Origin of the sequence: Bartonella refiksaydamii (assembly GCF_902652675.1) — a bacterium.
Lineage (GTDB): Bacteria > Pseudomonadota > Alphaproteobacteria > Rhizobiales > Rhizobiaceae > Bartonella > Bartonella refiksaydamii.
The window spans coordinates 1-57,671 of the sequence record NZ_LR736294.1 but is presented as its reverse complement, the minus strand read 5'-3'; the positions used below and the strand labels follow the sequence as shown (position 1 = coordinate 57,671).

47 protein-coding genes and 1 tRNA gene (1 of these 48 running past the window's edge) are annotated in these 57,671 nt (G+C 38.7%); 13 read left to right on the top strand and 35 right to left on the bottom strand.

Annotated features, from left to right (window positions below):
• Together GQO39_RS03695 and GQO39_RS03690 are read left to right on the top strand one after the other, a co-directional pair.
• Positions 1–708: the 3' portion of an NAD kinase gene (locus GQO39_RS03695; protein WP_156850996.1), read on the top strand. It extends 66 nt beyond the left edge of the window; only the last 708 of its 774 coding nucleotides appear in the window; the start codon falls outside the window, past its left edge; its stop codon occupies positions 706–708.
• 146 nt (positions 709–854) lie between these two features.
• Positions 855–2,258 (top strand): DEAD/DEAH box helicase, encoded by a 1,404-nt coding sequence (locus GQO39_RS03690; protein WP_156850995.1) that lies wholly within the window; start codon positions 855–857, stop codon positions 2,256–2,258.
• 9 nt (positions 2,259–2,267) lie between these two features.
• Here the strand turns inward: GQO39_RS03690 and gltX (GQO39_RS03685) are convergent, their stop codons facing one another.
• The 7 genes from gltX (GQO39_RS03685) to GQO39_RS03655 form a co-directional block, all read right to left on the bottom strand.
• On the bottom strand, positions 2,268–3,650 hold the full coding sequence (gene gltX / locus GQO39_RS03685) for a glutamate--tRNA ligase (RefSeq protein WP_156850994.1): 1,383 nt from the start codon (positions 3,648–3,650) through the stop codon (positions 2,268–2,270).
• Between the two features lie 10 nt (positions 3,651–3,660).
• On the bottom strand, positions 3,661–5,322 hold the full coding sequence (locus GQO39_RS03680) for an NAD+ synthase (protein ID WP_156850993.1): 1,662 nt from the start codon (positions 5,320–5,322) through the stop codon (positions 3,661–3,663).
• Between the two features lie 123 nt (positions 5,323–5,445).
• Entirely contained in the window at positions 5,446–6,825 is a 1,380-nt protein-coding gene (locus GQO39_RS03675; protein ID WP_156850992.1) for a class II 3-deoxy-7-phosphoheptulonate synthase, read from the bottom strand.
• A gap of 72 nt (positions 6,826–6,897) precedes the next feature.
• Positions 6,898–8,289: a glutathione-disulfide reductase gene (gene gorA / locus GQO39_RS03670; RefSeq protein ID WP_156850991.1), complete on the bottom strand. Its 1,392-nt coding sequence runs from the start codon at positions 8,287–8,289 to the stop codon at positions 6,898–6,900.
• 203 nt (positions 8,290–8,492) lie between these two features.
• A complete protein-coding gene (locus GQO39_RS03665; protein ID WP_156850990.1) occupies positions 8,493–9,050 on the bottom strand; it encodes a DUF2059 domain-containing protein in 558 nt (185 codons plus the stop codon).
• A gap of 71 nt (positions 9,051–9,121) precedes the next feature.
• Entirely contained in the window at positions 9,122–9,862 is a 741-nt protein-coding gene (gene rpiA, locus GQO39_RS03660; RefSeq protein ID WP_156850989.1) for a ribose-5-phosphate isomerase RpiA, read from the bottom strand.
• Positions 9,863–10,306: 444 nt separating this feature from the next.
• A complete protein-coding gene (locus GQO39_RS03655) occupies positions 10,307–12,583 on the bottom strand; it encodes a ComEC/Rec2 family competence protein (protein ID WP_156850988.1) in 2,277 nt (758 codons plus the stop codon).
• A 106-nt stretch (positions 12,584–12,689) separates the two neighbouring features.
• On the opposite strand from GQO39_RS03655, the gene gltX (GQO39_RS03650) reads away from it, so the two are divergent.
• The 7 genes from gltX (GQO39_RS03650) (at position 12,690) to GQO39_RS03620 (ending at position 20,425) form a co-directional block, all read left to right on the top strand.
• Positions 12,690–14,117, top strand: a complete 1,428-nt coding sequence (gltX, locus tag GQO39_RS03650) for a glutamate--tRNA ligase (protein ID WP_156850987.1) — start codon at positions 12,690–12,692, stop codon at positions 14,115–14,117.
• A gap of 265 nt (positions 14,118–14,382) precedes the next feature.
• A complete protein-coding gene (gene gltA, locus GQO39_RS03645; protein ID WP_156850986.1) occupies positions 14,383–15,678 on the top strand; it encodes a citrate synthase in 1,296 nt (431 codons plus the stop codon).
• Between the two features lie 568 nt (positions 15,679–16,246).
• On the top strand, positions 16,247–16,999 hold the full coding sequence (locus GQO39_RS03640; RefSeq protein WP_156850985.1) for a transporter substrate-binding domain-containing protein: 753 nt from the start codon (positions 16,247–16,249) through the stop codon (positions 16,997–16,999).
• 316 nt (positions 17,000–17,315) lie between these two features.
• A complete protein-coding gene (locus tag GQO39_RS03635) occupies positions 17,316–18,068 on the top strand; it encodes a transporter substrate-binding domain-containing protein (protein ID WP_156850984.1) in 753 nt (250 codons plus the stop codon).
• 77 nt (positions 18,069–18,145) lie between these two features.
• A complete protein-coding gene (locus GQO39_RS03630; protein WP_156850983.1) occupies positions 18,146–18,868 on the top strand; it encodes an ABC transporter permease in 723 nt (240 codons plus the stop codon).
• Positions 18,865–19,572 carry an ABC transporter permease gene (locus GQO39_RS03625; protein WP_156850982.1) on the top strand — a complete coding sequence of 236 codons (708 nt, stop codon included), beginning with the start codon at positions 18,865–18,867 and terminating at the stop codon, positions 19,570–19,572. Before GQO39_RS03630 ends, GQO39_RS03625 begins: the two co-directional genes overlap by 4 nt.
• Positions 19,573–19,651: 79 nt before the next feature.
• Positions 19,652–20,425, top strand: coding sequence for an amino acid ABC transporter ATP-binding protein (locus GQO39_RS03620; protein ID WP_156850981.1), 774 nt, complete (start codon positions 19,652–19,654; stop codon positions 20,423–20,425).
• An 18-nt stretch (positions 20,426–20,443) separates the two neighbouring features.
• Here GQO39_RS03620 and lpxB read toward each other — a convergent pair whose 3' ends face one another.
• The 13 genes from lpxB to GQO39_RS03555 all read right to left on the bottom strand — a co-directional run bounded on the left by lpxB (position 20,444) and on the right by GQO39_RS03555 (position 34,560).
• Positions 20,444–21,640, bottom strand: coding sequence for a lipid-A-disaccharide synthase (gene lpxB, locus GQO39_RS03615; protein ID WP_156850980.1), 1,197 nt, complete (start codon positions 21,638–21,640; stop codon positions 20,444–20,446).
• Entirely contained in the window at positions 21,633–22,505 is an 873-nt protein-coding gene (locus GQO39_RS03610) for an LpxI family protein (RefSeq protein WP_156850979.1), read from the bottom strand. The genes lpxB and GQO39_RS03610 overlap by 8 nt, the downstream gene beginning before the upstream one ends.
• 2 nt (positions 22,506–22,507) lie before the next feature.
• Entirely contained in the window at positions 22,508–23,332 is an 825-nt protein-coding gene (gene lpxA, locus GQO39_RS03605; RefSeq protein ID WP_007551958.1) for an acyl-ACP--UDP-N-acetylglucosamine O-acyltransferase, read from the bottom strand.
• Between the two features lie 23 nt (positions 23,333–23,355).
• A complete protein-coding gene (gene fabZ / locus GQO39_RS03600; protein ID WP_007551959.1) occupies positions 23,356–23,823 on the bottom strand; it encodes a 3-hydroxyacyl-ACP dehydratase FabZ in 468 nt (155 codons plus the stop codon).
• 1 nt (position 23,824) lies between these two features.
• The gene (gene lpxD / locus GQO39_RS03595; RefSeq protein WP_156850978.1) at positions 23,825–24,871 is read right to left on the bottom strand and encodes a UDP-3-O-(3-hydroxymyristoyl)glucosamine N-acyltransferase; all 1,047 of its coding nucleotides are present in this window, start codon (positions 24,869–24,871) and stop codon (positions 23,825–23,827) included.
• Between the two features lie 65 nt (positions 24,872–24,936).
• The gene (gene bamA, locus GQO39_RS03590; RefSeq protein WP_156850977.1) at positions 24,937–27,333 is read right to left on the bottom strand and encodes an outer membrane protein assembly factor BamA; all 2,397 of its coding nucleotides are present in this window, start codon (positions 27,331–27,333) and stop codon (positions 24,937–24,939) included.
• 200 nt (positions 27,334–27,533) lie between these two features.
• On the bottom strand, positions 27,534–28,682 hold the full coding sequence (gene rseP, locus GQO39_RS03585; RefSeq protein ID WP_156850976.1) for an RIP metalloprotease RseP: 1,149 nt from the start codon (positions 28,680–28,682) through the stop codon (positions 27,534–27,536).
• A gap of 15 nt (positions 28,683–28,697) precedes the next feature.
• Positions 28,698–29,513 carry a phosphatidate cytidylyltransferase gene (locus GQO39_RS03580; RefSeq protein WP_156850975.1) on the bottom strand — a complete coding sequence of 272 codons (816 nt, stop codon included), beginning with the start codon at positions 29,511–29,513 and terminating at the stop codon, positions 28,698–28,700.
• Between the two features lie 783 nt (positions 29,514–30,296).
• Positions 30,297–30,857 carry a ribosome recycling factor gene (gene frr / locus GQO39_RS03575; protein WP_156850974.1) on the bottom strand — a complete coding sequence of 187 codons (561 nt, stop codon included), beginning with the start codon at positions 30,855–30,857 and terminating at the stop codon, positions 30,297–30,299.
• A gap of 31 nt (positions 30,858–30,888) precedes the next feature.
• Entirely contained in the window at positions 30,889–31,614 is a 726-nt protein-coding gene (gene pyrH / locus GQO39_RS03570) for a UMP kinase (RefSeq protein WP_007551966.1), read from the bottom strand.
• A 157-nt stretch (positions 31,615–31,771) separates the two neighbouring features.
• Positions 31,772–32,695: a translation elongation factor Ts gene (gene tsf / locus GQO39_RS03565; protein WP_156850973.1), complete on the bottom strand. Its 924-nt coding sequence runs from the start codon at positions 32,693–32,695 to the stop codon at positions 31,772–31,774.
• Between the two features lie 108 nt (positions 32,696–32,803).
• Complete coding sequence (gene rpsB / locus GQO39_RS03560; RefSeq protein WP_007551968.1) at positions 32,804–33,577, bottom strand: 30S ribosomal protein S2; 774 nt, start codon at positions 33,575–33,577, stop codon at positions 32,804–32,806.
• 158 nt (positions 33,578–33,735) lie between these two features.
• Positions 33,736–34,560 carry an EipB family protein gene (locus GQO39_RS03555; protein ID WP_156850972.1) on the bottom strand — a complete coding sequence of 275 codons (825 nt, stop codon included), beginning with the start codon at positions 34,558–34,560 and terminating at the stop codon, positions 33,736–33,738.
• Between the two features lie 144 nt (positions 34,561–34,704).
• On the opposite strand from GQO39_RS03555, the gene GQO39_RS03550 reads away from it, so the two are divergent.
• Both GQO39_RS03550 and GQO39_RS03545 read left to right on the top strand, forming a co-directional pair.
• Positions 34,705–35,166, top strand: coding sequence for a RidA family protein (locus GQO39_RS03550; RefSeq protein WP_007551970.1), 462 nt, complete (start codon positions 34,705–34,707; stop codon positions 35,164–35,166).
• A 137-nt stretch (positions 35,167–35,303) separates the two neighbouring features.
• On the top strand, positions 35,304–35,726 hold the full coding sequence (locus tag GQO39_RS03545; RefSeq protein WP_007551972.1) for an HIT family protein: 423 nt from the start codon (positions 35,304–35,306) through the stop codon (positions 35,724–35,726).
• Between the two features lie 7 nt (positions 35,727–35,733).
• Here GQO39_RS03545 and clpA read toward each other — a convergent pair whose 3' ends face one another.
• A complete protein-coding gene (gene clpA / locus GQO39_RS03540; protein ID WP_156850971.1) occupies positions 35,734–38,085 on the bottom strand; it encodes an ATP-dependent Clp protease ATP-binding subunit ClpA in 2,352 nt (783 codons plus the stop codon).
• Positions 38,086–38,091: 6 nt separating this feature from the next.
• The gene (gene clpS / locus GQO39_RS03535; RefSeq protein WP_156851000.1) at positions 38,092–38,463 is read right to left on the bottom strand and encodes an ATP-dependent Clp protease adapter ClpS; all 372 of its coding nucleotides are present in this window, start codon (positions 38,461–38,463) and stop codon (positions 38,092–38,094) included.
• Between the two features lie 245 nt (positions 38,464–38,708).
• Between clpS and GQO39_RS03530 the strand changes: the two genes are divergently transcribed.
• Both GQO39_RS03530 and GQO39_RS03525 read left to right on the top strand, forming a co-directional pair.
• Positions 38,709–40,058: a D-alanyl-D-alanine carboxypeptidase gene (locus GQO39_RS03530; RefSeq protein ID WP_156850970.1), complete on the top strand. Its 1,350-nt coding sequence runs from the start codon at positions 38,709–38,711 to the stop codon at positions 40,056–40,058.
• A gap of 31 nt (positions 40,059–40,089) precedes the next feature.
• Entirely contained in the window at positions 40,090–40,368 is a 279-nt protein-coding gene (locus GQO39_RS03525) for a hypothetical protein (protein WP_007551977.1), read from the top strand.
• A 1,025-nt stretch (positions 40,369–41,393) separates the two neighbouring features.
• Here GQO39_RS03525 and GQO39_RS03520 read toward each other — a convergent pair.
• The 13 genes from GQO39_RS03520 to GQO39_RS03460 form a co-directional block, all read right to left on the bottom strand.
• Complete coding sequence (locus GQO39_RS03520) at positions 41,394–42,791, bottom strand: L-serine ammonia-lyase (RefSeq protein WP_156850969.1); 1,398 nt, start codon at positions 42,789–42,791, stop codon at positions 41,394–41,396.
• A gap of 336 nt (positions 42,792–43,127) precedes the next feature.
• Complete coding sequence (locus GQO39_RS03515) at positions 43,128–43,808, bottom strand: nitroreductase (protein ID WP_156850968.1); 681 nt, start codon at positions 43,806–43,808, stop codon at positions 43,128–43,130.
• A 223-nt stretch (positions 43,809–44,031) separates the two neighbouring features.
• On the bottom strand, positions 44,032–44,418 hold the full coding sequence (locus tag GQO39_RS03510) for a MerR family transcriptional regulator (RefSeq protein ID WP_156850967.1): 387 nt from the start codon (positions 44,416–44,418) through the stop codon (positions 44,032–44,034).
• A gap of 481 nt (positions 44,419–44,899) precedes the next feature.
• A complete protein-coding gene (gene rpoC / locus GQO39_RS03505; RefSeq protein ID WP_007551981.1) occupies positions 44,900–49,111 on the bottom strand; it encodes a DNA-directed RNA polymerase subunit beta' in 4,212 nt (1,403 codons plus the stop codon).
• A 177-nt stretch (positions 49,112–49,288) separates the two neighbouring features.
• Complete coding sequence (gene rpoB / locus GQO39_RS03500; RefSeq protein ID WP_156850966.1) at positions 49,289–53,440, bottom strand: DNA-directed RNA polymerase subunit beta; 4,152 nt, start codon at positions 53,438–53,440, stop codon at positions 49,289–49,291.
• Between the two features lie 284 nt (positions 53,441–53,724).
• Positions 53,725–54,096 carry a 50S ribosomal protein L7/L12 gene (gene rplL / locus GQO39_RS03495; protein WP_007551985.1) on the bottom strand — a complete coding sequence of 124 codons (372 nt, stop codon included), beginning with the start codon at positions 54,094–54,096 and terminating at the stop codon, positions 53,725–53,727.
• A gap of 101 nt (positions 54,097–54,197) precedes the next feature.
• Complete coding sequence (gene rplJ / locus GQO39_RS03490) at positions 54,198–54,716, bottom strand: 50S ribosomal protein L10 (protein WP_156850965.1); 519 nt, start codon at positions 54,714–54,716, stop codon at positions 54,198–54,200.
• A gap of 366 nt (positions 54,717–55,082) precedes the next feature.
• A complete protein-coding gene (rplA, locus tag GQO39_RS03485) occupies positions 55,083–55,781 on the bottom strand; it encodes a 50S ribosomal protein L1 (protein ID WP_156850964.1) in 699 nt (232 codons plus the stop codon).
• Positions 55,782–55,785: 4 nt separating this feature from the next.
• Positions 55,786–56,214 (bottom strand): 50S ribosomal protein L11, encoded by a 429-nt coding sequence (gene rplK / locus GQO39_RS03480; RefSeq protein WP_156850963.1) that lies wholly within the window; start codon positions 56,212–56,214, stop codon positions 55,786–55,788.
• A 150-nt stretch (positions 56,215–56,364) separates the two neighbouring features.
• Positions 56,365–56,895, bottom strand: coding sequence for a transcription termination/antitermination protein NusG (gene nusG / locus GQO39_RS03475; RefSeq protein ID WP_007551988.1), 531 nt, complete (start codon positions 56,893–56,895; stop codon positions 56,365–56,367).
• A gap of 20 nt (positions 56,896–56,915) precedes the next feature.
• Positions 56,916–57,128: a preprotein translocase subunit SecE gene (gene secE, locus GQO39_RS03470; protein WP_156850962.1), complete on the bottom strand. Its 213-nt coding sequence runs from the start codon at positions 57,126–57,128 to the stop codon at positions 56,916–56,918.
• Positions 57,129–57,337: 209 nt separating this feature from the next.
• Positions 57,338–57,413: transfer RNA gene (locus GQO39_RS03465), tRNA-Trp, on the bottom strand.
• Between the two features lie 46 nt (positions 57,414–57,459).
• Positions 57,460–57,671: EF-Tu C-terminal domain-related protein (locus GQO39_RS03460; RefSeq protein WP_500789580.1), on the bottom strand; the 212-nt coding region annotated here is incomplete at its 5' end.

Here is a 57,671-nt window from a genome sequence, read left to right as displayed (position 1 = left end):
CATAAATTAATTTCCGTTTATGGTCATTCTTCTCTGGAAGAAGCTGACGTTATTGTTGCAATCGGTGGCGATGGAACAATGTTGCAAACAGTACGAGATGTTATGAACACCGGAAAGCCTATTTACGGCATGAATCAAGGCTCTGTAGGATTTCTTATGAATGAGTTCTATGAACAAAAATTACCAACCCGTATTGCTACCGCACATAAAAAAGAAATTCATCCCTTGCGCATGATTGCAGAAGCTGAATGTCAAGGAACTATTGAAGCACTCGCTATCAATGAAGTTTCTCTCTTTCGCCAATCTTATCAAGCAGCTAAAATTCGTATTACTATTGATAACAACGTACGCATGGAACAATTAAGTTGCGATGGTATCCTTGTTGCCACACCAGCAGGATCCACGGCCTATAATTTGTCAGCACAAGGACCTATTTTGCCTCTCATGGCTCCACTGATGGCACTCACCCCCGTTAGTCCGTTCCGCCCTCGGCGCTGGCATGGAGCATTGCTTCCCAATACAGCAACTGTACGCTTTGATATGCTCGAGTTTGACAAACGTCCTGTAAATGCTGCAGCCGATAATATTGAGGTTAAATCTGTCCATTCAGTTATTATTTCAACAGCAACAGAAGTAACAGCCTCAATCCTGTTTGACTCTAATCATTCGTGGGACGAGCGTATTTTATCAGAACAATTTCGCTACTAAGTTATTGTGTTATGCTTTTTATGCGTATATGGCTGTTATAGTTGACTTTTTTGTGAAGGCACCTTAACCCTCTAAAATAGTGTAGAATACTTAATCTCACGAATAGTTTGGATAGCGAAATTAAAATCGCAGAGCAATTGATAAAAATGATGTCAACTTTAAATAGTTTCGATGATTTAGGTCTTTCCGCAAAGGTAATTAAAGCGGTAAAATCAGCGGGATATACAGTTCCAACGCCTATTCAGAGTGGGACGATTCCCCACGTGCTTCAAAGAAAAGACGTTTTAGGAATTGCTCAAACAGGAACGGGGAAAACAGCTTCTTTCGTTTTGCCTATGCTCACGCTACTTGAAAAAGGTCGCGCGAGAGCGCGAATGCCCCGTACTCTCATATTAGAACCAACACGGGAACTTGCAGCTCAAGTTGAAGAAAATTTCGATAAATACGGAATAAATCATCGTCTAAATGTTGCACTTTTGATTGGCGGTGTTTCTTTTGAGCAGCAAGATCGTAAACTTGAACGAGGAGCTGATGTTCTTATAGCAACACCAGGACGTCTTCTTGATCATTTTGAACGCGGTAAATTGCTCCTGATGGGTGTTGAAATTCTTGTTATTGATGAAGCTGATCGCATGTTGGATATGGGATTTATTCCTGATATTGAACGCATCTGTAAACTAACCCCCTTTACGCGTCAAACTTTGTTTTTTTCGGCAACAATGGCGCCAGAAATTATCAAACTAACAAAGCAGTTTTTACATTCTCCTGTATCTGTTGAAGTTACAAAAGCATCCTCAACAGCCACCACAATTACACAACGACTCGTCAAATCTGGAAATAAGCCATGGGATAAAAGAGCTGTTTTGCGAGAACTTATCCACAATGAAGGCAATGACCTTAAAAATGCTATTATTTTTTGCAATCGAAAGAGGGATATCTCCGAACTTTTTAGGTCGCTCATCAGACATCATTTTAGTGTAGGCGCCCTTCATGGGGATATGGACCAATATTCACGCACAAATACATTGGCCGATTTTAAAAATAACAAAATCACACTTCTTGTTGCTTCTGATGTTGCTGCCCGTGGACTCGATATCCCAGCTGTAAGCCATGTTTTCAACTATGATGTTCCTACACATGCTGAAGACTATATTCATCGAATTGGTCGTACAGGACGTGCAAATCGTAGTGGAAAAGCTTTTACAATCGTCACAAAAGATGACCAGAAATATGTCAATGCTATTGAGGAAATGAGCAACGAAAAAATTGAATGGCTCAATGGAGATCTCTCTACTTTAACGGCCGATGATCAAGAAGACGACATCGTTTTAAAGAAAAAATCTCCAAAACCGTCTAAGAAAACTGCTCCCAAAGAACGTATTGTTCCAACCAAAAAGTCTTTAAAAAATGATAAAGTAGATTACGTTCAAACCGAAAAGAATAAATTAAAACCGTCTGAGCAACATCATCCTCAAAAAAATAAGGATTTTTCTCCTCTTGGATTTGGCGGTGATATCCCAGCATTTATGCTCATAAAAACCCGCACTTAAACTAGAAACTTACTCTCCTTGAAGTGTCAATCTTTCTATTACTTTCTCACGTCCTAAGAGCTGCAAAAGTTTTCCCATTTCAGGTCCATGGTCCATTCCAGTAAGCACCTGACGTAATGGCATAAACAGAGCTTTTCCGCTGCGACCTGTTTTCCCTTTTAATGCCGTTGTCCAAACTTTCCAACTTTCATCATTCAATGCACCTTCAGGCAAGAAATTGAGTGACTTACGCACAAATGCACGATCCTCAAGCGTCACTTTATCAAAGTTCTGCTGTTCATCATGAATCATTTTCCACCACAAAACAGCATCATTTACTTTGTCAATATTGCCTCTTATCACATTCCAAAAACACTCTGCTTTGTCTCCATCAATAGAAAGATTTTTAAGTCGCGTTTTAACTTCCGCATAGGTTAACTCATGCACAAGATAACTATTCAAAGCAAAAAGATCAGCAATATCAAATTTCGCAACTGATTTTGACGTATCTTGTAGATTAAAATGCTCTAAAAGCGCTGCTTGATTGGGATACGGATGCACATTTTGTGATGTCCCAATTAAAACAGCAAAGCATTGAACAGCAATAGATTCAAATCCTTCCTCTCGTAGAGAGCGAATAGAAAGATCATTGTTACGTTTTGAAAGCCCTTTTCCTAAAACTGTAGACAATAAATTGATATGGCCAAAAACTGGCAATTCTGCACTGAGAGCTTTAAAAAGAGCAATCTGAGCGCCTGTATTTGTAATGTGATCATCCCCACGAATAATATGGGTAATGGCCATATCTATATCATCAACGACAGAAGGCAATGTATAAAGATAACTTCCATCTTCACGAATTAAAATAGGATCTGAAAGAGAGGACAAATCAATCGTCTGTTTTCCTTTTACCGCATCATTCCAGCAAATTTCTGTTCGCCTTGTTTGCAAGGGATTATTTTCAAAATTAGGGAGAAGAAAACGCCAATGAGGTTTACGACCTTGCAATTCAAATGCTTTTCTATCTTCTGGTGTTAATTTCAATGCAGCGCGATCATAAATAGGGGGTAATTTGCGAGAAAGTTGGATTTTACGGCGCCGATCTAATTCTTCCGCAGTCTCATAACAGGGATAAAGAAGACCACGTTGTTTGAGAGTTTCCGCAACTTCATCATATCGACTAAACCGTTTAGATTGATAATAAATCTCATCTGGTTGAATACCAAGCCACTCAAGATCAACTGCAATAGCATCAATATATTCTTGTTTAGAGCGCTCAACATCTGTATCGTCGTAACGCAAAATAAACGCTCCATTATGCGCTTGCGCATAAAGCCAGTTGAACAAGGCACTACGGGTATTGCCAATGTGAATATAACCTGTTGGAGAAGGTGCAAAGCGGACTTTTATCATAAAATAATGCTCAAATTTTATCACGAAACCGATTTACAATGGGATAACGACGATCACGCCCGAAGTTTTTATAACTGATTTTTACGCCGGGTGCAGATTGTCGTCTTTTGTATTCGGCCACATAAATAAGATGTTCAATTTTTTCAACTGTTTCCCGTAAATATCCACGTTTAACAATATCACAAACACTCATGTCATTTTCTACAAGAGATTGCAAGATATCATCTAAGACAGGATAAGGCGGAAGAGAGTCTTCATCTTTTTGATTTTCCTGAAGCTCAGCAGAAGGTGCTTTTTTTATAATATTGGGTGGGATCACAATCCCTTCTGGACCCAACAAATTTTTCAAGTGATTTTTATTGCGCCACTTCGCTAATGCATAAACCTGCATTTTATAAATATCTTTAATAGGATTAAACCCTCCATTCATATCACCATAGAGTGTTGCATATCCAACGGCCATTTCTGACTTATTGCCTGTTGTTACCACCATTGAGCCAAATTTATTTGAAAGCGCCATCAAGATAGTACCACGTATACGACTTTGAAGATTTTCTTCTGTCGCATCAGATGGCAACCCTAAAAAAATAGGTGCCATTGTCTTCAAAAAAACCTCAACAGGTTGCACAATTGGTATTACTTCATAGTGACATCCTAAAAGACGTGCACACTCCTTAGCATCTTTCAATGATTCTTGTGAAGTATAATGATAGGGCATCATTATGGTGCGAACCCTCTCAGCGCCAAGAGCATCCACTGCCATTGCTGTACAAAGAGCTGAATCAATTCCTCCTGAAAGACCAAGAATAACATCCTTAAAACGATTTTTATTGACGTAATCTCCTAACCCCAAAACACAAGCTTGGTAATCAGCAGCTAATCCATTAAGAAGATTTTCATTTGGTCCAGAAATACATTGCCATCCTGCCGTTTTTCTCTGCCAATGACTTAAAGCAATATGGCTTTCAAAATGTTTCATTTGAAACATCATTTTGCTTTGCCCATTTAGTGCAAAAGATCCCCCATCAAAAACAAGCTCATCCTGCCCTCCAACGGGATTAGCATAAATAATCGGCAGGCCAGATTGAAGCGCTTGCACACGAACAACTTCTATACGCTTTAGTGCTTTATTACGATAATAAGGAGAGCCATTAAGAACGAGAATGATCTCTGCTCCTTTATTGCCAAGCTTTGCACACAAAGAAGAATCATTCCAAATATCTTCACAAATCACTATTCCTAATCTTATCCCCTGATAGACAATTGGCTCAGGATATGGACCTGGGGAAAATAGTCGTTTTTCGTCAAATTCAGCATAATTAGGTAAATCAAACTTGAAGCTTTCAGCAACTATCTGTCCTTCATCGAGAATCACGGCACTATTATAAATATTATTATTACGCCTGAGAGGAAGACCAATTACAATTCCTGGTCCCCCTACTGTTATCTTTGCTAATTTCTTAACAGCATCTTCACATGTTTTTATAAAAGCAGGTTTAAGAACAAGATCTTCCGGCGGATAAGCACTGATAAAAAGCTCCGTGAATAAAACAAGATCAGCACCTTCTGCTTTAGCCATTTGATGCGCCATAACGGCAAGAGAATAATTTCCTTCAATATCACCAACGATAGGATTTAATTGGGCAACTGCTACCCGAAAATCATGTTTCATAAGTCTTTATATCATTTCATCAGCTTGACAACCACAACTTTATTTTAATTATTGAAAACATTTCTTTTCAAAAAAACTCTTCTCCCATAAACATTTTAAATGGAATATGATGGGGCTTTTTGTCTAACAATTTGCAGCAAAATCCACTGAATCAGTATCACGATTTTTCTTAAGCAGTTCTGCAACAAGAAAAGCTAGTTCTAACGCTTGATCTGCATTTAATCGCGGGTCACACTGGGTATGATAACGATTAGACAAATCTTCCACAGAAATAGCATGTGCCCCACCTGTACATTCTGTTACATCACGACCAGTCATTTCAATATGAATACCTCCTGGATAAGTTCCCTCTCCATAATGTACTGAAAAAAAATTCTCTACCTCCTTTAACACATAATCAAAGGGACGCGTCTTATAACCATTTACAGTAACCGTATTGCCATGCATTGGATCACACGACCATATAACCTTACGCTTCTCGCGCTCAATTGCTTGAATCAATTTGGGAAGATAATTCTCAACCTTATCATAGCCAAAACGCGTAATGAGCGTCAATCGTCCTGGGTCATTTTCAGGGTTTAGAATATCAATTAACCTCAAAAGCTCATCGGGCTCAATGGAAGGGCCACACTTCAATCCAAGTGGATTTTTAATACCACGACAATATTCAACGTGCGCATGATCAATTTGACGTGTACGATCTCCAATCCATAGCATATGACCAGAGGTTGCATACCAATCTCCAGAAGTCGAATCAATCCGCGTCAAAGCCTCTTCATAGCCAAGCAAAAGCGCTTCATGACTGGTATAAAAAGATGTTTCACGTAATGAAAAATTTGTTTTGGACGTAATCCCTATGGAACGCATAAAATCAATCGCTTCCGAAATACGTTTTGCCAATAACTCGTATCGCTCGCCCTGCGGGCTATTAGAAACAAAACTCAACATCCATGTATGGACATTTTCTAAATCGGCGTACCCCCCTTGTGAAAAAGCACGCAAAAGATTCAATGTTGCTGCAGACTGGCGATAAGCCATAGACATTCGTTGCGGATCAGGAATACGAGAATCCACGCTAAATTCAATACCATTAATAATATCCCCCCGATAAGAAGAAAGCTCAACTCCTCCTTTGCTTTCCGTATCAGAAGAGCGTGGCTTTGCAAACTGACCTGCGATGCGACCGATTTTAACAACGGGTTTAGAACTGCCAAAAGTTAAAACAATCGCCATTTGCAAAAATACACGAAAAAAATCACGAATATTATCAGCTTCATGTTCTGCAAAGCTTTCTGCACAATCTCCACCTTGTAATAAAAAAGCCTGACCTTGTGCAACAGCTGCTAATTCATTTTGCAAATCACGTGCTTCACCGGCAAAAACCAAAGGTGGATAGCTACGTAGCTTTCGTTCAACATCTGCTAACACAGATTTATCCGGATAAATCGGAACTTGTTTAATTGGTCTTGTTCTCCAAGAGTCAGGCGCCCATTCTTTTATCATTGCACTCTCTCCAGAGCTAAAAATCACAGCTTATCGTATTAAAATTTGTTCGCTTACCACAACATGTGCTGTTCAATTTTCTATTTTCTTCCCATTTTCATAGATATAACTTGGCTTATACATCGTTACCAATTCTTCTGCCATAGTTGGATGCACTGCCATAGTTTCATCAAAAACATCTTTTGTCAGCTTTCCCTTGAGAGATATGCCAAGGAGCTGTGCCATCTCACCAGCGTTCTCCCCTAAAATATGGGCACCCACAACAATACGACTTTCACCATCAACAATAAGCTTCATAAATATTTTTTCCGAGCTCTCAGAAAAAACATTGCGCATAGAACGAAAAACTGTACGATAAATCTCGAGACGTTTATAACGATGTAGCGCATCTTCTTCTGAAAGACCCACCGTTCCAATCTCAGGTTGTGAAAAAACCGCCGTCGGCATTAAATCATAATCAGGTGTCGTGGATATATTCTCAAATGCAGTCTTAACGAAACATATTGCATCATGAATCGCAACAGGTGTTAATTGAATATGACCTGTTACATCACCTACAGCCCAAATGTGGGGAACATTTGTTGTCATTCTTTCATCAACAATAACTGCACCAAACTCATTCACTTTAACACCTGCTCGCTCGAGTCCTAAACCCATTGTATTTGGTACGCGCCCCGTGGCTAACATTACCTGATCAGTACTGATCGTTTGCCCACTGGATAAAGTGACATTATAACAATTTCCTAAAGCTTGCACTTTGGAAACTGTCTCCCCGTAGATAATGGAAATCCCTTTTTCAACCATTGCATCACTGAGCAGTTGTCGCAAATCATGATCAAAGTTACGAAGAATTAGATCACCTCGATGAAGAAGTGTTGTTTTCACACCTAACTCATAAAAAATGCTAGCAAATTCAACACCAATATACCCGCCACCAACAATTACTATTGATTTTGGGAGTTTTTCAAGGTCAAAAATTTCATTGGAAGTAAGACACAAATCACTGCCTTTTATTGCAGTACTTGATGCAATTTTTGCACCCGTCGCGATTAAGATTTTTTCTGCGCTTACCCGTTCACCTGTAACAGAAAGCTCTAATGTATGATCATCCACAAAGATAGCGCGACTTTCATAAATATGAACATTATTATTTCGCAGTCCTTGGCGATAAATCCCTTCCAATCTTGATATTTCTTTATTTTTAGCTGCAACTAAATTTTCCCAACTAAAAACTGGTTCAGCATATTTCCAACCGAAACCAACGCTTTTACGGAACTCATTTGCATATTGTGAGGCATAAACATACAATTTCTTCGGAACACAACCGCGAATAACACAAGTCCCCCCTATACGATACTCCTCTGCTATAGCAACACGCTTCCCAAGTCCTCCAGCAAGGCGTGCAGCACGCACCCCACCAGAACCGCTTCCAATAACGAATAAATCAAAGTCAAAAGAACCCACGAACTATCCCTTCTTCATACGTATGCAATAATAAGCTATGATCATTCATCATCAAATGAAAACCTTTTTATTTTTCAAGCAGCATTTTCTATTATAAATAAAGTAATATCCTGAAAAGATCTGCTTTTATTAAAAACAGCGGGGACACCGCTGATTTTTAAAATAAACTCAAAGAATCATACACTTGAACAATATAAATCAAACTATTTTTGATTTTTTGAAGAGCCCGATTTTATAGGCGTAACGGAGTTGTTTAAATGAAGTGTTTCAGACATCTCCTTTTTCACATTTTTTATAAGATCCTGCATAAGAGCAGAACGCCACATATCAAATGTAGAATAAGCATCACGCGCAATATTTGGAACTTCAGCTAAAAACTTTTTACCAGTATCAGAACTATAGAATGCCGTAATTGCATCAAGTTCTTCTTGGGTAAAATATTTTGCATACACATGAGCAATCTCTTTTTCTAAATCAGAGCGCCGCTTAGCTAAAGCAAGTGCCTGTTTATCAACAATATCAGAAATAGAAGTTGCCAAATTGGGATCGTCACTGATCAATTCATTTTTGAGATCATGCGCCGCACTCGGTAAAAAACTATCAAACTGATCAGTTGCACGAATAGCACCGATAGCCTTTCTTGCTGAATCTAAATGCTGATCACTCACGCCTTGTGCATAAACCATCCCAACATTGATTACCAAAATGGCAACCGCACCACAATACGCTACAAAACGCTGAAAAGAAAATATTGCTTTCATTTAATGATTACCCTGATGACTAAATTATAATCCAAATTCTTTAATTTTATCCAAAACTTTCAACACCCTTTTTATTGTGCTAGCATATCCTCATGCAAATTGTCTTCTCTAAAATTAAACGGTTCTAAAATTTTTATTTGTCCACTAGACATTGCTATAACTGCACGCGAAGCCAATCCCAAAAAAAGGCCATGCTCCACAACACCAGGAATAGCAAGAAGCGAATCCGATAATAGCTTTGGCTGTAAAATATGCCCCCAAGATGCATCAAAAATGAAATGACCACCATCTGTTTCAAAAGGAGTCCCTCCATTCATACGTAATACAACTTCTCCAGAAAGCCCTAAATCAGCGGCTACTTTTTCGATAGCTCTGCGTGTAGTATACATACCAAACGGATTCACTTCAATCGGTAATGCAAAAGCACCAAGTCTTTTTACCATCTTTGTTTCATCAGCAATAATAAGCATTGCACGAGAAGCCGATGCTACAATTTTTTCATGTAACAGTGCTCCCCCTCCCCCTTTAATGAGAGACAACCCTGGACCAATTTCATCAGCCCCATCAATATCAAGGTCTAGTTCAGGTATCTGTTCTAATGTACTGATAGGCACCCCAAATTTACGACAGAGTTGCTCAGAATACCGTGAGGTAGCAACACCAATCACACGAAGACCATCTGCAACACGCTCACCTAAGAGGCGAATAAATTCATTTACCGTCGAACCAGATCCGATACCAAGCCGCATATCATCTTCAACAAATTCAAGTGCTTTAACAGCCACCACTTTCTTTAACTGCTGAACATTCATGAATTACTTTACCTTTTACCAATCAGCGATATCTATTAAAAATCGATAATATATGAATCTATGACCTCAATCTGCCATAAATTTGCCCATTACCTTTTTATTAAAAAAGTGTTAATGATTATAAAGACATATGATAATAATAAAATAAAATAATTAACAATTTTATCTCTTTATAAAATCCATTGACATTTTTCGTATCAAATAAGCATTTTTAGTTTATCTTTCACTATGAATGAGGTGCATGCATAAAATGCTCCTACAAGATTATATATTGTTCAGATATCAATAAACCGTCTGTTTTGAAAAACTACAAACAATTGAGGCAGCTCTAGCGAAATTGATACCCCTATAACAAAAATATAATAAAGCATAATCGGAAAAATGTGCCGATCATTTCCTATTCTGTTGTTGCTTGGCATCAAGAAGGATCGAGAACGCGATAAGTTATAGAGTCCTTGTGGAAGGCTGCCTGTATATATTCCACGGTCTATAAAACCCCTTTGAAGACCAAATGACATCACCACTTTTGGTCATCATAACACTCCCTCGTGATAGCAATTGTTGGGGAGTAAATATTATTTTTGTCTTCTTGTTACATGTTTGATTACTCATTGCCAATGTATTAACTATAATGTCTGCCTCTATGCATTGATCTGTTTTTCCACGCAAGATGACCACTCTTAATCCATTTTCTAATAAGGACGCACAAACATGGTTATCACAAACAAACTGCTCATAAAACGAAGGACCATATTTCGTTGGTTTTATCATCTCATTCACACGAAATGATTGTTCCCATATGGAAGTTGTGAATTTAGAAATATGGTAACGATCAATATATAATTTCTTTTTATTAATAACCCCCACGAGTTTCATATTATCTGCTATAATGAGTTGTATAGGTGGATACGACCAACAAACATAAATACCAGCCAAGATAAAAAGACAAAAAAAGAACCTGATGGATGTTTTGAAAAAAATTAACCCAACCAAACCTATACTCAATAAAACTAACGCAGATAATGGCATAAATCCAGGATTCAAATCAGGAGAAATTGCTTTTATAGCGTGAGCAATTTTTATCACAAGACCAACACCAAAACCCATAATTTGAAGCGGCAACCATTCAAGTCCCCAAAACATTGCAAGGACTGCGATTAATCCAAAAGGTATAATGAGGATTGATACTATTGGCAATGCTAATGCATTACTGATAATGCTAAAAGTTGCAATATTGGAAAAATGATAAGCAGCATAAATTCCACTAGCAGTCCCCGCCACAAATGAAGATACACATGTTGAAAGTATCGTTAAGAGCACAAAACGAATCACTCCACCTCCAACGTAAGATGGTGTTGTTTTTCTTTTACGAAAAAATGAACTCCCGCTCCACCAATCAAAAGACGCAATCAAAGCTGCCGTTGCAGAAAAAGACATTTGAAAGCTGGGACCTAATATTTCATGCGGCGTAACAGCAAGGGTTATCAAACCTGCAATAGCAAAATTACGTATTGTTACAGCAGAACGATTACACAATACAGCAATCAACATAACAGCAATCATCACAAAACTTCTCTGTGCTGATACAGCGGCGCCAGAGAGTACCAAATAAAAAGCTGTCATCATTAATGCCGCAATGGCAGCGAATTTTTTAGCAGAATAATAGGATGAAAAAATTGGGAAAAGTGCTAAAAAACTGCGGATGCACACAAGAACTATGCCACTCAACAGAGCCATATGCAAACCTGATATTGATAAAATGTGTGCTAATCCAACTGTACGCAATGCTTCATTTGTATCATTTGAAATACCACCCCGCTGTCCCGTTATAAGAGCAGCCGCAACACTACCTTTTTCTCGATCAATTGCTGTACGGATTCTCTGTGTCAGATTTGTCCGTAAATTTTCAATTTTCTGTCGGACTATATTTAATATTTTATCCGACTGTAAAATTGATATTTTAATTGGTTTTCCTAAATAAACTCCCTGAGCTCCAATTCCTTTAAAATAATTATGGAAACTAAAATCGTAGCCTCCTGGGCGTACCGCCCCAGATAACGCACGGATCTTGACTTTCCCATATAGGCCATCACCAATTGCTAATCCATAGGGTAAATACCTTGCTAACAAACGAATTCGACGAGGACTATGGTGTAATATTGGCTTTTTTGTACTCAAAACATCTAGAACTAAACGAAAGCCCCCATTTTGCCTTGAATCAATAGAAACAATCCTTCCTGTCAATGTGGTAACAACGTCTCCACTCAACATTATTGTAGATACACGCCACGTTTCTATTTTTGCTGCCAAAGCACCCAATACAATACAAAACAAAAATCCCGTGATAATCCATACTTTCCTATAAAAACGTGAAACATACAGTATTCCAAGAAAGATGATAACCAACACACCAATTTTCCCCCAGCTTGGCTCTCTCTCCACACTAAAATAATAAAGGATGCCTAAGGAAAAAAAGATTAAAATCAATGAAAAAAGAATTCCAAAAGAAATTTCTTTGTTTATGCAATCTACCAACCACTTCCAGAAAAAATTTATTGCTTCTTTTAAAAGTGTAAATAAAAAAATCTTTGCTTTGTTAAAGCTACCGTTATTCGTATTATAAAGCGTAGAAAAAGCATCCAGCCGTATCACACTCAACTTTTTGCTTTCTATCAAACTGCTTATGGATAAAATATCCTTAACTTTATTTTGATTAAACATCCGCAAATCCCCACTTTACTTATAATGCGGCTCTTGCACACCTTATCATCTATGCTAACATACCTCCTCCATAAAGTTCCATAAGTTAATTTAAAGGAAGATATCCGTGCCCGTTATTACCCGTTTTGCTCCCTCACCAACAGGCTTCCTTCATATTGGTGGTGCCCGTACTGCCCTCTTTAATTGGCTTTATGCAAAACATACTGGGGGAAAAATGCTTCTACGGATTGAAGATACAGATCGAGAGCGCTCAACAGAAGCAGCTGTAGAAGCCATTATAAATGGCTTACACTGGATAGGACTTAGCTACGACGGTGATCCTATTTCACAATTCGAGCGGGCAGAACGTCATCGACAAGTTGCTGAACAATTAGTAAAAGATGGTAAAGCTTATTATTGCTACGCTTCTCCTGAAGAATTGGCTGAAATGCGTGAAAATGCCCGTATAGAAGGCCGACCACCGCGTTATGATGGACGTTGGCGAGATCGTGATATTTCTGAAGCTCCAAAAGATATCAAACCTGTTATTCGCATCAAAGCTCCCCAACATGGGGAAACAATCGTGCGCGACCGCGTTCAAGGTGATGTTCGCTTTCCTAATAAAGATCTAGATGATTTTATTATTTTGCGTTCCGATGGCTCACCCACCTATATGCATGCTGTCGTCGTGGATGATCATGATATGGGGATAACACATATCATACGCGGCGATGATCATCTCACAAATGCAGCCCGTCAAACAATCATTTTCAATGCAATGGGATGGGATATTCCTATTATGGCGCATATTCCACTTATCCATGGTGAAAATGGTGCAAAATTATCAAAGCGGCATGGCGCACTAGGTGTCGATGCTTATCGAACAATGGGATACCTTCCTGCTGCTTTGCGCAATTACCTCGTCCGTCTAGGTTGGAGTCATGGTGATGACGAACTCATGTCAATCGAAGACATGATTTCTTGGTTTGATATCGATGATATTAATAAGGGTGCAGCGCGTTTTGATCTCAAAAAGCTCGATGCCATTAACGGACACTATATACGCATGAGTAATGACCAAGACCTCTTTGATGCCGCTCTTAATATTTTACCAGAAATTGAAGGTGGATTACAAATAATTGAAACACTTAATGAACAACAACGTACTCAATTTCTAAAAGCTATACCAAATTTGAAAGAACGTTCAAAAACGCTGTGTGAACTCATTGATAATGCTTCCTTCATTTTTACGCCACGGCCGTTACTTCTCGATGAAAAAGCACAAACACTCTTAGATAAAAATGGGCTAGCTATCTTAGAAGGTATCTATCTTACCCTGAAAACATGCTCTCATTGGGATGTAAAAAGCTTGGATGAAACTCTTCGACATTACACAGAAAGACAAAATCTCAAATTTGGAGCTGTTGCCCAACCTCTTCGCGCAGCTCTCACAGGACGTGCAACATCACTGGGAGTCTTTGATGTTCTTGCTTTATTAGGACAGGATGAGTCTCTTAACCGCATCAATGACCAACTTATAACAACGAAATACTAATGATATGTATATAATTTATCATCTCAATAGGTATCACCTACAAATATTTCTACATAAATTGAAAGCTATCTTTTCTCTTAGATAGTGAAAATACATTTTTGATTTGGTAAAATTGCAAATAAAAAATATTTTTAGATTGCATGTGTCAACTTTTAAGGTAAATCTACCCTTCAATATAGGTAGGAGAAACTTCGGTCATATGTCTCCCTATCTGATGAAACGGCGTCTTGATTTTTAGGAGCGAGGAATCTGAAAGGAATATCTAATGTCCGAGAATAAAGCATACATTACAGTGAAAGATAAAAAAATAGAATTTCCAGTGCGTAGAGGCACGAGCGGACCTGATGTCATTGAAATTGCTTCTCTCTATAAAGAAACAAATACTTTTACTTATGATCCTGGCTTTACCTCAACTGCTTCTTGTGAATCAAAAATTACTTACATTGACGGTAATAAAGGAATATTGCTTTATCGTGGTTATCCCATCGACCAACTAGCTGAAAAAGGAGATTTTCTCGAAATCTGCTACCTTTTGCTTTATGGTGAACTCCCAACAAAACAAGAAAAAAATGACTTCGATAATTGTATTATGCAGCACACGATGGTACATGAGCAATTGGCGCGGTTTTTTCATGGATTCCGTCGTGACTCCCATCCTATGGCTGTTATGGTTGCATGCCTTGGAGCTATGTCTGCATTCTATCACGATTCTATTGATATTACAGACTCACAACAAAGAATGATTGCTTCTGTTCGCCTCATCTCAAAGGTTCCAACTCTTGCTGCGATGGCATATAAATATAGTATCGGGCAAGCCTTTGTTTATCCACGAAATGATCTTAGTTACGCTGCTAATTTTCTCCGTATGTGCTTTTGCGTTCCTTGTGAAGAATACAAAATCAATCCCGTTCTTACTCGAGCAATGGATCGAATTTTTATTCTTCATGCAGACCATGAACAAAATGCTTCTACATCCACTGTACGCCTTGCAGGATCATCAGGTGCTAATCCGTTTGCATGTATAGCAGCAGGTGTTGCGTGCCTTTGGGGACCAGCGCATGGTGGAGCTAATGAAGCATGCTTAAAGATGTTACAAGAAATAGGTTCCGTTGAGAGAATTCCTGAATTCATTGCACGTGCAAAAGATAAAAATGATCCTTTCCGCCTTATGGGGTTTGGGCACAGAGTCTATAAAAATTATGATCCGCGCGCAAAAATCATGCAAAAAACCTGCCATGAAGTTTTAAAAGAGCTTAACATCCAAGATGATCCACTTCTTGATATAGCTATAGAACTTGAAAAAATCGCCCTGAGCGATGAATATTTTGTTGAGAAAAAGCTTTATCCAAATGTCGATTTCTATTCTGGAATTACATTAAAAGCTCTAGGATTCCCAACTGAAATGTTTACTGTTCTTTTTGCATTAGCACGTAGTGTAGGTTGGGTAGCGCAGTGGAAAGAAATGATTGAGGATCCCGCACAAAAGATTGGTCGGCCACGCCAACTCTATACAGGCTATGCCATGCGTGAATATGTTCCTATAGATAAACGTAAAAATTAAAAAAACAAACCACTAAAGCTTCAATTTACTGAAGCTTTAGTGTGAATAATCAAGTAGCACAATTTAAAAGTATTTGACATCGATTTTGAAACTATCTCTAAAAATATAATACTATCATAAAAGCTATGAGAAATGTTTTTTGATGGCTTTTTCCCAATAAATCATATAGAGTTCAAAACGCTCTTTCTTAAGATCAGAAAGATATTTCTGTCAAAAAGAGGTGAAAGAAACAACTTTTAAGCCACATTCCTCTAAATTAGGTGTATTCTCCACCATTCCCTATACAAAAAGCCTTATCACATACTAAACTCAATGATGTTTAAGAATTCTTTTCCTTTGTCCCTAAAAAAACATCACCAAAGAATAATTGAAAAATGCTTTTTTACAACTCTATACACGAAACACTTCTTATTTCTCTTCAGTAGATAAGGGGAAAAACAAAACACTCTCTTAAAACTTTCCTAAGCAAAATGAATACTTATAAATTTTTGCATTGCTCCAGAAAAGCTTACAGATTATAAAATACATGATGGTCCCATGTTTTCAGCTTATTCGACAGGAGAACATAATGAAATTATTAGCAGTCACTCTTATAATAAGCGCAACATTTTTCACCCAATTAACCAATGCTCAAACGCTGAAAATTGCAAGTGACGCTTCCTATCCCCCGTTTAGTTATATTGATTCAAATAATGAACTCCAAGGTTTTGATATTGATATATCTTATGCACTTTGTAAAAAAATGAATGTTGAATGTACTCTCATCACCCAAGACTTTGAGGGAATGATTCCTGGTCTCCTTGCAAAAAAATACGATGCGATCATTTCTTCCCTTGCTCCTACACAAGAGCGCTTACAAAAGATTGACTTCACAGATCCTTATTACAACACGGCACTCGCTGTAATTGTTACCAAAGATTCAGAAATTAAAGAGATCTCTGTTGAAGCTTTTAAAGGTAAAAATATTGGCGTGCAATCAAATACAACACAAGCTGCATACGCAGAAGACCATTATGCTCCTAAGGGGGTAAGCATTAAACTCTATCCTACAACAATAGAAGTTAATCGCGATCTTTTAAGTCGTCGGCTTGATCTAGTTATCTTTGATAAACTAAAGGCATTGGACTGGCTCAACAATGAAGGAAAAGAGTGCTGTCAACTTCTAGGGATTTTGGAAGAAACAAATTTTCCTATTGCAATCGCACTGCGTCAAAATAATGATAAGCTTAAAGATAAATTTAATGAAGCGATAAGAGAAATCCGCTTGGATGGAACTTATGAAAAAATTATGAAAAAATATTTTTCATTCGATATTTATTAAATATCAATATGTATTGAAATTAAAAACACTGTTATTTCTAAAAAATGTTATTTAACTCTTTTCAAGAAGCATGTGAATAATTAAGAATCTAGCATTTTTGTCATTTCTTACGAGAAAATTCGCATTTTTATATTTAATTGGATAGTCTTTTTTCAAAGCTAAAATGTTTTTTGATCATGATGTCTATCATAATGATAACAAGATGGGACACCAGTGAATTTTTATATTGCTCTCAAAAGAGCTTCCAGATTATACAATACATGACAACCTCACATGTGCGCATCATATTTTCCCGCTTATTCAACAGGAGAACACAATGAAATTATTAGCAGTCACTCTTATAATAAGCGCAACATTTTTTTCCCGATTTACCAATGCCCAAACGCTGAAAATTGCGAGCGAAGGTACCTACCCTCCATTTAGTTATATTGACTCAAATAATGAGCTTAAAGGTTTTGATATTGATATATCTTATGCACTTTGTAAAAAAATGAACGTCGAGTGTATTATCACCACTCAAGATTTAGAGGGGATGATTCCTGGTCTTCTTGCAAAAAAATACGACGCGATCATTGCTTCCCTTGCTCCTACACAAGAGCGCTTACAAAAGATTGACTTCACAGATCCTTATTATAACACAGCACTCGCTGTAATTGTTACCAAAGATTCAGAAATTAAAGAGATCTCAGCCGAAGCTTTTAAAAGTAAAAATCTTGGTGTGCAATCAAATACAACACAAGCTGCATACGCAGAAGATCATTATGCTTCTGAAGGGGTAAACATTAAACTCTACCCGACAACAATAGAAGTGAATCGCGATCTTTTAAGTCGTCGGCTTGATGTTGTTATCATTGATAAACTGCAAGCATTAAACTGGCTCAACAATGAAGGAAAAGAGTGTTGCCAACTTTTAGGAACGTTGGAAGAAACAAATTTTCCTATTGCAATCGCACTACGTCAAAATAATAATGAGCTTAAAGATAAATTTAATGAAGCGATAAAGGAAATCCGTTTGGATGGAACTTATGAAAAAATTATGAAAAAATATTTTACATTCGATATTTATTAAATACCAATACAAACTAAAATTGAATAAACTGATTATTTTTAAAAAACATTATCTAACTCTTTGAGAGGAATGCAAGAATGATTGAAAATTTAGCATTGCTATCATTTAGCAATGGTGGATGGGGTGTGGTTATACTTTCTAGTGCGGTGATGACATTATCATTAGCTTTGTGCTGTGGGCTCTTAGGGCTTCCTTTAGGTCTTCTGGGTGCTGTGATGATTCGTTCCAATATTAAGATAGCTAAAGCTATAGCGATCCTTTTTTCATCGACCTTCCGTGGGCTACCAGAGCTTTTAACCTTATTTTTAGTTTACTACGGCTTACAAAATATTATTCAAATTGTTCTCGATTATTTTAATATTGAAATGATGTTCAGTATTAATGCTTTTGTTGCTGGTGTTCTTGCACTCAGTATGGTTCTTGCAGCTTTTTCTTGTGAAGTTTGGCTTGGAGCATTTAATATTTTTGATAAAGGTCAATATGAAGCGGCGAAAGCTCTAGGGCTTTCACGCTCAACTACATTTTTTCGTATTGTCTTTCCTCAGCTGATTAGAAATGCCTTACCAGGTCTTTCTAATAATTGGCTGACTTTGCTTAAAGATACATCCTTGGTGTCAACCATTTCACTTGTTGATCTTATGAGACAAACAAACTTAGCAGTCGCAGCCACAGATAAACCTATGCTTTTTTATCTTGTAGCATGCTCACTCTATTTGTTATTTTCAGCGTTCTTTTCTGCAGTCTTGCACTATCTGGAAATATACACTCAAGCAGGATATAGAAAGGTGTTGGGGGCATGATTCCTGAGTGGCTTTATTTCCTTTTTAACCCTGCTCTTTTAAACCGTTATGGGCCTAAATTTATTGGGGGCTTTATTGTTACTGTTGAGCTTGTTTCTATTGCTTGCTCCATTGGCTTTTTTCTTGGTACGCTTATCGCGTGTGCACGTTTATCAAATAATAAGTTTTTACGATATTTTGCAGAGATTTATGTCTATTTTTTTCGTGGATCTCCTTTATTGGCCCAACTTTTTCTTTTTTACTACGGCCTTGGTTCAATGAACAACTTCTGGCAACAAGTTGGACTGTGGTGGTTCTTTCAAAACGCATGGTATTGTTGCCTTTTCATTTTTGCACTCAATTCTGCTGCCTATCAATCTGAAATCTTTAAAGGAAGTTTTCTCTCTGTCACAACTGGACAACGTGAAGCATCAAAAGCGTTAGGGTTGAGTAGTTCCGTAACATTTTTTAAAATTATTCTTCCACAAGCAATGGTTGTAGCATTACGCCCTTTGGGAAATGAAGTTATTTTAATGATTAAATCCAGTGCTATTGCCTCACTCATCACTATTTATGATTTAATGGGGATTGCCAAACTCACTTATTCGCGTACATTCGATTTTCAAGTGTACATTTGGGCTGCTCTTATTTATCTTCTGATCGTTGAGCTTATTCGCCGTTTTATTGTTTTTATCGAATATCGTCTAACCCGATATTTAAGGTAAATAAAATGATCACAAAAACCTTTACCAAATCAAAATGTTAAATTAATCAGTTTATTTATCAATGAAAGAATAAAACAAAATGAATTTGGAAAATAATCAATCTGTTCATATTGCTCAAAACTTTGTGATTTCTATTCGAAATTTAAATAAATGGTATGGAGATTTTCAGGTACTCTATGATATTAACTTTGATGTTAAAGGTGGCGAACGCATTGTTATCTGTGGTCCTTCCGGATCAGGAAAATCAACCTTGATTCGTTGTATTAATCAATTAGAAAAAGCACAAAAAGGTTCCATTTGTGTTCATGATATTGATATTCATGCTGCCCCTTTACACCAACAGAAAAATGTTCTCCGTAAAATAGGAATGGTTTTTCAAAACTTTAATTTGTTTCCTCATATGAGCGTTATGCAGAATTGCATTTTAGCACCTATGACAGTTCAAGGGCTTTCTAAACAACAAGCAAAAGAACGAGCAATTCGTTATCTTACAGATGTCGGAATTGAAAAACACTGTAATAAATACCCTTTACAACTCTCTGGTGGACAACAACAGCGTGTTGCAATTGCTCGTGCACTTTGTATGGAACCTGAAGTGATGCTTTTTGATGAGCCTACGTCAGCTCTTGATCCAGAAAGTGTTGGCGAAGTTTTAGAAGTTATGGTTCAATTGGCCAATACAGGCATAACAATGCTTTGCGTTACTCATGAAATGGGGTTTGCACGTGAAGTTTCAGAAAGAATACTCTTTCTAGAAAACGGAAAAATTATTGAAGATACAGCATCTGACGAATTTTTTATCAATCCTAAAAGCCAACGCGCTTGTGATTTTCTTGCTAAAATTAAGCATTAACCATCAACATTGCTTTATTTATACAATGTTAATCCTATTTTTTAGAAGAGTGATAATCGTTTGCGCACCAACAACCCCCGATGGTACTTCAGTTTTCATTTTCTTTTCCACCAACTCAAAAGCATCAAGTTGCGCCTGTCGCACTAAAGGATTATACAAAAGCTGTTCTATCTGCCTTGCTAACAAACCAGGGCGCAAAAATTCATTAAAATATTCTGGCACAAACGGCTTATCAGAAATAATATTGGGAAGAGCAGCACTCCATAACATTATTTTGGGCAAAATGAATAATTTAGAAAAATGATCAAGTTTATAACAAAGGACCATGGGGATTTTGGCTAACGCTAGTTCAAGCGAAACCGTTCCATGAGCTGCAAGTGCAACGTCTGCTTGTGCAAAAGCACGCCATTTTGCGTCTTCACCAACAACAATTTCTACTTTGCTTTTCCAATTCTGTAAAAAATCACGAATTTTATCCACCAAATGTGGTAGAGTTGGTAAAATAATACGTAAATGAGAGATACGTTGTGCAAGAATTTCTACTACTTCTCGAAAAATAGGCATTAAAGAGCGAATCTCTAAATTGCGTGATCCAGGTAAAATAACTAACGTAGGCGGTGATATTTGCTTGCCATATGAGTGTTTTTTTTCTGATTGGCGCTTTTTTTTTGCTTGGGCAGTCAAAAGCAGAGGATAAGTTAAAAGACGATGTCCAACATAAGTAGTAACAGGACCTCCAAAATCTTGCATAATCTTTTCTTCAAAAGGAAACGCTGCTAAAACATGGTCAACAAATTTGCGCATAGCTTTAGCACGCTTCGGCCGCCATGCCCAAATAGTTGGTGCAATGTATTTAATGATAGGAATTGAAGGTGCTAAAATGCGCACTTTTTTTGCAACGCGATGGGTAAAATCAGGGCTATCAATAATAATTAAACAATCGGGTTGTTCTTGCGCAATAAATTTAGATAAATTGTGAATATGCACCAGCAGTGATGGCAATTTTTTTAATACTGCACCTAAGCCTACTAAAGCAATCTCATGAGAATCAAAAAGGCTTTTTAAACCTAACTCCTTTAAGTGCCTCCCACCAACACCAATCAAATGAATATCGCATCCTGTCTGTTCTGATAAACAAGAAATCAAATCAGCTCCAAGAAAATCACCAGATTCTTCTCCTGCGACAACAGCAATTTTTAAAATACAATTATTCATGATCAAATTTTTCAAACGTTTCTATAAACAGGGAATATTTGTTAGCTTTTTCTACTGTTGTTTGCACTGATAATATCAGACTTTTATTTGCTTCTACCGCAATGCCACACAATCCACTCTTTGCAATATTTATTATTGTTGTAGGTCCAATTGATGGTAAATCAACGCGATGATCTTGTTGTGGTTTCGCACATTTAACGAGAACACCACCTTTAGCCGGAATTTGCCCTCTTTCTCGCATTTCGTAAATCCGCCATAGCATATTATCAGTTCCCTCTGCTCCCTCAACAGCAACAACCCTCCCATTAATAGCCACAGCTGCTTGCCCTATATCTAAGCGACCTAAAAGCTTTGCTGCTTCTGCTGCTAAGAAAATATCTTTCTTTTCTTTTCGCGTCGCTCGCCGTAATGTTAAATTAAATTCCATTGGTGCTAAAAGATCTGGTACTATCTCGTGAGCCCCAAGTATACAAAAGCCGTGCGCTTCAATAACTCGTATAAAAGCTTTTAATAACGCATCATCTCCCTTCTTCAAAGCCCCGATTAACTTAGGAAGAGCTAAAAATGTTGTCCAATCGAGTCGCAATTGCGTAAGAAATGGCCGTTTTTTTATACCGCCGGCCAAAACAATATTATAAATTCCAGCTGTTTTTAAAACTTTAACGAGTTGTGCTAGCTCCACAATCGATAACTCGCAATGCTCATAGCGATAAAGCACAGCATCTGCTTCATCACGCAAAAGGACAAGAAAAGGATTTTGTCCATTCTTCTCAAGCTCTTGAGCGACAGTAATAGGGAGAACACCATTTCCTGCTATAATGGCAGTGCGGCCGAAAAGAATATTTCTGGCACCAGAAACAGACATTTTTAGTCCTTATTTTTTCTTACTCTATCACCTTCAAATTTAGGTGTACAATAAAAGCGTTTTCCTTCTTCTTTAATAAAATTAACTACGTCAATAACAGACTGAGACGTGGAATAAAAAGAAGCAACATCATTTACACGCTCTTTAAACGGCTTGCTATGATCAAAAAGCATGGAAACTGCATGACGTAGCGCATGAATATCTTTGCGGTCAAGTCCAGCACGTTTCATCCCAATAATATTTAATCCTGCGAGCTTTGCCTGCACACCAACAGCTGTTCCGTAAGGAATCAGATCGCCAACCAATGCAGATACACCACCAATAAACGCATAACACCCAACACGAACAAACTGGTGAACAGCGGATCCACCACCAATAATAACACAATCACCAACAGTAACATGCCCTGCAATCATTGCATTATTCGCAAAAGTCACATGATTACCTACATGACAATCGTGGGCAACATGAGCATAACAAAAAAATTGACAATTATCACCAATAATCGTCATTCCTACACTTGAGTCGGAGCCTCTATGCATCGTTACGCCTTCACGAATCGTACAATTTTTACCAATAGAAAGAATTGTATGACCTCCTCTATGTTTATTATTTTGCGGTTCTGCTCCCAAAACTGCATGCGAAAACACTTTACTATTAGCTCCTAACGTTGTCTTCCCCATAATCACAACATGACTCATCAAACTGCATTCATCACCAATAATAGCATCTGCACTAATATGACAAAACGGCCCAATTCGTACATTCTCACCAAGCTGCGCTCCTTTCTCCACAAGAGCAGTTGGATGAACTTTTGTACCGGACATTTTTAAATTCCTACTAATATCGTTTATTCTTTTTCAATAATCATCGCAGCAATTTCCGCTTCAGCGACACGAATATCTTCTACTTTTGCAATACACGAAAAACGCCTTATACCAGATCTCTTTTTTAAAAGCTGAACATGAATCTTTAGTTGATCGCCAGGCACAACCGGCTTACGAAATTTCGCATTATCAACAGTCATAAGATAAACCAAATTTTGTTGCTTATCCCCTAATTTTAAAAGTGAAATTGCTCCTGCTGTTTGTGCCATAGCCTCTAAAATTAAAACCCCAGGCATAACCGGTTTCGCGGGAAAATGTCCCGTAAAATGTGGCTCATTAATCGTTATATTTTTAATACCAATAGCTTCCTGCTCACCATCAATTTCAACTATGCGATCAATCAATAAAAATGGATAACGATGTGGTAATATTGATAGCAATTTTTCAATATCTACAGCTTCTAAATTTCTAATTTCTCTGGGGTTGATCATATTAGCGTTTCTCCTTTTTAATTTTGCCAATATTACGCAACGCCGCTACTTCACGAAACCACTGCTTGAATGGTCGTGCCGGACTTCCTCCCCATTTTTCTCCATCCGGAATATCATTCATAACACCACTACCAGCAGCAATCTGAACACATTTACCTATTACGATATGATCGGCTACCCCGACGCTCCCTCCTAGTTGAGACATATCACCTATGGATGTACTCCCAGCAATTCCACATTGAGCAGCAATAAGACAATAGCGACCGATCTTCACATTGTGAGCAATCTGTACCAAATTATCAATTTTGCTCCCTTCACCAATAATAGTGTCTTCAAATGTTCCACGATCAATAGTTGTATTTGCACCAATTTCCACACTATCTTCGATGATAACACGGCCAAGCTGTGGGATTTTTTCAATTCCAGAAACACTTCCAACATAACCAAAACCATCTTGCCCAATGCAAACGCCAGGATAAAGCTGAACTCTATCACCTATTAAAGAATACTGAACTGTTACCTTAGGGGCAATATAGCAGTCACGCCCAATACGGCAATTTTCTCCAATAACAGCCGTGGATGAAATAAGAGTCCCTGCACCAATCTCAACATTTCTACCAATAACAGCTCCCGCCTCAATACATACATCATGTGCAAACTTAGCACTTGGATGAATATGCGCATGCGGTGAAATTTCTCTCTGTCCAAACCAAGGCATTGGCTTGACAGAATCAGGAAATAAGATGCGCCCAATCTGGGCAAAATCACGCTGCGGTGTAGATGTCACCAAAACTGCCATGGATTCAGGAACTTTAAAAACGATTTCATTCGTACAAAAAACAGCAACAGCAGAACTTCCTAAGAGAGCATCAGAAAATTTTCGATGTTCCACAAACACAAGAGAACCTTCCACAGCACCCTCAAGCGAAGAAAGATTATTTATAACTGTGTTAGAAAACTCTGGATTAAGAAGCTTTGCACCTGTTAACTCTGCAACATTAGCAACCGTCAATCGCCGGGACGGCGTAAAAAAAAATGTATCCGCCATCAAAACACTTTCTCTCCCAGCTAGCTCATTATCTTCAAAGCTTTTCCTTCTAAAGAAAATTCAAATCAGAACTTCGTAGAAATACCAAAGTTCAATTTCTGTACACGATCACCTGACTGCTTTTTTATTGGCCAAGCATAATCAAAGCGCAGCGGTCCAAATGGAGAATCCCACATCAAACTCACACCTGCAGACGAACGCCATGCGCTTTTGGTATTTATAACCGGCGCCTCACCCTGAAAAACAGGTTTATAATTATTGCCATAAAGCGTTGCAATATCTGCAAATAAAGCACCGCGCAATCCTAGCCCTTCAGGCACAACAGGTATAGGAAACTGTACTTCAGCTGTTGCATTCATATAAGTTGTCCCCCCTAAGAAATAAGCTTCACCTTTATTGGAAACTTGGAGCGGGCCTATTCCGTTGTATTTGAACCCTCTGATCATATCAGAATTCGCTTTAAACATATCGAAAATACGAACACCGTCTCGGCCTATTTCGTGAATATATCCTCCCCCAAAGGAAAATAAACCAACAAAATCCATCTGCTCAGAAAGCGTCTTGTACATCATCGCTTTACCAGTTGTCTTTAAGAACTTTGCACTCCCTCCAAGACCTGCATACTCCTGAAGAACACGCACGTACCACCCATTATGTGGGTTTTTCATATCGTCGATAGTATTATAGGTCAAACCATAACTAATGGATGAACGCTTCCAAGGGCTATGCTTTGCTGCTTGAACAATTGCTCCAGAATACTTCCCATATAATTCTCTTATGTCAGCCTCTTTACTTAAATCATATTTCTTACCAAAATCATATTCTTCCTGTACATAAGAATAAGCCAAATTAGCAGATAATTGATCATTAATAGGCATCGCAAACCGAAGAGATCCACCTGTCTGTCGGACATCATATGCTTTATCAGCACGGTAAGTACTGCGGAAAATATCAACACCTGCAGATAAGCGATAACCTAAAAAATAAGGGTCAACAAACGACAAATTGTAATTACGGGATTTTTCTTGCCCAGCACCTAATCCCAAACGAACATACTGACCACGTCCTCCAAGATTACGTTCGGTAACAGACACCTCAAGCGACATACCAGGGCTTGTACCACCCGTTGTATATCCTCCAGACAAAGAAAGATCCCCTGTCGAAGCTTCAACGACATCTATAACCAAGGTAACCTGATCAGACTGATCTGTAGGAACCATTGAAATATTAACGGCCTTGAAAAAACCCAAATTTTCTAGACGACGCTTTGCCCTTTGCACTAAGGTTTGATTGTAAGCATCCCCTTCATTTAAATCAAGCTCACGGCGAATAACATAATCACGCGTCTTTTCATTACCGCGTATTTCAATGCGCTGAATATAAGCTCGCGGACCTTGTTCAATATTATACAAAATTGAAATTGTATGATTTGCCAAATCACGATTTCCTCGTGGCTCAACTTTAGCAAAAGCATATCCGGAATCAGCAACCTTATTATTGATAATCTCAACAGATTGTTCAATACTTTCTGCGTTGTAAATGTCACCTGATCGAGTTTTAAGAAGCCCTTTTACAGATTTTACATCAATTCCGTCAATATCGCTTTCAACTTGAATATCACTAATTTTATAGCGCACGCCTTCATCAAGAACAAAATAAACGTTATATGCGTTACTCCCTTCATCAAAAATTGCCTTAGAGGAAACAACACGAAAATCTGCATAACCACGATTATAATAAAAGCGACGTAGAGCTTCTTCATCGGCAGCTAACCGCTCTTCACTATAAATATCCCCGCCCAACAACAATGAGAATACTCCTGAAGGCTTTGTTGAAATCACATCACGCAGACGGCGACTTCCAAAAGTATGATTACCCTTAAAAATAATATCATTAATCTTTGTCTTCCGCCCTTCAATAACATTGAAGACCACATTTACTCGTCCTTTTCCTAAGTTAATAGTCTGAACTGTAACAGCAACATTATTACGCCCAACCGTTTTATAAGCTTCACGAATCGTATTAATATCCTTTGAAAGCTTAGCAGAATTGAAAGGCTCATTCGGCTTTAAAGAAATAAACCGTTTAAGATCAGGGTCCTTAAAAGATTTATTTCCCTGAAACAATACCTGATTGACTACCTCATACTCTTTGACGAACACAACTAACTTATTGCTAACCTGATTTATTTTAACATCATAAAATAAACCCAATCCGAAAAGACGCTTCACTGCAGCATCGACATCGCCACTGGAAAAACTCTGTCCAGCTTTAATTCCCATATTGTCGCGCACTATCTGAGCACTTACAAACTTATTCCCACGAATCTCAATAGAATGGACCACAGATGCTTGCACTTCTCCAACCATCGCAATTGACATAAAGGCTGTTGTTGGAGCAACTACTCCCATACCTAACACCAACACAGATGCTACATTTAAAAACTTCGAATTTGTAGTCATTGGCTTCTTTTACCTTATCTTATTCCTTGGACATGATGCCTCAAAAGCTAACTGCCATAACAACCCTTATAGTGAGACTTTCCATTCCTTAATTACTTATTACAACACACAACGCCACAACATTTTGTGGACATGGTAAACAACCTTTAATTCATTCCTCCCATTATTACCCAATTTATAAAATGTTTTCCATAATTTAATTAGCTAAACCAACAAAAATAATCATTAAAGAACGCAAAAATCATAAATAGGAGAACAATGAAAAAGCCTAAGCGAAAAACAATTTCCCGAATTTTAGCAGATATTGGCCTCTTAGTAAGAACCTCAATGAGGTGAAATAATAAATGCCCACCGTCAAGCGGTGGAATCGGAAAAAGGTTAATAAGCCCAATACTTATGGAAAGAAAAGCTGCAAAATTCAACAAAGATATAAAACCTGTTTCACTCACTTTCCAAGCAATTTTAACGGTCTTAGAAGGTCCACTTAGCCGGCAATAATCTTCTTTTCCCCCTATTAAACGACTCATAAAAAGAATTGTTTGGGTGACAATAAACATAGTACGTTCTGACGCTTTTCTTACAGCTCCGCCAAAACCGTAGCGAATATGTTTTACATAAGTTGGATTTAAACGCGTAGGATTATCTGGATCAACAGGGACACCAACACCTATCACTCCACTCTGAACCAAATTCCCAAAACCATCATCTCTCTCAATCACTTTTGGTGTAATGACTGTCGTAAATACCCGCCCCATGCGTTCTATTTTAAATTCTATAGGATTTCTACCATGAAAAGTCACATAGCTCATCAAATCTTCAAAACTTTCAACCTGACGACCATCCATTTCAACAAAACGATCACCTAATGCTAAACCAGACTGAATAGCGGGGGCATCTTTTACCAAAGAACCAACAACAGGTTCAATAGCTACACGACCATAAACAAAGAAAAAAAATGTTAAAATAACAACAGTGAAAAGAGCATTGAATAAAGGACCAGCGAAGACAGTTGCTGCTTTTTTCCAAGCATGCGCATTAGCAAATGAACCATCAACTATCGGAAATGATTGAGACGATGGGACATCAGCTTCTCCTTCATCCCCAATAAACTTTACATACCCTCCCAAAGGAATAAGCGCTAAACGCCACTGTGTGCCATGCTTATCTGTGTAATCAATTATTTGTGGCCCGAACCCAAGAGAAAAAACCGATGCCTTAATACCACACCATCGCCCAATGAGATAATGCCCAGCTTCGTGCACAAAAATGATAATCATAACAACGAAAAGAACGCCAAAACTTCTCAAAAAAAAGTGACCTATAACAATTATATGATCCCAAAAATCCAAGATATCTTCTCCCTACTAAACCATGCTAAAAAGATTAAAAGGTGTATCCATATCAGACATAAATGAACCAATTAAATAGAGGAGAAAAGCAGCTCCGACTAATCCATCCATACGATCCATAAACCCACCGTGTCCTGGCAATAAAGAACTAGAATCTTTAACAGAAAAATGCCTTTTTAGCCACGATTGTCCCAAATCACTCAATTGTGAGAAAATTGATAAAATAAGAGCAAGGAATAGCACAAAAGAACTGGTTAAATTTATGTTAAAAAATTGAAATGCAACCAATATGCCACCAGAAACTCCGACAAATGTACCACCAATCGCCCCTGCCCATGTTTTGTTAGGAGAAAATTTTGGTGCTAATTTAGGGCCGCCAAACGCGCGTCCGCTAAAATACCCAGCAATATCTGTTCCCCACACTATAGTAAATAAGAAGATAACAACTCCAAACCCTAGGGTTTCATTCCCCCGTAAAAAGGATAAAGCCGCAACTGGAAAAGATGTATATAAAAAACCAAAAAAAACCCACCTACTCTTTTGCACAGGACCAATTGCCAACACTGTTGCCAAAACTATCAAAACACAAAAAACCAGTGAAGCAGATATATCTGATACTAAAAAAAAACCAAAAACCAAATAAAAAATACTCGCTAATATTTTTTGTAAAACACACCACTTCTCTTTAGTGATACTAATCCATTCATAAAGAATAAAACCGCCAATAATCCATACAAACAAAAAAAATAAAATTCCTCCAAACCATGTTAAACACAAAGCAATAATGCCAAAAACAAAAGCTGTCAGAATACGATAAACAAGATTAGACAAAATAACATCCAAACAATATAAATAGAAAATACAAGCTTAAAAATTGATACAAGCAAAGAACTTTCCCAAGCAGTATTTTTATATTCACACTTTTGCAAACTTTTCTTACAATTTATCATCAATAATCCAGTATACCAAAATAACGTTTATAAGATCAATAATCAGTAAAAATGGCTTCAAAAGTCTATGTATCAAGATCAATCCCAAAATATGTTTCCAATAATCTATCAACCTTCAAAAGGAGAAAGCCGCTACTCACGACCTACGTGAATTATGAAATTCCAGATCTGATATTTGCTTCGTATAAAAGCATTTTTTATTAAAGTATCAGTCATCTAGAAACAAACTGGCAAAACAGCGATCGCTCGCTCCATTCCATCACATCTCTTATAATAGCATTCCATCACATCTCTTATAATAGAAAGTAAGAGCAAGATTAAGGCATTATCCTTTGAGTCATATTTCCCCCCTAAAATTTGCCATAGAATATTTGAATAATCCCCAATAATGAAAACACTTCCTCATACAACTTAACAAAATTCTTCTACTATCTTGTTAAATAGCTTACCCCAGCAGGAAGCCTTATCCAAGGCTCAGATAAAGATACTCTAAAAAACACTCACCACTTCACATCGATGTTATTTTTATAATATAGAATTGCAACGTAGCGCATCTTCCCCTGCTTCATATGCTACTATCAATAGCACACATAACCTCCACCTTTTTTCCACAAACCTTATATGACAGACGTAATAATATTCTTTTACCAGCGTCAAAATCGCCTTAAACGTGCATAATTTCAGATTCTTTCACAGCCAAAATCTTATCAATATCAGCAATAGTCTCGTCCGTGAGTCTTTGAATTTTCTCAGATAAGCCATGAGCTTCATCCTGACCAATTTCACCTTCTTTTTCTAATTTTTTTAAATTATCCATGCCATCTCGGCGCACATGGCGGGTAGCAACACGCGCTTGTTCTGCATATTGATGTGCAATCTTTACAAGCTCTTTACGGCGTTCTTCATTTAATTCAGGTAAAGGAATACGTAAATTCATACCATCTGTGATAGGATTCAATCCAAGTCCAGAGTCGCGAATAGCACGCTCTACAGCTCCTACCATCGTTTTATCCCACACAGAAACAGAAAGCATCCGTGGTTCCGGAACAGAAATATTTGCAACCTGATTTATATGCACAACAGAACCATAAGCCTCAACTGTTAATGGCTCTAATAAACTGGTCGAAGCGCGTCCTGTTCGCAAACCACCTAATTCATGTTTAAAAGCGGAAATAGCACCATCCATGCGACGTTTCAGATCATCCATAATCGATGTAATACTCATATCTGTGTCTCCTTCAATTACACCTTGAAGCTTATCCTTTTTCTGATACTATTGTAAACTGTCCTGTTCCATTTAATACCTTGGCTAAACCACCTTTTTCATGAATGGAATATACAATAATCGGGACATTGTTCTCGCGTGCTAAAGTAACCGCTGTTGTATCCATCACGGACAACCCCCATTGCAAAATCTCCACATATGTTAATTGATTAAAACGCTTAGCTGTCGGGTCTACCTTTGGATCTGCAGAATAAATACCATCAACCTGTGTTCCTTTCAGCAGAACATCTGCACCAATTTCTGCTGCGCGTAAAGTAGCAGCAGAATCAGTGGTAAAAAAAGGATTACCCGTACCACCAGCGAAAATAACGACTTTTCCTTGATTCATATAACCTATTGCTTTACGCTGCGAAAAGCTCTCACAAATTTGTGGCATAGCAATCGCAGATAATACCACCGTTTCGATCCCTAATTTTGTCAACGATGTTCGCAACGCTAAAGAATTAATAGCAGTTGCAAGCATCCCCATATGATCACCTGTCACACGATCCCCACCATGTGAAGCAACAGCAACTCCACGAAAAATATTCCCCCCACCTATAACAATAGCGACTTCTACTCCCATCGCCCGCACTTCAGCAATATCAGCAGCGATACGATCTGCAACGGAAACATCAATTCCAAAGCTTTGCCCTCCCATAAGAGCCTCACCAGAAACCTTTAAAAGAATACGTTTGTACTGTAGCGCTAACGTCATTGATAATCTCCCAAAAAGCACATTTGCTCTTTGCTTCCGACACACTAAGAGCACCACTTTATCGCGTGACGACCCCTTAATAATCATACTTTCTCATATAAGCGACTGTATAAATCAATGATGTGATTCTAAATCACTGAAAATAATCTACAAATAGCTACCCTTTTGCAGCAGCTGCAACTTCTGCAGCGAAATCAGAATTCTCTTTTTCCACACCTTCTCCTAGCGCAAAACGAATAAAACCTGTGATTTTTGCCGGCGCACCAATAGATTTCTCGGCATCCTTTAAAGCCGCGTCAACAGTCATATCAGGATTCATAACGAAAGCCTGAGAAAGCAAAACAACTTCTTCGAAGAACTTACGCATACGCCCTTCCACCATTTTTTCAATGATATTTTCGGGCTTGCCAGACTGACGTGCCTGATCTGAAAAAATCGCCTTTTCACGCTCAACAGCACTGGCATCAACATCTTGCGCTGTCAGTGCTAACGGATTAGTTGCAGCAATATGCATAGCAACCTGCCGACCAAAAGCTGTTGCTGCTTCTTTATCCCCTGTCGTTTCAATAGCAACCAAAACACCAAGTTTTCCAAGATTATCGGCCACACTATTGTGTATATAACTGGCAACTACACCATTCTCAACGGAGAGTTTGGCAGAACGCCGAAATTCCATATTCTCACCAATGGTACCAATCGCATCTTTAATTGTAGCCTCTACAGTCTTTTCAGAATTAGGGTAGAGAGACGCCGAAACAGCATCAACACACCCTTGGGTTCCCAAAGCAGCTGTTGCCACTTTCCGCACAATGTCTTGAAATACATCATTGCGCGCTACAAAATCTGTTTCTGAATTAATTTCAACCAAAACTGCGCTTGAATCCTTTGATGCAATTCCTATTAATCCCTCAGCCGCAGTACGACCGGCTTTTTTATCTGCTTTGGCTATCCCTTTTTTACGAAGCCAATCAACAGCAGCCTCCATATCACCATTGGTCTCTACCAGCGCTGCCTTACAATCCATCATACCAGCACCTGATAATTCCCGAAGTTCTTTTACTTGTGCAGCAGTAATACTCATATTTGCCTCTTTATTCTGTAACAGTGAAAGCGTGCAAAAAGAAAAACTCGTGCACGCCTATAATCTATTCTTTAAAAAATTAAGCAGCCTAATAAGCGCTTTTTAACATTACTCAGAAACTGGAACCGCATTTTCCAAAACAGGTTCTACAGGTGCTTCAACTTGAGCTCCTAAATCAACGCCCATTGCACCTTGTTGGCGAGCAATACCATCAAGAGCTGCACGAGCAAAAAGATCACAATAAAGAGAAATTGCACGTGACGCATCGTCATTACCTGGAATCGGATGCGTAACGTTATCAGGATCGCAGTTTGTATCAATAATAGCAATAACCGGAATACCCAAACGTTTCGCTTCTTGAAGTGCAATATTCTCTTTATTTGTATCAATAATAAATATAAGATCTGGAACAGATCCCATATCCTTAATGCCACCAAGCGCACGATTAAGTTTTTCACGATCACGTTCAAGATTTAAACGTTCTTTTTTAGTGAAACCTTGTGCTTCAGCAGCGAGAATTTTATCCAGCTTACGTAAGCGATGTATTGAATGAGAAATCGTTTTCCAGTTTGTGAGCATACCGCCAAGCCAACGCGCATTAACATAATATTGTGCAGAACGATTCGCTGCATCAGCAATAATATCAGATGCCTGCCGCTTAGTACCAACAAAGAGAATGCGACCACCCCGTGCAACCGTATCTGAAACAAGTTTAAGGGCTTGATGCAAAAGAGGAACAGTTTGAGCCAAATCAATAATATGAATATTATTACGCTGACCGTAAATATAAGGAGTCATTTTGGGATTCCAGCGATGAGTCTGGTGTCCAAAGTGCACACCTGCTTCTAAAAGCTGATGCATAGTAAAATCTGGTAGTGCCATAATTTATCCTTTCCGGTTTAACCTCCGCGGAAAAAGCAGGTAAACCTACTACCGGCGGACATTTGCTAAATTTTCCTTGCAAACACCCAAACTCCGCGTGTGGAATATCGTGAACATACTAATATTTGATTCTTTTTCAAGTTATTTTCTGCAATCACTTAATGTTTACATTGATTAAGATCTTTCCCAACTTCGAGAAATTCAAGACTACTCAATTTTGCACGCACTGAAAAAGTCCCTTTGTCTATATGAATATCACGCATAACGCCGCTCTCGTATAAAAGAAAACTAGTACGATAGACTGGCAAACCATCTTTTTTTTCTACATCATCAAAATAAGAAATCGTAATGGGCCAATATTCCTCCTCATCCAATTTTTCTATTTTTTTCGTTTCAGAATCAGAGAAAGGAAATTTCTTTTCCCCAATGATCACACTTTCTCTTTTGACTTTGTCGGCTTTATCTGTTCCATCAAATACGGTAACGTGGTAGAAACGATGACCTGCTTTTGCATGGCGGATGATATTCTTCAGTTGCATAATCGGAAACTCGGCCATTGCAAGCTTGTATTCTTTTTCCTTTGGCTTCTTTAGTTTAACTATAATTCCATCTTGAATACGCTCAGCTACACCTTCAGAATGATGCGCAACCTCTTGTCCAACTTGATCTGTAACACTAAAATAAAATGTACGGCTATCACCAGTTTCATAACTCGTCGTCTGTTGATCAGTTAAACGCTCCAGCATATCTCCAAGATGAATACGGTTGATAAAACGAAAACGTGTGGTATAGCCCTGACATACCGAACCAGTCAGTTCGTAGACCATTCTCCCTGACATCCCCGAAATTGTCATGTCATGAGAAACACTATCGAGCTGAAAGTCATAAATTGCTCGATGAGGTGCAATAAAAATGGACTCTTCTGCTTTCGCAATACATAAAAAAGCAACATATAAACTTATTATAAATAATGATCTGAACATTCCCAACTTCCAATCCTATCCCCATTGCATAACATCATACAATAAGGCGAAAAAGGACTACCCCTCAATTAACCACACATTTTCTTAAATCAAAAAATAGTTTATGCAATTGATTTACTATAGAATAGCTATGGAGTTTAAATTATGACCAACGCGATTGAAAACCACCTGAAAAAATTTGGAATCACTCTTCCTGAAGCAACACAACCCATTGCCAACTACGTAGCAGTTTCACAAAGCGGCAATCAACTCTTTATTTCTGGGCAGCTCCCCCTTTTTGATGGAAAGCCAATCGTAACCGGCAAAGTTGGTGCAACTGTTAGCGTTGAACAAGCAAAAAAATCAGCAGAAACCTGTGCACTCAATATCCTCGCACAAATCAAGGCAGCTCTTGGTGATTTAAATAGAATAAAACGTGTAGTAAAAATTACTGTTTTTGTTGCCGTAGACCCTCATTTTACTGATATCCCCCTTATCGCCAATGGAGCTTCCGATTTACTCACTAATATCCTTGGTGAAGCTGGGAAACATGCTCGTTCTGCTATTGGTGTTGCCTCTCTTCCTATGAACGTTCCAGTAGAAGTTGAAGCCATCATAGAAATTTAAGCCCTCATCAATAACAACACGTTCATAAAATGACAACCAAATACGAAATCTCTCTTTAATTTTGGCTCTCTATTAACCATTACATGCTTTAGTTTTTTTTAAATTCTGAATTACAAAGCCTAAAAGGAAATATTTGTATGAAACAGACTTATGATGACAATAATATTTTTGCTAAATTGATTCGCAATGAAATTCCTTCAGTTCGTGTCTATGAAGATGATGATGTTATTGCGTTCATGGATATCATGCCACAAGCACCAGGACACACGCTGGTTATACCCAGAAAAGGCTCTAGAAACCTACTGGATGCGGATACTGAAACATTATTTCCAGTTATTAAAGCTGTTCAAAAAATCGCCAATGCCGCCAAAAAAGCCTTTCAGGCAGATGGTATAACAATCATGCAATTTAATGAATCTGCTAGTCACCAAACCGTTTATCATCTCCATTTCCATATTATACCACGTATGAAAGGAATAGAGCTTTGCCCCCATAATGATGTTATAACGCCTACAGAAATACTTGAAGAAAATGCAAAAAAAATCCGTGCAGCTCTTTAAAGTGCCCTTAAGTTATTGAGCTTTTTTTCTTCACACGTTTTTTTATCAAATGCGTTGTTCCGTTATTCTTTGAATCAACAGACATACCGGAAGGTGAAATTTTTAACTGTAATTTCTCTTTTCCTCCATTTGATCTTTGTATCAATACGCGAACTGTGCCACCATTGCGCAATTTTCCAAATAAAATTTCGTCAGCTAATGGCTTCTTAATATATTCTTGTATAACATGATTCAATGGGCGTGCTCCCATCTGAGAATCGTATCCTTTATTGGCAAGCCAAGTCATAGCAAGAGGAGTTAATTCAAAACAAATTCCTCGATCAGCTAGTTGCGCTTCAAGTTGAAAAATAAATTTTTGTATGATCTGATTGATGATTAACTGAGATAAAGGTGCAAATGGTATGATTGCATCTAGCCGGTTACGAAATTCCGGTGTAAAGAGCCGATTAATTGCTTCAATGTCATCACCCTCACGGAGCACTTTGCCAAATCCGATAGCTGGCTTTGCCATATCTGAAGCACCAGCATTGGTCGTCATAATTAAAATGATATTACAGAAATCAATTTTTTTGCCATTGTGATCTGTTAACTTACCATAATCCATCACCTGTAATAAAAGATTAAATAGCTCTGGATGCGCTTTTTCAATCTCATCCAGTAATAAGACAGCATGAGGCTGCTGATCAACTGCATCTGTAAGGAGACCGCCTTGATCAAACCCTATGTAACCTGGAGGTGCCCCGATTAAGCGCGCCACTGTATGTCGTTCCATATATTCTGACATATCAAAACGTAATAATTCAACGCCTAAAGAAGATGCAAGTTGTTTTGCAACTTCCGTTTTTCCTACGCCTGTTGGTCCTGAAAATAAATAACTTCCTATCGGTTTGTCTGATTCGCGCAATCCTGCTCGCGCCAGCTTAATTGATGACACTAATGCTGAAATTGCCTGATCTTGTCCATAAACAACATGCTTAAGTTCTCTTTCAAGCTTGCTAAGCATCTTTTGATCATCACCAGAAATTGTTTTTGGTGGAATCCTTGCCATAGTAGCAATAGTCGCTTCAATTTCTTTAACTCCTATACTTTTTTTTCGTTGCTTTTTTGGCAAGAGCTTTTGCGCTGCACCACTTTCATCAATAACATCAATTGCTTTATCAGGTAAGCGTCGATCAATCATATAACGTGAAGATAACTCTACGGACGCTCTTATCGCTTCATCAGTATATTTGATCTGATGGAACTTTTCAAAATAAGGCTTCAACCCTTGCAAAATCTTAATCGCATCAATAACAGAAGGCTCGTTCACATCAATTTTCTGAAAACGGCGTTCTAAAGCGCGATCTTGTTCAAAAATTTTGCGATATTCTCTGTACGTAGTCGAACCAATACATCGAATAGTTCCGGAAGATAATGCAGGTTTTAAAAGATTTGCCGCATCTATATTCCCCCCCAATGTAGCTCCTGCTCCAATCAAGGTATGAATTTCATCAATAAATAAAACAGCATCTGGATACTGCTCAAATTCTTTCATAACTTGCTTTAACCGTTCTTCAAAATCACCACGATAGCGTGTACCAGCAATAAGTCCTCCCATATCAAGGGAAAATATCGTTACATTTGACAAAACTTCAGGCACGTGCCCATCAACAATGCGTTTTGCTAATCCTTCAATCATGGCAGTTTTCCCAACTCCAGGATCACCAACCAAAAGAGGATTGTTTTTTGATCTTCGGCATAACACCTGAATCATGCGTGAAATTTCCATTTCACGACCAATTAATAAATCAACTTTTCCATTGCGTGCTTTACAATTGAGATCAACACAATAACTCGTAAGTGCACTCGTTACCTTTTCACCATTGTCTGAAATCTGCTGATCCAATTGCTCTTCAAGCCCCTCAAGTAACATGGATAATCCCTCATCTCGCGTGATACCATGTGAAATAAAACGCACAGCATCATAACGTGTCATTCCCATCTCTTGAAGGAAATATGCCGCATAACTTTCGCGCTCAGAAAAAATTGCAACGAGGACATTCGCTCCTGATACTTCGTCTTTTCCAGCTGATTGAGCATGAATCACCGCACGCTGGATAACACGCTGAAAGAATGTTGTTGGTTTTGTATCTTCATCAGCTCTAATCTGTACATCCAATTCTGACTGGATATAGTTGGTTAAGCGCTCTCGCAATTCTTCTACATCTACCTGACAAGCTTGAATAACTGAATTTGCATCAGCATCATCTAACAAAGCAAGCAGAAGATGCTCCAATGTAGCATACTCATGCCGCGCTTGAGCAGCAATTGTTAATGCACGGTGCAAAACCTCTTCAAGACTAGGTGTAAAAGATGGCATAGTCCCTCACTTCCATACCATTACACACTGTAATGGATGTTCATTTTGACATGCGTATTCTCTAACTTGTACTACCTTCATTTCAGCAACTTCATAACTATAAATTCCGCATTCGCCTACCCCATTGTGATGAACATTTAACATAATATGTGTTGCTTCTTCGAAACTTTTTTTAAAAAAGTTTTTCAAAACAAAAACAACAAAATCCATAGGTGTGTAATCATCATTGAGTAAAAGAATACGATATAACTTAGGCTTTTGAATTTTTAGTTTAATTGTGGGCATTATAATAGCATCATGCCTGCTTTTATCCCAATTCTTGCCCTTTTCATTGTGCATAATGTGCGCTATAGGGTTCGTTGTTAGCTTCTGTACCATTGTCGTTTCTCGTGTAGCACATTTTTTATTAACATTAAGTTCTTCCATAACTATTGTAATACCTCTTTATGTGAAGAAGAAAATTTCCTACTATGGTTAGATTGCAAATCAAGTATGGAACCTCACAAAATAATTTCTGTAAATAAATTAGTAATACCGTTCGTCTAAATTGCATCAATAAGCTACAAAAAATAAGGAGCTTAACAAAAGATCTTTAGAGTAAATGGTGAAATAGGATAGTGCAAGTGTATATTAACTGCCAAAAAATTATGTATTGCTATAAAAAAATAGCAATTGTTTTTATTGTTTTAGCTTTTTCTTACTCTTGGGCATCAGCTACCCCTCAAGGTGCCTATCCTGATAAGTACGCTGCTATCGTTATAGATGCCAATACAGGAAAAACTTTATTTCAAGCTAACGCAACACTGAAACGTTATCCTGCTTCTTTAACAAAAATGATGACGCTGTACATACTCTTTGAAGCAATGCATATGCGTCGTGTAACACCAAACACACCAATCCCTATCTCACATTATGCAGCAACACGTCCACCAACAAAAATCGGATTTAAAGCAGGCCAAACAATTTCTGCACAAGCAGCGGCTAAAGCGCTCATTACAAAATCAGCAAATGATGTTGCTACTGCTATTGCAGAATATCTCGGCGGTAATGAAAAGAAATTCGCTCGAATGATGACAGCTAAAGCCCGCAAACTTGGCATGATACATACGAATTTCGCAAATGCTTCAGGACTCCCTGATACGCGTAACTATTCTACGGCACGTGATATGGCCACCTTATCATTGGCCTTGCGAAAACATTTTCCAAAACAGTATAACTTGTTCAAAATAAAAAGTTTTAATTTTCGTGGACATACAATTAACAGCCACAATAAACTTATCAAAATAATGAAAGGCGTTGATGGAATTAAGACAGGCTATACACAAATGTCAGGTTCTAATTTAGCAACTTCAATGCGTCTTGAGGGGCGCTCTATCGTTGCTGTCGTTATGGGAGGTAAATCGTCTACCGCACGTGATGAGCATATGGCCAGCTTATTGAACCAGTATTTCCCAAAAGCAAGCCGGATGAAAAGCGATAGAAATTTTATGGCTTCTTTACACTATAACTTACCCACTGGCACAAAGGCTCCTATACCGATTTTAAAAACTGAGCCAACCAATTTTGATGATGAAATTTCTACTATGCTGACAGCATTTGTAGAACAATCTAAAAATTCCAATATGGCAATAGCTGCTGTAAACCAAGCAATTATACCAATTCCTAACCCACAAAAAACAACGCCTATTGAGACTCATAAAATTGTTACGGCCTCTTTATCCACAGGCGCTGGGTGGGCCATTCAAATTGGTTCTCTGCCCAATAAAGAACAAGCACAAACTCTGCTTTTAAAAGCAAAAAACACAGCTTATTCTGTTTTAAAGAATGCGTCGTCACATATGCAACTGTTTGAAAAAAGTGGGCGTCGTTATTATCGTGCGCGATTTATAGGCTTTCAATCAAAAAAAACTGCATTCGATGCTTGTTCTACGTTAAAGAAAGCAAATTTTAACTGCTATACTGTAGCTTACTAAAGGTTTTCGAATTCTGCGTAAGGATAGTATCATGACACATAATGCTCTTGCTTCATCCCCTGAAAAAGAAAAATTATTGAAGCAATCATTTTTCCTCTCATTGCGCTCTCTTCACGATGCTGCAACAAGACTTGCTGGCTTAAAATATACTCCCACGACATTAGACACGCAGTCTCTTGTAAAACTTCTCATTTGCCAAACAACACGAAATCGTCGCCTCACAATGCCGCCTGTACGCATTCATTTACGCGTTGCTAGTAAAACCGGTAATGTACCGATTAAAATCCGTCTAGGTGCAACAAACGTTTAGTTATATAGGTAATTTTCGTAAGAATTATTTTGTTAAAAAATATTTTCTTGCTTACAAGCTCTAAAACCCTTTAGAAGATGTACTTCTTCATTTAATTTATAAGAATTGCGCTTGTAAATTTCTCTCCAACTCTCAGATCAACTTTTCCATAAAACCATCCCTTAGAGTGCCAGAAAATAGCAAATGTTTACTTATTTTTGGATTTGATACCCAAATTATCCTTGATATTCTTTCATAAGAAAAAAGTGGCTCCCAATGGATGCAAGCTTTTTAAATTTGTTAGACACTATCACAACAATTCAATGAAAAAAATTTTCTTCAATAACATATAAGTCCTTCCAAGAAACACAAACTCTGTACCAATTACCTAAACCGTTTTTTTTAACTCGTATTCTTTTAAAAACGCAAAACAATTTTAAGATACAACCCTTTACAGCTCTCCAGCCCAACTTCTCACCACCTCTCACGAATCGCCATAATCCAACAACCACTTTCCTCCTCCATACTCGCGCTTATACACCCAAAGGCCAGCGCCATCCTTATATTTGCCAATGTCCACGTGTTGTTACTACTTTTGCACTCACACAATTTGTTACACGCACGCCAACCCATCTCTCTCATTGCGATTGAATGGATTCTGCTGTTTTTTGCCAATAGTGAATGAAACTGAAATATATTGTAATATCAAATAGTCTGCTATGATACGAAAAATCATGATATATACTTAAATATCAACTTCTTAACTCTTATTCAATATATCTTTATAAATATAATTCATCGTTTTAACACTTGAGTAAGAGCCTCGAATATGGAAGTACCCTCTCATTTTTAATCTATTTTAAAGTAAATCAATAAAAATCGTTTATTAAGAAAAGACTAGAAACATACCTCTTTATGAGGCATTTCACTACAAAAACCGTTGGCGATACTGAGAGCTGACAGATATAATGAGAGTGTCTGCTTGCACTTTCACAAACAATAAACAATGTGTAAAAAATTTCTTAGATTAAGTACTTCTGCACACTTTAACAAGATATTGCATTGACTGCAAGGCCGGCTTTACTTGTTTCTTTATAGCATTCACTCATATCATGCCCTGTCTGACGCATTGTTTCTATACAAGCATCAAGAGAAACAAAATGATCCCCATCACCATGTAAAGCAAGAGAAGAAGCTGTCACCGCCTTAACGGCTCCCATCGCGTTGCGCTCAATACAAGGAACCTGCACAAGACCTGCAACCGGATCACATGTCATCCCTAAATGATGCTCAAGCGCAATCTCTGCAGCATTTTCAATTTGAGCGGGTGTACCACCTAATGCTGCTGTCAGTCCTGCTGCTGCCATTGAAGATGCCGTTCCAACTTCACCCTGACAACCAACTTCTGCACCAGAAATAGATGCATTGTGTTTAATGACACCACCAATGGCTGCAGCTGTCAGCAAAAAATTATGTATCCCCTGTCGATCTGAACCATCATTAAATTGAAGATAATAACGCAAAACTGCGGGTACAACACCAGCAGCCCCATTCGTCGGTGCTGTAACAACACGACCACCAGCGGCATTTTCCTCATTCACGGCTATGGCATATACAGAAAGCCAATCGTTTGCCCAAAGTGGATGATTGCGATTTTTCCTTCGATTTTCCAAAAGCTTATCATGTAATTTTTTAGCACGCCTTGGAACATGCAACCCACCTGGCAACTCACCCTCTTTTGAAAGACCTCTATCAATACAATTTGTCATAGCTGAAAAAATCTCATCTAGCCCTGTATCAAGGACAGAACGCTCCATCTTCGTCTCTTCGTTTAGACGCTTCATTTCAGCAATTGAAAGTCCTGATTTTTCTGCCATTGATAACATTTTACGTGCCGAATCAAAGGGATATGGCACCTCAAGGGTTTCTTGTTGTATATTCCCATGCATATGGCTTAATTCATCCTCAGTCACAACAAAACCACCGCCGATAGAATAATAAATCTGTCGCAAAAGAACATCTCCATCAGCATCAATTCCTTCAAACACAAGCCCATTAGCATGTCCAGGAAGGACTCTCTCTCGTTCAAAAATAAGATCACTTTGCAAATCAAACTGGTAAGCAGGATGGCCTTCTGGCTGCACTTTTTTTTCATGTGCAACCTTTTCTAACAGGAATCCCATAGAATCAGGATCAACCGTAGAAGCTTTTTCTCCCAAAAGCCCTAATATAACAGCTCTATCTGTAGCATGACCAATTCCTGTGAAAGCCAAGGAACCATAAAGATAAACACGTATACGAGAAACTTCAGCACTAGAAGACTGAGAAAAATTTCGTACAAAAATTTCCTGCAAAAACATATTAGCCGCCGTCATCGGCCCCATTGTATGTGAGCTAGAAGGGCCAATACCAATTTTAAAAAGTTCAAAAACAGATAAAAACACTCATCACCTTAAAACTACATATGGCTTGAGTATACGATCTTTTACCACACTTGTCTCATTTAAAATCAAATTGTGAGATAAGCTAAAAAGATGACAGCAATAAATATGAAGGTCGCTCGTCTTGCTACCAACCAACATTTTCTTTCTACAGCACTTTCCATGGCTAACCTTTGAAACTGACAATGATTTCCTCTTACTGCCTTGATGCGTTAGCGTAGTAAAGTAAGTGTTAATATGCAATATAAAAATCCAATAAGAATGAAAAATTCTCACTAAAATATTTTTCATCAAACTCTAAAATTTTATATTCAATAGTATAAAACATTCTATGGATATTTAAATAAAACGTACAAAGTTCTCAATTGGTTCGCGTTCAGTCTCAAAATTGTTTTCTGGAGCATTCCTATCGCGATAGCCAAGTGCCATACCACAAATAATTTGTCGATCAGAAGGCACAGATAAAAGGGTACGAATTTGTTTATGATAATCAGCAAAAGCAGCTTGAGGACACGTATCTAATCCAAACCCACGTGCTGCTAACATAATGGTCTGCATAAACATGCCCAAATCAAGCCAACTCCCCATTTCCATATCGTGATCCATTGTAAACAAAAGTCCAATAGGTGCACCAAAAAATGAAAAATTCCGCGCCTTTTGGTGAAGTATTTTTTCCTGTTCATCTTTTTGAATTCCAAGACTCTTGTAAAGATCCAAACCAATTTTTCGGCGCCTTGAAAGATAAGGCTCACGCCATTGACGTGGATAATAATGAAATTTACGCTCTCCTTTTACACCGGAGAGTACGAGTTGTGAGAGTTCTTGTCCTACTTGCTGTAATACATTCCCTGTAAGAACAATTACTTGCCACGGTTGGAGATTTGTTCCAGATGGTGCACGTGATGCAAATTTTAAGATTTCTTTGATCGTTTCCTGTGAAACTGGTTGATTAGTAAAAGCTCGAATTGACTTACGTGACAGAATAGATTGGAAAATATCAACAGTAGAGCCCTCTGTCATTGTTTTTACTTTCTCTTTTAAAAAGTGAACTTAAATATCGTTGTTTTCATATTCAAAGCCAAGGTGTTTGAAAACACTTCTACAATCCTTTTCATCCAACCTATTTCTCCTATACAACTTGTATATTGAATACTCAATTAATGACTGCTATTAGAAAGCAATACAGCTTATCTCTTTTTAATGGAGAAGAAGCCATTAGGAATGAATGCAATAAACTTTAAAATCAACGATTAACTCCCAATTCGGCTAAACCCTCAAAAAAAGTTTCCTCGATGTGTTTTAGGTCATGTAAAAGATCATCAATATCACGTTGCATCTGCTGTAAATCTGCCCGTTTTTTATTAATCCCTGCAATTAATTCTTTAAGCTTTTTCTCATCATCAGGTGGCTTTCCAACCATAGTCAACATATCAGATATTTCAGACAACGAAAATTTAACTCTTTTCGCACGTAATATTTGTTTTAATTTATGACGATCTGTTTGCGTATAAAACCGCATCCCCCCATGCCGGAAGGGTACCAGAAGCCCTTCTTCTTCATAATAACGCAAAGTCCGAGCAGTTATTGAAAATTCGCGAGTCAATTCACTAATTGAATAATATCCGTACATTTTATCATTCTGTTTTTATAAAATTTTAGTTAGCATTTTATTCTTTTCTTTCCTGAAACTTTTAATAAAGAAATACAGAGTTTACTCGTCATGCAAGCATTCTTTATAGAAGATATCAATTCCAAAAAAATTCTGGGAATATTCAAAATAAGTAGTTACCTTGTTTTCAGATAATATACCCGTTTTCCTCAACACATAGCGGCCATTATCCTATGCGCTCTTCGACTTTAAATGTTTTGGAAATAAACTTTCTATCTGACACAGAAATAAAAAACTTTATAAATGAAGCAGCAAAAAAGATAAATATCATTATAAGAAAACGACAACAAGCTACTAAGGATGCTTGAAACGGTAATAATCCTATAATTTTTACAGCCCTATTTATCAGAAAACACGTAACTTCTACATTTTGAGATCTAAAAAACGCCCTAATTATACCTTCGGGCGCTTTTGTATCTCTTTTTTTTAGAATGCATTCGAATCACTCAACAACTGCTTCAGTTGTCATATTCATCAACATAGCCTTAGCCATCTCATTATTGCTAGACTTACGCCGCTCATCTACAATCAAATCATCACGAACTGCAGCAATACGACGGATTTGAGCAATAGTACCACCCGTACCTGCAGGAATAAGACGACCGACAATAACATTCTCCTTAAGTCCTTGCAAAGTATCAATTTTACCAGAAACTGCTGCCTCAGTAAGAACCCTTGTTGTTTCCTGAAACGATGCCGCTGAAATAAAAGATGGTGTTTGCAGAGAAGCCTTCGTAATTCCAAGAAGAATAGGAGTACCAGATGCTGGTCTCTTCCCTTCTGCAATCAAATTATCATTTATTTCATCAAGTTCAATACGATCAACATTATCTCCTGGAATATAGCCAGAATCTCCAGATTCAGTAATTTCAACTTTTTGCAACATCTGGCGAACAATTACTTCGATGTGCTTGTCATTAATCAAAACACCCTGCAAACGATAAACTTCTTGAATTTCATTAACAAGGTAAGACGCCAAAGCCTCAACCCCCTTAATCGCTAAGATATCATGAGGAGCTGGATTACCATCAAGGATATAATCTCCTTTTTCAATTTGGTCGCCTTCTTGAAAGTGAAACAACTTACCCTTTGGAATCAAATATTCTACTGCTTCAAGAGTTTCATCATTTGGTTCAATAATAATACGACGCTTATTCTTATAACCACGACCAAATCGAATTGTACCACTGATTTCAGCAATAATAGCATGATCCTTCGGACGCCGTGCTTCAAAAAGCTCAGCCACACGCGGTAGTCCACCTGTAATATCTTTTGTCTTAGCGCTCTCCATTGGCAAGCGAGCAATAACATCACCTGCCTTGACATGAGAACCAGGTTCAACCGAAAGAATGGTTTCCACTGACATCATATAACGGGCTTCACCTCCCTTATACAATTTGGCAATTGTTTCACCTTTTTTATCTGCATGGATGATAATAGCTGGCTTTAAATCAGCCCCACGCGGATTAGCACGCCAATCAATCACCAACCGCTTCGTAATCCCCGTAGATTCATCAGCTGTTTCAGTAACTGATAAACCATCTATCATATCTTCAAAGCCTACATAGCCCTCAACTTCAGTTAAAACTGGACGTGTATAGGGATCCCATTCCGCTATACGTTGTCCACATTTAACTACGTCACCATCATCAACAAAAATATGCGCACCATAGCTAACACGATGCACCACGCGCTCTTTTCCGGACTCATCCTTGATAAGAATAGCTACATTACGCCCCATAACAACCAAATGGCCTTCAGAATTGCGAACCACATTGCGATTACGAATCTCCACCGTACCTTCATAAGAGGCTTCTAAATGAGATGAATCAACAACCTGTGCCGTTCCTCCTAAGTGGAAAGTACGCATAGTAAGCTGTGTCCCCGGTTCACCAATTGATTGAGCGGCAATCACACCAACTGCTTCACCTTGATTAACCGGTGTCCCACGTGCCAAATCACGACCATAGCATTTAGCACAAACACCAAGGCGGGTTTCACATGTTAAAGCAGAACGGATTTGAACAGACTGAATTCCAGCTTCTTCAATCTTAGCAACATCAGCCTCTTCAATCATCGCACCACCTTCAAGGATAACTTCTCCAGAAACTGGATGCAAAATATCAACAAGTGCTGTACGACCAAGAATTCTTTGCCCAAGAGATGCAACTATTTGTCCTGCATCAACAATCGGCTGCATAGTAAGTCCTTTTGCAGTACCGCAATCAACTGCTGAAATAATAGCATCCTGTGCAACGTCAACAAGACGCCGTGTTAGATAACCAGAATTGGCTGTTTTTAACGCCGTATCAGCAAGACCTTTACGTGCCCCATGGGTTGAGTTGAAATACTCGTTAACGGTTAGACCTTCCTTAAAGTTTGAAATAATTGGTGTTTCAATAATCTCACCCGATGGCTTTGCCATTAATCCACGCATGCCAGCCAACTGTTTCATTTGGTTAGCAGAACCGCGTGCACCAGAATGCGACATCATATAGATTGAGTTCATTGGTCGTTGACGACCCGTTTTGGGATCAAATTCAACAGCCTGAATACGTTTCATCATTTCATCCGCAACGCGATCCGTACATTTACCCCAAGCATCTACGACCTTGTTATATTTTTCACCTTGCGTAATTAGACCATCATTATATTGCTGTTCATATTCTTTAGCCAAAGCTTCGGTTTCTGCAACCAAACGCGATTTGCTATCGGGGATAACCATATCGTCCTTACCGAATGAAATTCCTGCACGACAAGCATACGAAAAGCCAAGTTGCATAATACGATCACAGAAAATAACTGTCTCTTTTTGTCCACAGTGCCGATAAACCTGATCAATCATTTTAGAAATATTCTTTTTCGTCATTTCTTGATTGACAATATCAAACGAGATATTTGGATTTTTTGGCAAAAGTTCCCCGATAATTAAACGACCGGGTGTTGTATCATAAAGCTTAGGAGCACAGTTCCCATCCTTGCCCATATTTTTAACACGGCCTTTTATCTTCGTATGAAGAGTTATAACCTTATTTTCCAAGGCGTGGTGGAGTTCACCTATATCGGAGAAAGCCATTCCTTCACCCGGTTCTTTTTCAGAAACAATCGAAAGATAGTAAAGACCAAGAACCATATCTTGTGATGGAACAATAATTGGCGCACCATTGGCTGGATGAAGAATATTATTAGTTGACATCATCAAAACGCGGGCTTCAAGTTGTGCTTCAAGAGAAAGCGGAACGTGAACCGCCATTTGATCACCATCAAAATCCGCATTAAAAGCAGTACACACCAATGGATGAAGCTGTATAGCTTTACCTTCAATCAGTATAGGTTCAAAAGCCTGAATTCCCAAACGGTGCAGTGTCGGAGCACGATTAAGCAAAACAGGATGTTCACGAATAACCTCATCTAAGATATCCCAAACTTCCGGATGCTCTTTTTCAACAAGTTTCTTTGCCTGTTTTACAGTGGATGAATACCCTTTCGCATCAAGCCGCGCATAAATAAATGGTTTAAATAATTCAAGAGCCATTTTTTTGGGAAGACCACATTGATGCAATTTTAGCTCTGGACCCGTCACAATAACAGAACGCCCAGAATAATCAACACGCTTTCCAAGTAAGTTTTGACGAAAACGTCCTTGTTTACCTTTTAGCATATCCGAAAGAGATTTGAGCGGACGCTTATTTGCTCCGGTAATCACACGCCCACGCCGACCGTTATCGAACAATGCATCAACAGCTTCCTGCACCATACGTTTCTCATTGCGCACAATAATTCCAGGAGCACGCAATTCAATCAGACGTTTCAAACGGTTATTACGATTTATAACGCGCCTATAAAGATCGTTCAGATCCGATGTTGCAAAACGTCCACCATCGAGTGGTACCAATGGACGTAGATCTGGTGGAATAACTGGAATCGTCTTCATAATCATCCATTCTGGTTTATTGCCAGATTCAAGGAAATTTTCAACGATTTTAAGCCGTTTTATCAGCTTTTTCTGTTTTAACTCTGAAGTCGTTTCAGCTAATTCGGTGCGCAAATCATTCGCGATTTTCTCTAACTCCATGCTCGCTAGAAGCTCGTAAATAGCCTCCGCACCAATCATGGCTGTAAATTGATCTTCTCCGAATTCATCAATAGCAAGCATATATTCTTCTTCCGAAAGAAGCTGATGCAGCTTAAGAGATGTCAATCCTGGTTCCGTTACAATGTAATTTTCAAAATAGAGAACCCGCTCAATATCTTTCAAAGTTAAATCTAAAAGTGTGGAAATACGACCTGGTAACGATTTAAGAAACCAAATGTGAGCAACGGGCGCGGCAAGTTCAATATGCCCCATACGCTCACGACGTACGCGCGAAAGAGTAACCTCTACACCACATTTTTCACAGATAATACCTTTATATTTCATGCGTTTATATTTACCGCATAGACACTCATAGTCCTTAATAGGGCCAAATATACGTGCACAAAAAAGACCATCACGCTCTGGCTTAAAAGTCCGATAATTAATAGTCTCAGGCTTCTTGATTTCACCGTATGACCAAGACAAAATCTTCTCAGGACTCGCAATGGAAATACGAATAGAGTCAAATGTCTGCGCTGGCGCTTGAGGATTGAAAAGATTCATGACCTCGTGGTTCATGCCGTTCTCCTTCAAAGATTCTTAGAACCTATTGTAATATCTCTTTAATTTTATCACAGATCTTAATTTAAAATCTATTTCTACTTTTTAAACTATCTGCGTTACCTTAATAGAAGTTTCTTTATTTAGCCTTCCAAGACAATAAGAGCGCACCCTTTTCAGTGCGCGCTCCCTGAATTATTGTTTTGCTGTATCAGATAACGCGCGTTGCGCAATAAGTTCACGCGCATCATCAAGTTCTACATTAAGAGCCAGTGAACGCATTTCTTTTACTAAAACATTAAAACTTTCTGGTATCCCCGCCTCAAATGTATCATCACCGCGCACAATTGCCTCGTAAACTTTTGTTCGACCAGCCACATCATCTGATTTCACTGTCAGCATCTCTTGCAAAGTGTATGCTGCACCGTAAGCTTCAAGTGCCCAAACCTCCATTTCACCAAAACGCTGACCACCAAATTGTGCCTTACCACCTAATGGCTGCTGCGTAACAAGAGAATATGGCCCAATCGAACGCGCATGAATCTTATCATCAACTAGGTGATGCAATTTCAACATGTAAATGTAGCCCACTGTCACCGGACGATCAAAAGGCTCTCCAGTACGACCATCATAAAGCGTAACCTGCCCTGAGCTATCTAAGTCTGCATCTTCCAACATCATATTGATATCAGCTTCATGCGCTCCATCAAAAACAGGCGTTGCAATTGAAACACCTTTCCTCATCTGCAGCGCCAATTTGTAAAGACTTTCATTATCATACTGACGTACTGATTCATTATGATTATTATCAGGCATAAGATTCTCAATGCGCTGACGCAAAGGAAGTATATCCCCAGTTTCTTGATATAACTCTACCAAATCGCCAATTTTCTTGCCCATACCAGCACATGCCCAACCAAGATGTGTCTCAAGAATTTGTCCAACATTCATACGACTAGGCACACCAAGCGGATTCAATACAATATCAACATGAGTTCCATCTTCAAGGAATGGCATATCCTCCACTGGAAGAATACGTGATACAACTCCTTTATTACCATGACGCCCCGCCATTTTGTCACCTGGCTGGATTTTGCGTTTCACAGCAACAAAAACCTTCACCATTTTCATGACACCAGGAGGCATTTCATCGCCTCTTTGAACCTTCTCAACTTTATCCATAAAGCGGCGTTGTAATGCTTCTTTTGATTCATCATATTGCTTGCGCAAAGCTTCAATTTCACTCTGAAGCTTCTCATCTTCAACAGCGAATTGCCACCATTGTGAGCGTGGATAATGACCTATTATCGTATTGTCAAGCTTCTTACTGTTCGAAAAACCCTTTGGACCTTCTATAGCAACTTTACCTATCAACATATCAGCAAGGCGCGCATAAACGTTACGATCAAGAATAGATTGTTCATCATCACGATCTTTAGCTAAACGCTCAATTTCCTCACGTTCAATTGCCATCGCACGTTCATCTTTTTCCACACCATGACGATTAAAAACACGGACCTCAACAACAGTTCCAAAAGTTCCAGGAGGCATTCGCATAGAAGTATCACGAACATCTGAAGCCTTTTCCCCAAAAATTGCACGCAGAAGCTTTTCTTCCGGCGTCATAGGACTTTCACCTTTTGGTGTAATCTTGCCAACCAGAATATCACCAGGTTGAACTTCAGCACCAATATAGATGATACCAGCCTCATCAAGATTCCTCAACGCTTCTTCTGCAACATTAGGAATATCGCGCGTAATTTCTTCAGGACCAAGCTTTGTATCACGTGCTGCAACTTCAAATTCCTCAATATGAATCGAGGTGAAAACATCATCGGCAACAATACGCTCGGATAACAAAATGGAATCTTCGTAATTATATCCATTCCAAGGCATAAAAGCCACAAGAACATTCCGACCAAGCGCTAAATCACCAAGATCTGTAGACGGACCATCTGCAATAATATCACCCTTCTCGATCCGATCGCCAACATGCACAAGAGGACGCTGATTAATACAAGTAGACTGATTGGAACGCTGAAATTTCTGTAAACGGTAAATATCAACACCAGATTTTGAAGGATCTAAGTCTTCTGTTGCACGGATAACAATACGGGTTGCATCAACTTGATCAACAATACCACCACGCTTTGCACTAACCGCTGCACCTGAATCACGAGCAACTATGGATTCCATTCCTGTACCAACAAATGGCGCTTCAGCGCGTACAAGCGGAACCGCTTGACGCTGCATGTTCGATCCCATCAACGCACGATTCGCATCATCATTTTCCAAAAATGGAATAAGAGCTGCTGCTACCGAAACCAACTGTTTTGGTGAAACATCCATCAAATCTACATGATCGCGCGGCGCCATCAAAACTTCACCTGCATGACGACAAACAACAAATTCTTCTGTAAAGCGTCCTTCAGCATCCAATGAAGAATTGGCTTGAGCTACATAATGCTTTGATTCCTCCATAGCAGATAGATAAATAACTTCTGTTGTCACCTTACCATCAATGATTTTGCGATATGGACTTTCAATAAAACCATACTTGTTAACCCGTGCAAATGTTGCCAAGGAATTAATCAGACCAATATTAGGACCTTCTGGCGTTTCAATCGGACAAATACGACCATAATGCGTAGGATGTACGTCACGAACTTCAAAACCCGCACGTTCACGAGTCAAACCACCTGGACCAAGAGCAGAAAGACGGCGCTTATGGGTAATCTCTGATAATGGATTGGTTTGATCCATAAACTGCGATAATTGTGAAGATCCAAAAAATTCGCGAACCGCTGCTGCCGCAGGTTTTGCGTTTATCAAGTCCTGTGGCATGACTGTATCAATTTCAACCGATGACATCCGCTCTTTTATCGCGCGCTCCATACGGAGTAAACCAATGCGATACTGATTTTCCATCAATTCTCCAACCGAACGAACACGACGATTACCAAGATTATCAATATCATCAATCTCACCACGACCATCACGCAACTCAACTAACATCTTAACAACAGCAAGAATATCTTCTTGACGCAAAACGCGAACCGTATCTAAACAATCAAGATCCATGCGTAAATTCATCTTAACACGCCCAACAGCCGAAAGATCATAGCGCTCCGGATCAAAAAACAACGAATGGAACATAGCTTCTGCTGTATCCATTGTTGGTGGCTCACCTGGACGCATTACCCGATAAATATCAAACAACGCATCCTGCCGGCTCTCATTTTTATCTGCTTTTAGAGTATTACGAATATATGCCCCAATATTCATGTGATCAATATCAAGGATATCGATTTGATCCGCATTAACGTCAAACAAAATCTTTAATATTTTTTCGTCAATTTCATCACCAGCTTCAAGATAAATCTCACCTGTTTGGTAATTGACTATATCTTCCGCTAAATAGCATCCTAATAAATCATCTTCACTGACCTTAACCGCCTTGAGACCTTTTTCTGCCAAAGATTTTGCAATACGAACCGTTATCTTTTGACCAGCCTCAGCAACAACTTCACCACTATCTGCATCTATAAGATCAGAAACGAGCTTCATCCCTTTAAAATGATCAACAGAATAAGGAATACGCCATCCGTCTCCATCTCGCTCATAAGTAATTTTATTATAAAACGTGGATAAAATATCTGATGCATCCATGCCCAACGCCATTAAAAGACTCGTAATAGGAATCTTACGCCGCCGATCAATACGCGCATAAATGATGTCCTTAGCATCAAATTCAATATCGAGCCAAGAGCCACGATAAGGGATAACGCGAGCGGCAAAAAGAAATTTTCCTGATGAATGCGATTTTCCCTTATCATGATCAAAAAAGACACCTGGAGAACGATGCATCTGCGAAACAATAACACGCTCGGTACCGTTAATAATAAAGGTACCATTCGTCGTCATTAAAGGCATGTCGCCCATATAAACGCCCTGCTCTTTAATATCTTTTATATCCTTTGAGCCTGTATCCTCATCAACATCAAAAACAATTAAACGCAATATCACCTTTAATGGTGCAGCATAAGTCAAATCACGCTGACGGCATTCTTCAACATCAAATTTTGGTAAATCAAATTCATAACCAACAAACTCGAGCATAGCTGTACCGGAAAAATCCGAAATAGGAAATACCGATTTAAAAACAGCCTGCAAACCTTCATCTGGTCGTCCACCTTTCGGTTCCTCAACCATGAGAAACTGATCGTATGACGCTTTTTGAACCTCAATAAGATTCGGCATCTCTGCCACTTCAGGAATCTTACCAAAAAATTTGCGTACGCGCTTACGACCATTGAATTGAGACATCATCGCTAGGGTCTGAGCCATCGTCGCTCCTTGATTTTTACTCTCCAAGGTAGACTAAACCTTGAAAGCTTTATGTCATTAACCTGCACATGCAGACCAGTTCACTTGATACCCAATATGAGTATCACCAATTTGCCCCACTAACTCAAGCCATCTGTTCACTTGGCTCCACAATGAGGGGGCTAAAATAAACCCTATCCCTATTACAGCTACTGGACTGTTGGGAAAAAGTTTTTACTGATTTTTTCCCTTTTTTCAGGAGACAGGAAATCGGCGAACATAAATGCTCGCCGATAAAATAAAATTTACTTAAATTCAACTTTAGCACCAGCAGCTTCAAGTTGCGCTTTAATCTTTTCCGCTTCGTCTTTAGAAGCTCCCTCTTTAATAGGTTTAGGCGCCCCTTCAACAAGATCTTTAGCCTCTTTAAGACCAAGCCCAGTAAGAGCACGAACTTCCTTAATGACATTAATTTTTTGTGCACCACCTTCAACAAGAATAACATCAAATTCTGTTTTTTCTTCAGCAGCTGGAGCAGCAGCACCAGCAACAGCAGCTACAGCTACAGGAGCAGCAGCAGAAACACCCCATTTCTCTTCAAGCAACTTAGAAAGCTCAGCAGCTTCCAAAAGGGTGAGGTTAGAAAGGTCTTCTACGATCTTCGCTAGATCAGCCATTTTTAAATTCCTTCAATTAAAAGATTTGAACCATTATTTAACTTATTCAAAAAAACAGAAAAGCACCAAAGCTCTTCCATAAATGTGAATACCAAACAGCCTTAAGCCGCCTTATCCTCCTGAGCATATGCTCCAATGACACGCGCAACCTGACCAGCAGGTGCATTAACAACCTGTGCAATACGGGCCGCAGGAGTAGAAATCATACCTACGAGTTTTGCCCGCAACTCATTCAGTGAAGGCAATGAAGCCAATGACTTCACAGCATCTACACTTAAATTTGTTGCACCCATTGAACCGCCAAGGATGACAAATTTGTCATTGCTTTTCGCAAAATCAACAGCAACTTTCGGTGCTGTAATTGGATCTTCTGAATAAGCAATAAGTGTTTGCCCAGTAAACAAACCCACTATCGATTCAGATTCCGTGCCCTGAAGAGCGATTTTAGCAAGACGGTTTTTGGCGACTTTAACGGCACCGCCAGCTTCACCCATTTTCGAACGAAGATCATTCATTTGTGAAACTGTCAGACCGGAATAATGTGCAACAACAACAGAACCAGACTTTCGAAAAGCCTCGTTAAGCCACGTAACAAATTCGCGTTTCTCCGCTCTATTCACTTTCTCTCTCCATTTAACAGACTTGCTTAAAACAAACCTGTTGGTTACCTTTGACAACATAAGAATATCTTATGCTATCGACGAGGATCCTGTCCCCTTTTTCACGCAGAGCGATCAAAGGCAACCTTGGCTCAAACCCTTTAAGTTTTTTAACTCTCAGTTTTTACCCCCAGTCTCATGCAGGTTTTTTTGATTAAGATACTCAAATAGTATCACCCACAATCTCGGACAGGATATTCCGGAATTTCTTCCGGTACAACCCAAGCTTTACAAAGCTTAGATAGCCAAATGCCGACAAAAATCGACACTGTAAATACAATCTTAATATTCATATACCCCAAAACAAAATTTTAAACCTTCTCAGACTTACTCCGAACGAACAGTCACAGGATCCACTTTAACTCCAATCCCCATAGTCGAAGAAACTGCAACACGCTTAATATACTCACCTTTCGCACCTTGCGGCTTAGCTTTCATAACAGCACTAGCAAAAGCTGTAATATTTTCTACTATTTTCTCAACCCCAAAAGAAGCCTTACCAATACCAGCATGAACAATACCAGCTTTTTCAGCACGAAATTCAACAGCACCACCTTTAGAAGCTTTGACAGCACTAGCAACATCAAGCGTTACAGTACCAACTTTTGGATTTGGCATCAAACTTCGTGGACCAAGAATCTTACCAAGACGACCAACAAGTGGCATCATATCTGGCGTAGCAATACAACGATCAAAATCTATTGTTCCACCATTAACACTTTCAAATAAATCCTCAGCTCCCACAATATCAGCACCAGCAGCTTTAGCTTCATCTGCTTTGTCTCCACGCGCGAAAACAGCGACGCGTACATTTCGCCCAGTCCCATTAGGTAAATGAGCAACGCCTCGAACCATTTGATCTGCATGACGAGGATCAACACCTAAGTTCATTGAAATCTCAATTGTTTCATCAAACTTAGCAATCGCACGCTCTTTGACCATCGAGACGGCATCTTTTAAAGTGTAAAGTTCATTAAAATTAACATCTTTACGGATGTTTTTTACTCTCTTTGCTATTTTTCCCATAACGTTAGCCCACCACTTCTAAGCCCATAGAGCGAGCAGAACCTTCAACCATGCGCATCGCCGCCTCAATATCATTTGCGTTAAGATCCTTCATTTTTGCTTGTGCAATTGAACGAACTTTATCACGAGAGATACTCCCTACAGAAATCTTACCAGGCTCTTTCGAACCAGATTTTAAATTCGCTTCCTTCTTCAAGAAAAACGATATGGGAGGCGTCTTTAAAGAGAAAGTGAAAGACTTATCTTGATAATAAGTGATAACTACTGGAATCGGTGCCCCCTTCTCCATTTCTTGCGTAGCTGCATTAAAAGCCTTACAGAATTCCATAATATTAATACCGCGCTGCCCAAGAGCAGGACCAATCGGTGGAGATGGGGTAGCAGCTCCCGCAGGAACCTGCAACTTAAGCTGACCTATACTTTTTTTTGCCATAACAATCTGCCTTCAATTTCACTGGTAAGCTGACAATTCACCCTGTCTGCTACCCGCCGCAGTCAAGTGGTCCGGATCATCAAGCCGACAAAAGCCATAAATCACCTCCCACAAATTACTTAAAGTGATTAAAAACCACTCTAAATCTAATCAAAGTTTTTCAACCTGACCAAACTCCAAATCAACAGGCGTAGGACGCCCAAAAATCAATACCTCAACCTTAAGACGAGAACGCTCTTCTTCAACCTCTTGAACAATACCATTAAATGAAACAAAAGGACCATCAGCAACACGAACTTGCTCCCCAACCTCAAACAATACGGAAGCTTTTGGAGAGTCAACCCCCTCCTGAACCTGTTTAAGAATTTGCTCAATTTCCCGATCAGAAATGGGAACAGGACGCGCATCTGATCCCAAAAAGCCCGTCACTTTAGGAGTATTCTTAATGAGATGATAAACCTCATCCGTCAACTCAGCACAAACAAGAACGTACCCAGGAAAAAACTTTCGCTCAGCATCAACCTTACGCCCACGACGAACCTCTACAACACGCTCCGTTGGAACAAAAATCTTTTCAAATAGATGATCAAGTCCCTTTTGCTTTGCTTCCTTTTCAATAGCTTCCGCTACCTTCTTCTCAAAATTTGAATATGCTTGAACAATATACCAACGAGCAGCCACAGTCACACTTCCTTGCACTATCAACTAAAAAGATACTTTAGAAGATCAATCCCTCGCCAAACACTAAAATGCATAACCTGATCCACAATAAAAAAGAAAGCTGAGGCCAATGCAGTTACCAATAATACCATAACAGTAGAAATCACTGTCTCACGACGAGCAGGCCACTTTACTTTAACTGTTTCTGCATAAACCTGTTTTAAAAAGGTAATCGGATTGGGTTTAGATGTCATCAGTCACACTATATACTTTCTAACCTTATTATGATTTATACGATATAAATAAATATAACAAAAAATGCAAAAAACCAATCTTCAGCCTTATGCAGCTTCCTCATTCTCTACTCAATACCGATTCATACACAAAAAAACAAGCCCTATGCAAAAAAAAGCGAAAAAGGCAGGAAAACTCACCTCCTCACAGTTGAAATCTCATTCTCCCTTGGCAGGGGCAGCAGGACTTGAACCCGCGACCTGCGGTTTTGGAGACCGCCGCTCTACCAACTGAGCTATACCCCTAACTCTCAAAATTAAAATATCTTCAACAACCCTTAATAACTATTATTTATTCAATGATCTTAGAAACGATTCCTGCACCGACAGTACGACCGCCTTCACGAATAGCAAAACGAAGCTTCTCTTCCATGGCAATTGGAACAATCAAAGAAATATCCATCGCAACATTATCACCAGGCATAACCATCTCTGTTCCTTCTGGAAGCGTAACAATCCCCGTAACATCCGTTGTACGGAAGTAAAATTGAGGACGATAATTCG

Excerpts from the sequence above, each read along its gene's own strand:
- GQO39_RS03610 (WP_156850979.1), bottom strand. The coding sequence starts at position 22,505 with ATGTCTGTTTCTGGTGCCAGAAATATTCTTTTCGGCCGCACTGCCATT.
- rpoB (WP_156850966.1), bottom strand. The coding sequence starts at position 53,440 with ATGGCTCAGACCCTAGCGATGATGTCTCAATTCAATGGTCGTAAGCGC.
- rplL (WP_007551985.1), bottom strand. The coding sequence starts at position 54,096 with ATGGCTGATCTAGCGAAGATCGTAGAAGACCTTTCTAACCTCACCCTT.
- GQO39_RS03625 (WP_156850982.1), top strand. The coding sequence starts at position 18,865 with ATGATTCCTGAGTGGCTTTATTTCCTTTTTAACCCTGCTCTTTTAAAC.
- GQO39_RS03655 (WP_156850988.1), bottom strand. The coding sequence starts at position 12,583 with ATGTTTAATCAAAATAAAGTTAAGGATATTTTATCCATAAGCAGTTTG.
- fabZ (WP_007551959.1), bottom strand. The coding sequence starts at position 23,823 with ATGATCAACCCCAGAGAAATTAGAAATTTAGAAGCTGTAGATATTGAA.
- rpiA (WP_156850989.1), bottom strand. The coding sequence starts at position 9,862 with ATGAATGTTCAGCAGTTAAAGAAAGTGGTGGCTGTTAAAGCACTTGAA.
- lpxA (WP_007551958.1), bottom strand. The coding sequence starts at position 23,332 with ATGTCCGGTACAAAAGTTCATCCAACTGCTCTTGTGGAGAAAGGAGCG.
- GQO39_RS03640 (WP_156850985.1), top strand. The coding sequence starts at position 16,247 with ATGAAATTATTAGCAGTCACTCTTATAATAAGCGCAACATTTTTCACC.
- GQO39_RS03690 (WP_156850995.1), top strand. The coding sequence starts at position 855 with ATGATGTCAACTTTAAATAGTTTCGATGATTTAGGTCTTTCCGCAAAG.
- rplA (WP_156850964.1), bottom strand. The coding sequence starts at position 55,781 with ATGGGAAAAATAGCAAAGAGAGTAAAAAACATCCGTAAAGATGTTAAT.
- clpS (WP_156851000.1), bottom strand. The coding sequence starts at position 38,463 with ATGGTACAGAAGCTAACAACGAACCCTATAGCGCACATTATGCACAAT.
- clpA (WP_156850971.1), bottom strand. The coding sequence starts at position 38,085 with ATGCCATCTTTTACACCTAGTCTTGAAGAGGTTTTGCACCGTGCATTA.
- bamA (WP_156850977.1), bottom strand. The coding sequence starts at position 27,333 with ATGACTACAAATTCGAAGTTTTTAAATGTAGCATCTGTGTTGGTGTTA.
- GQO39_RS03545 (WP_007551972.1), top strand. The coding sequence starts at position 35,304 with ATGAAACAGACTTATGATGACAATAATATTTTTGCTAAATTGATTCGC.
- GQO39_RS03620 (WP_156850981.1), top strand. The coding sequence starts at position 19,652 with ATGAATTTGGAAAATAATCAATCTGTTCATATTGCTCAAAACTTTGTG.
- GQO39_RS03555 (WP_156850972.1), bottom strand. The coding sequence starts at position 34,560 with ATGTTCAGATCATTATTTATAATAAGTTTATATGTTGCTTTTTTATGT.
- lpxB (WP_156850980.1), bottom strand. The coding sequence starts at position 21,640 with ATGAATAATTGTATTTTAAAAATTGCTGTTGTCGCAGGAGAAGAATCT.
- rplK (WP_156850963.1), bottom strand. The coding sequence starts at position 56,214 with ATGGCAAAAAAAAGTATAGGTCAGCTTAAGTTGCAGGTTCCTGCGGGA.
- tsf (WP_156850973.1), bottom strand. The coding sequence starts at position 32,695 with ATGAGTATTACTGCTGCACAAGTAAAAGAACTTCGGGAATTATCAGGT.
- GQO39_RS03635 (WP_156850984.1), top strand. The coding sequence starts at position 17,316 with ATGAAATTATTAGCAGTCACTCTTATAATAAGCGCAACATTTTTTTCC.
- frr (WP_156850974.1), bottom strand. The coding sequence starts at position 30,857 with ATGAGTATTACATCGATTATGGATGATCTGAAACGTCGCATGGATGGT.
- GQO39_RS03665 (WP_156850990.1), bottom strand. The coding sequence starts at position 9,050 with ATGAAAGCAATATTTTCTTTTCAGCGTTTTGTAGCGTATTGTGGTGCG.
- GQO39_RS03675 (WP_156850992.1), bottom strand. The coding sequence starts at position 6,825 with ATGATAAAAGAATGGGCGCCTGACTCTTGGAGAACAAGACCAATTAAA.
- rpsB (WP_007551968.1), bottom strand. The coding sequence starts at position 33,577 with ATGGCACTACCAGATTTTACTATGCATCAGCTTTTAGAAGCAGGTGTG.
- gltA (WP_156850986.1), top strand. The coding sequence starts at position 14,383 with ATGTCCGAGAATAAAGCATACATTACAGTGAAAGATAAAAAAATAGAA.
- GQO39_RS03680 (WP_156850993.1), bottom strand. The coding sequence starts at position 5,322 with ATGAAACATGATTTTCGGGTAGCAGTTGCCCAATTAAATCCTATCGTT.
- lpxD (WP_156850978.1), bottom strand. The coding sequence starts at position 24,871 with ATGGCGGATACATTTTTTTTTACGCCGTCCCGGCGATTGACGGTTGCT.
- GQO39_RS03550 (WP_007551970.1), top strand. The coding sequence starts at position 34,705 with ATGACCAACGCGATTGAAAACCACCTGAAAAAATTTGGAATCACTCTT.
- rpoC (WP_007551981.1), bottom strand. The coding sequence starts at position 49,111 with ATGAACCACGAGGTCATGAATCTTTTCAATCCTCAAGCGCCAGCGCAG.
- gltX (WP_156850994.1), bottom strand. The coding sequence starts at position 3,650 with ATGATAAAAGTCCGCTTTGCACCTTCTCCAACAGGTTATATTCACATT.
- GQO39_RS03525 (WP_007551977.1), top strand. The coding sequence starts at position 40,090 with ATGACACATAATGCTCTTGCTTCATCCCCTGAAAAAGAAAAATTATTG.
- GQO39_RS03515 (WP_156850968.1), bottom strand. The coding sequence starts at position 43,808 with ATGACAGAGGGCTCTACTGTTGATATTTTCCAATCTATTCTGTCACGT.
- GQO39_RS03510 (WP_156850967.1), bottom strand. The coding sequence starts at position 44,418 with ATGTACGGATATTATTCAATTAGTGAATTGACTCGCGAATTTTCAATA.
- GQO39_RS03630 (WP_156850983.1), top strand. The coding sequence starts at position 18,146 with ATGATTGAAAATTTAGCATTGCTATCATTTAGCAATGGTGGATGGGGT.
- pyrH (WP_007551966.1), bottom strand. The coding sequence starts at position 31,614 with ATGACGTTAGCGCTACAGTACAAACGTATTCTTTTAAAGGTTTCTGGT.
- secE (WP_156850962.1), bottom strand. The coding sequence starts at position 57,128 with ATGACATCTAAACCCAATCCGATTACCTTTTTAAAACAGGTTTATGCA.